We start from the raw sequence: 55439 nt of genomic DNA on the forward strand, positions 1-55439 counted from the left end.
CATGAGCAATCAAACTCCGATATTTGCATGTTTGACGCAATGATAGTGCAACTATCGCAGCCGGCACGCGAACAAAGCAACCTTCGTGCGGGGCATCGGCCGTAAGCTGTGAACTCGACCGGACCGCGCCTCGTCACCCCACACCGCCACGGAGTACGCCATGGAAACCACCACACCCCGCAAGGTCGAGCACCAGCAGACTGACCGCGGCTACGTGCCGGTGTATGCGACCGGCGTGGTCGAGCAGCCCTGGGCCGACTACAGCAAGACCGACCACGAGGTATGGGACACGCTGTTCAAGCGTCAGCGCGAGCTGCTGCCCGGACGCGCCTGCAGGGAGTTCATGGCCGGGGTGGAGCGTTTCGGCCTGGGCGACGGCGGCATTCCGAAATTCAGCGAACTCAACCAGGTACTGGGCGCCGCGACCGGCTGGGAAGTGGTCGCGGTGGAAGGCCTGCTGCCGGACGAGGTGTTCTTCGATCACCTGGCGAACCGTCGTTTTCCGGTCAGCTGGTGGATCCGCAAACCCGACCAGCTCGACTATCTCAGCGAGCCGGACCTGTTTCACGACCTGTTCGGCCATGTGCCGCTGCTGCTGAACCCGGTCTTCGCCGACTACATGCAGGCTTACGGCCGCGGCGGCATGAAGGCGTTCGCGATCGGCCCCGACGCGCTGATGAACCTGACCCGGCTGTACTGGTACACGGTGGAATTCGGCCTGATGAACACGCCCGAAGGCATGCGCATCTACGGTGCCGGCATCGTCAGCTCCAAGGGCGAGTCGATCTACTCGCTGGATTCGCCCGCGCCGAACCGCCTCGGTTTCGACATCGAGCGGGTGATGAGCACGCGCTACCGTATCGACACTTATCAGCAGACCTATTTCGTGATCGAGGATTTCGAGCAGCTGTTCGACGCCACCCGCCCCGACTTCACCCCGATCTACGCCCGCCTGGCGCAGGCGCCGGCGCACGCCGCCGGTGACGTGCTGGAGAGCGACCGCGTGTTCACCCGTGGCAGCCGCGAAGGCTGGGCCGCCAGCGCGGATACCTGACCGGCCGCCACCGGCACGCGGCTACGAACTGCTGCACGCCATCGCGAGCCCTAGCTGCGCGCCAGCTCCGACACTTCAAGCACCTGCGCGATGCGCATGCCATCCCAGCGATAGATCAGGTGCTGCGCCTGCACGCAGGGCGCCACCACGTCGGGGTAGAACGCGGCGACACATTCGCCGCCGGCATGACGGGCGCTGTCGAACACGAGGCCGTTCGAGCCGGCGCCGCGCAGTTCGCGGGCCAGCGCGATGCTGGCCGCATAGCTGCCCGGGTCATGTGCCGCGGGCCAACCGCCACGCAGGTCGTGCAGCCGACTGTCGAGGCTGGTCCGGTAGCAGCGCATCTGGATGTCGCAGGCCGGTTCGGCGGTGGCGGCGAGGAAGCGTTCGCGGTGATACACGGTTTCCTCGACCGCCGTGGCCACGCTGTGGGCAGCGTAGAAAACGCCCCAGCTGCCATCGGAGAAACGGCTGCCCTCGGGGTTGAGATGGGTGAACGCGGCCATGACCGGAGTCGAGCCCGGCCCGCTGATGCGGCGGTCCTGCGGCACCAGCTTCAGTGCGCCGGCCTCCTCGCGCAGGCGCGGATTGGTCATCGCCTCGATCGCGAACACCGCCTCGAGATCGGCCGGGTCGGCGATGCGGTCGTACACGCCGACCGTGGGAAAGCGACTGGGCACGATCCGATACGCGTGGGTCCAGCGGATGCGTTTGAGCGGTGGCGACTCGGTGGGCATGGCTGTCCGTCTCGACGGGGTCGGTGCACCGCGCTCGGCAGAACGGCTCGCCGGGCGATGGGGCATGGATGCTGCGCGCTGGCGGTATCGCTGACTGCGACGGCTGGCGGTGGCTGCCTCAGCCGCGCTGCGCGTCCAGGTACTGGCGCACCACGTACAGGTCGGCCACGTTGCCGGAAAGCATGCGTTCCAGCGCCGAATGGCCGCCGAACAGCGGCGCCGCATTCGGCTTGTGCAGCCAGGCATCGGCCTGCGCCGGGTCGGGGAACAGGATCTGCAGCGCCTGCCAGATCCCCAGCAGGTAACTGATCCGTTCCAGCGTATCGCGGCCGAGCGCGCCGTCCTGCTGCCGCTTCCACTTGTAGAACGTCGACTCCGGCGGGTCGCCCAGCAGCCTGCGCTGCTCGGCGACGCGCAGCTTCCATTGCTCGGCCATGCGGAAGAACGCACGCAATGCCGGGCCACCGAGATCACCGGAGGGCAACGGTTCGGGTAGCGCCTGGGCCAGCATGCAATACTCTCCACGTGAAGCTGATGTTCAATTTACTCCATGTGGAAACTATGATCAATCCTTGATCAGATGCTCCGCCAGACTCAGGATTTCGCCGCCGCCTTCTTCTCGGCGCAGTCACAACCGTAATCCGGCTCCGGGCCGCCTTCGGCGATGAAGCGGTCGATGCGCTTCTCCAGCACCGGCAACGGTACCGAGCCGGTGGCCAGCACGGTGTCGTGGAAGTGGCGGATGTCGAACTTCGCGCCCAGCGCCTTTTCCGCCCGGGCGCGCAGCTCGAGGATCTTCAGGTAACCGAGTTCATACGACAGCGCCTGTCCCGGCCAGCTGATGTAGCGATCGACCTCGTTGGCGATCTCGCGCGACGACAGCGCGGTGTTGACGGTGAGGTAGTCGATGCCCTGCTGGCGGGTCCAGCCCAGGTGATGGATGCCGGTGTCGACCACCAGCCGGCAGGCACGCCACATCTGGTAGGTGAGGTAACCGAAGCGCTGGTAGGGCGTCTTGTAGATGCCCATCTCGTTGCCCAGGTATTCCGAATACAGCCCCCAGCCTTCGCCATAGGCCGAGATGTAGCTGTCGCGGCGGAACGCGGGCTGGTCGTGATTCTCGGCGGCCAGTTCCAGTTGCAGCGCGTGGCCGGGATACGACTCGTGCAGGGTCAGCGCCGGCATGTTGTACAGCGGCCGCGACGGCAGGTCATACGTGTTGACCAGATAGACGTCCGGACCGCCGCGGCCGGAGGTGTAGTACGGCGCGATGTCGGCCGGTACCGGCTCGATCGTGAAGCGTGCCCGCGGCAGGTGGCCGAAATAGCGGGCCAGCTGGCCGTCCACCTGCTTGGCCACCCAGGCGCTGCGCATCAGCAACTCGTCCGGGCTCCTGGCGTAGAACTGCGGATCGCTGCGCAGGAACTTCAGGAACTCGGCGAAGCTGCCCTTGAAGCCGGTTTCCTGCATCACCGCCAGCATCTGCGCGTGGATTTTCGCTACCTGGTCCAGGCCGATCTGGTGGATCTGGTCGGGGTCCAGGTCGAGCGTGGTGTACTCGTGGATCTGCTGGCGATAGAACGCCTTGCCGTCCGGCAGCGCCTCGGCGGCCAGGGTGGTGCGCGCGTGCGGCACGTAGTCGTTGCGGAAGAAGGTCAGCAGCTTCGCGTAGGCCGGGATCACCTCGTCGCGAATGTGCTGCAGCGCCTGGCCCTGCAGCGCCTGGGCCTGGTCGGTCGGGATCGACGCCGGCAGCTTCTTGAACGGCGCGTAGAAGCTGCTCCGGGTCGGATCCTTCAGCTCGGCGACCGCCGCGATCGAGGCGTCGCGGCCGGTGAGCACCGCCCGCGGCACGCTGAAACCGCGCTTCAGACCCAGCCGCATGTTGGCGATCTGCTGGTCGAAATAGGCCGGGATCTGGCCCAGCCGGTCGAGGTATTTGCGGTAGTCCTCGACCGTGCGCAGGTTGTCGCCGCCGAGTTCGTAGCCGATGTCCGACCAGAATGCCGAATCGCTGTTGAACGGCATCTGCCAGTTCCTGAATTGCTGGTCGGCGACAAAGTTGCCGATCTGTTCGCGATAGATCGCGTAGTTGATCTGGTTGGCCGGCGACAACTGGGTGGCATCGACGCCGTCGAGTTGCCTGATCACGCCTTGCCAGTAGTCCAGCCGCCGCTGCTGGCTGGCCGCGTCGACGCCATCGAGCCGGGCCGGGCCCGACTGGGATTCGCCGGAAGCGCTGATGCCCGCCTGGCTCGTGCGCCAGGTCCATTCCTGCTGGTAGATCTGCCGGAATCGTGCATCGGCGTCCTGATCCGCCCGCAGCGGGCTCGCCACCAGCAGGGCGGCCAGGCCCAGCCAGATCCATCTTGTTGCAATCGTCACGACCCGGATCCTCTCGTCGTTGCAGCGTCGACCGACGCCGTGGCGGCGTCCTCGACACTCCAGAAGTCCAGTGCCGACGCCGGCAACTGGGGCAATGCCGCGCGCAACAGCAGCAGTCGCACGACATCTTTCAATCGTGCCACACGCAAGCTGATGGCACGAGCATCCAGCCAGGCGGAGAAATCCGCCAGCGCCTCCAGCACGGTGCTGTCCAGGTCGGGGGACTCCTCCAGACTGAGCACCACGGTGTGGCTGCCGGCATGCGCCTCGACCTGCTGCCGCGCCAGCGTCATCACCGCCTCGGCATTGGCGAAGAACAACGGTTGTTCCGGCCGCAGGATCAGCACGCCGGCAGGCTCGAGTGCTTGCGGGTGCGACTCGACGCTGACGTAGTCGTGGCTGTCGCCGAGCCGGCCCAGCACGCTGATGCGCGGCGTGGCGAGCTGGCGCAGCAGCATCACCAGGCTGAACGCGATCGCCGCCAGCAAGCCGTTGAGGATGCCCAGCGCCAGCACCGCCAGCACGGCGGCCAACGCCACCAGCCGGTCGCGCTTCCATTGCATGTAGGGCCGGAATGCCGAGAGTCGCCACGACTTGCTCACCGCATGGATCACGATCGCCGCCAGCACCGGCAGGGGGATGCGCTCGATCCAGCGCAGCAGCAGGGCCACCAGCAACAGCAGGACCGCCGCCGCGACCAGGCCGGCCGCGCGCGAACGTGCACCGGCGGCCTCGTTGGCCGAGGTGCCCGAGTAGCCGGCGCCGACCGGCATGCCGTGCAACAGGCCGGACAGCGCATTGGCCAGGCCCAGTACCAGCAGGTCGCGGTTGGCATCCACCCGCTCGCCATGCTTCAACGCAAACGCGCGGATGGAACCGTACGATTCGGCATACAGGATCAGCAGCAGACCCGCGGCCAGCTCGATGCTGGGCAACCACTGGTCGGTGCGCGGCCACACCGGCAACACCCACGTCGGCACCAGGTCGATGGTGCCGGTCAACGCCACCCCGTGCGGGCCGAACCAGCCGGAGGCAGCGATGCCGAGCACGATCACCAGCAGGCTGCCGGGCACCCGGCGCAACCGCTCGCACAGGAACTGCAGCAGCAACGCCGCCACCCCGACGCCGATCGCGTACGGCTGGATCCGTCCGAACGAGCGGAGCAAACCGGCCAGCAGCAAAGGCACGAAGTCGCCGCGCAGGGGCGGCAGGCCGGAGAGGTTCGGCAGTTGCTTGAGCGCGATCACCGCGGCCAGGCCGAAGGTGAAGCCGCGCAGCACCGGCCGCGCAATCATGTGCGACAGCCCGCCCAGGCGGGCGGCCCCGGCGATCAGGAAGCAACCGCCGGTCAGCAGCACCATCGTCGCCGCCACCGCGGCGCGCGTGGCGCCGTCCGGCCCGGCCAGCGCCAGCGTACCGGCCGCCAGTACCGCGGCCGAGGACGAGGTGGCCGAGACGATCGCGTAGCGACTGCGGCCGAGCAGGCCGTAACAGATCAGGCCGGCGAACAGGGCGATCACGCCCGCCTGCGGCGGCAACCCGGCGATGCCGGAGTAGGCTACCGCCTCGGGCAGCAACAGGCCCGCGACCGACAGGCCGGCGATGACATCGAGCAGCAGGCCGGGTCGCAGAATCGGCTTCGGTGTCGGCGCTGTCGCGCTCATCCGATCGCTCCACTCCAGCCGGGCAGGTAGCCGGCTTCGTGACCGTGCGCGAGCAGCACCGCCTTCTGCAAGGTGCCGTTACCGATCCTGCCCTTGCTCAGCTTGATCCGCGAACGATAGAAATCCGCCCACAGGAATTCGGCATACGGTGTGGCGTCCTTGGCGCAACCGCCGGCGTTGCGTACCCGCGCGGCGAGCGAGCGATAGGGGTCGTCGCTCAGCTCGGCGAGGCTGGCCGGGAACGCGTCGTAGCCGGTGCGGCCGCCGTGGCCGTCGTACGGGTGGGCCCAGCGGTAGAACTCCATGGTGCGCCAGAACACCCCCGGCTCCAGCCAGGAGAAATCGCGCTGGATCAGTACCGCGACCTTTTCCACCCGCTCTTCCAGCAGCGCCAGCCCGAGATGGTGATGATCGACGATGTAGACCTGCTGCCGCGGCCCCAGCACGCCGGGAAAGCAGTGCGCCTCGAGCAGCTGGCGGCGCTTCTTGCCGCCCAGCTTCTCCCACTCCGCACGCTTGGCCGCGACCTCGGCCTTGCCCACGGTGAGCTGGGTCGGTCGCAAGCTGGCCGGCGCGACCGACAACAACGGATGATGCACTCCCGACGACATGGCACGACTCCCTGCGGACTGACCCTGACGGCCAGCGTAACCGAGCCGGCCATCGATGGAGCAGGTATCGCGGCCACGGCATCGCCCGGCCGCGCGGCGATCACTTCATGCCGGTGTCGTACCCGCGCATCGCCTTCAGATAGGCATCCATGTCGCGGCCGGGGCGTTCATCGAAGCCTTCGCCGGTCTCGTCCAGCGCATCGATGCGGTCCGGCCGGAAATTGCGGAAATCCTGACGCAACCGACACCACGCGCCGAGCGTCCACTTGCCGCCCCAGAACGCCAGGCACAGCGGCTCCACTTCGCGCGTGCTGGGCTTGCCGCCCTCGTCCCGGTAGACCAGCTGCAGCACCCGGTGCGTCTCGATCGCCGCATGCAGGCGGTCGATCCGCGCGGCGAACGCCGCCTGCTGTTCGTCGCGCCAGACCGGTGCGTAGATGCGCGTGCGCTCGGAGCGTTCGCGCAGTTCCGGCGGCAGCACCGCCTCGATCTTGATCAGGGCCGCCTGGGCTTCCCGGGCCAGTTTTTCGCCGGCGAAGGCCCGCACGAATCGTGTGCCGACCACCAGGGCTTCGAGTTCGTCGGCGCTGAACATCAGCGGCGGGATGTCCGAACCCTTGCGCAGCACGTAGCCCACGCCGGCTTCGCCCTCGATCGGCACGCCGGACAGCTGCAGGTCGGCCACGTCGCGATACACCGTGCGCAGCGAGACGCCCAGGGTCTGTGCCAGCGAACGCGCCTGCAGAGCGGTACGCCGGCCGCGCAGGGCGTGGATGATGAGGAACAGACGGTCGGCGCGGCGCATCCGCACATCATCGCCGAGCGAGGCGATCGCGAACAGCGCCGAACGTCACGCCTGGCGCCGCTCATCGCATCACGCCGTCGGCAGGGCCGCCTGCGCCGCGGCCAGTTCGGCGTCCCTCGCGGCCGCGCGCTGCATCGCCGGGCGCGAGATCACCCGATCGACATAGGCACGGATCACCGGCAGTTCCGGCACCAGCTTGAACTGGGTGGTCCAGTTCAGCGCGGTACCCCACAGCACGTCGGCGGCACTGAAGCGGTCGCCGAGCAGGTACGGCCCGCGCTCGAGCTGGTCGGTCAGCGTCTTCAGCACGGTGTCGTAATCGCCGTAGCCGGCAGTCATCGGTGGCGCCGCCTCGCGCTTCAGCGAACGGTCGAGGATCGCCGGCTCGAAGCACGAACCGTAGAACACCAGCCAGCGCAGGTACGGACCGCGCAACGGATCGCCGATCGGCGGCGCCAGCTTCGCCTCGGCATACAGATCGGCGAGGTAGATGAACACCGCCGGCTGTTCGGTGATCAACGCCTCGCCGTGGCGGATCGCCGGCACCTTGCCCATCGGATTGACCGCCAGATAGGCCGGCTGGCGCTGCTCGCCGGCCCGCAGGTTCAGTGCGTGCAGCTCGTAGTCGGCGCCGAGCTCCTCGAGCAGCGCGCGGGTGCCGGCGGAGCGGCTATGCGGTGAGTGGTAGAAGGTAACGCGGGTGGACTGGGTCATCTCGAGGGCTCCGCGAAAGGTGAATCCGGCGTGCGGTTCCAGGCTGCCGCGCGACGGCCTAGTTCGACCGCCGGCGGTTGCTGCCGGTCGACCCCATCGAGGCCGGCCGGGGGATCGATGCTACGGGAATCGCCGTCGAGTCTCTCGGCTTGCCGGCTCCGAGCGGGCTCACGGTCGCCGCCGGATCGTCCGCCCGGCGCTTCGCCGGCGGGTGGTATCGCCCGTCCAGCAGCAGCCCGCGCAGATACAGCGGACGATAGGCCTTCAAGAGACGTTGCAGAAGCGTGTTCATGGGCATGACCTCACGCCGCCCGGGTTTCGCCGACGCACCACGCCGGCAGTTGCGCATGCTTGAACAGCCGGTACCAGTCCTCGCGGTCGCCGGGGCTGTACAGATCCAGCGTATGGATCACCTCGCGGGCAAACTCCACGCTGCCCAGGTGGCTGGCCGTGATCACGCCGCCATCGCTGACCGCCAGCACCGCGCTGTCGTACTGGTCGGTACCGGCATAGTCCGGCACCTGGCCGGCGATCTGGCCGGGCCAGTTGCCGGTATGCCTGCAGTCATCGAGCAGCCCCGCACGGGCCAGCGCCAGCACGCCGCTGTCGATGCCGGCTACCGGCGCACCGGCGGCATGCAGCTGGCGGATGGCCGCCACCGCAGGCTCGCCCTCACCGCGTTGCCACAGATGACCGCCCGGCACGATCAGCAGGGCCGCGCAGGCGGCATCGAGCTGGTCCAGCGACAGGTCGGGCTGCACGCACAGGCCACCCATCGACAGGACCCGCGCGCGCGAGAAACCCACCGTCTGCACCTGCCAGTCGCCGGGGCGGCGGATCTCGCACAACGCCAGCGCCGCCTGCCAGTCGGCAAAGCCTTCGAACACCAGGAAATAAACCGTATCGCGCATGTCATGTCCCTCCGTCATGGAGATGCAGCTTGCCGCCCCCCTGCTGCCAACGTAGTGTCAGCAGCCGAGCGACCCGACCGGCGGGATCGTCGTCGCGCCCAAGGCTGGCGCTGTCCTGTCCGAGCCGGGACAATGCCTGTCTCTCTATTGACCCGAAGGCCCGGACCCGACATGAAGTCCATCTCGCTGATCCAGTTCCTGATCGAGGAACGCCGTGCCGGCCACATCAACGCCGAACTCTCGCTGCTGATCGAAGTGGTCGCGCGGGCGTGCAAGCGCATCGCCGTGGCCACCAACAAGGGCGCGCTGGGCGACGTGCTGGGCATGGCCGGCAGCGCCGATGCGCTGAGCATGAACATCCAGGGCGAGGCCCAGAAGAAGCTCGACGTGATCTCCAACGAGATCCTGCTGGAGGCAAACGCATGGGGCGGCCACCTCGCCGCCTGCGCCTCGGAAGAGATGGAGGACCCGCAGCAGATTCCGGACGGCTACCCGAAGGGCAACCACCTGCTGCTGTTCGATCCGCTGGACGGCAGCTCCAACATCGACGTCAACATCTCGGTCGGCACCATCTTCTCGGTACTGCGCTGCCCGGACGACGTGACCGAACCGAAGGCCGAGCATTTCCTGCAACCGGGCACCGAACAGCTGGCCGCCGGTTACGTGGTGTACGGCCCGGCCACCGTGCTGGTGCTGACGTTCGGCCACGGTACCCACGAGTTCACCCTGGATCGCGAGGTGGGCAGCTTCACCCTGAGCCGGCGCGGCATCCGGATCCCCGAGCAGGCCACCGAGTTCGCCATCAACATGTCGAACCAGCGTCACTGGCAGGTGCCGATGCAGCGCTACATCGGCGAGTTGCTGGCCGGCAGCAGCGGTCCGCGCGGCAAGGATTTCAACATGCGCTGGGTCGCCTCGATGGTGGCCGACGTGCACCGCATCGTGACCCGGGGCGGCGTGTTCTATTACCCGCTGGACGCGAAGATCCAGCAGCAGGGCGGCAAGCTGCGGCTGATGTACGAGGCCAATCCGATGGCCTTCATCATCGAGCAGGCCGGCGGCGCGGCCACCACCGGGCGCGAACGCATCATGGCGCTGCAGCCGACCGGACTGCATCAGCGCGTGCCGGTGTTCCTGGGCTCGAAGCAGGAGGTCGAGCTGGCCACCCACTATCACCTGGAAGCGGACGGCGCGCTGGCCTGAGGCACGCAGCGGAGTCCTGCAAGAAGATCGTCCATGGCGCGCCCTGCCCACGCCATGATCCGGCCACGGACTCACCCCGTGCGGACAGTGGCCTGGTCAGCCCGGTCGCGGTGGCTGGCCACGATCCCGGCGATCCGTGCCCGACTCGCGGCGATAGCGGCCGTCGCCACGCGCTGAGCCCGCCGCCCTGCCGTCCCGCACTTGGCCCGCGCCGGCTCCGGCTGTAGCGTGACGGCTCCCCGCTGAGGAACATGCCCCATGTTGAAACGCTCACTGCTGCCTGCCTCGTTGTTGCTGTTCGCGCTGCTGCCCGGTGCGCGCGCCGCCGCTCCCGACGTCGATCCGCGCATCGAACGACTGCTGACCGAACTGGGCAAGGTGCAGCCGATCGAGGCGGTGGCGATCTCGCCGGACGGCAGCCAGCTGGCGTGGGTGATCGAGCGCGCCGGCCTGCCGTCGATCACCGTGGCCGCCGCCGACGGCAGTCACGCGCATCGCGTGAGTGCGGCGGACAAGGCCGGCAGCTGCGCCGAATCCGGCATCGCATGGGCGCCCGATTCGCGCCATCTCGCGTTCGTGTCGAATTGCAGCATCGACCCGACCAGCACCCGGGTGATGCAGAACGACATCTATCTGGCCGACACCGCCGGCCAGGGTGCCCCGGTGCGGCTGGCCCGGCTCAAGGGCTATGTCCGCGCATTGCAGTGGCGCGGCGACGGCAAGTCGCTGGGCTTCCTGTATGTACCAGGCGCCACCCGTCATGCCAGCGCCGTGGCCGCGGCCAAACCGGCCGCCGGCGAAATCGGGGTGACCGGCGTGGAGGTGCAGCGGGTAGCCAGCATCGACGTCGCCAACGGCGCATTGCACGAGCTCTCGCCGTCCAGCCTGTACGCCTACGAGTTCAACTGGTCGCCCGACGGCCGGCGGATCGCCTATACCGCGGCCGTGCCGCCGGGCGACAACAACTGGTGGATCGCCCGACTCTACGAGCAGCCGGCGCAGGCCGACGCGACCCCGGCGGTGCTGGTCGATCCCGCCCGCGCCGACAGCGGTTCGCTGCACGGGCTGCAGATCGCGTTGCCGCGCTGGTCGCCGGACGGCGCGCACATCGCCTTCATCGGCGGCCTGATGAGCGACCAGGGCGCCACCGGCGGCGACATCTACGCGGTGCCCGCCCGCGGCGGCGACGCGGTCGACCTCACCCCGGGCAACCACGTCACACCGGCATGGCTTGGTTGGACCGGGCCGCAGTCGATGCTGGTCAGCCAGATCAGCGACGGTCACAGCCAGGTGGCGGAATACGTGGTGACGGCCGGACGGGCACGCCAGCAGAAACTGCTCTTCGGCGTGCCGGCGAGCATCGGCGACGGCACCGCCTCGATGGCACTGTCACTGTCTGCCGATCACCGGCGCATCGCCTTCGTGCAGAGCTCCTATGCCGCGGCGCCCGAGGTGCATGCGGGGGCGCTGACGGATCACGCGCCGGCAGCCGTCACCGCCATCAACGCCGGGCGGAAACCCGCCTGGGGCAAGGCCGAATCGGTGCAGTGGAGCAACCAGGGCTTCCACGTGCAGGGCTGGCTGCTGTATCCGGCCGACTACGATGCGAAGAAGTCGTACCCGATGATCGTCAGCGTGCATGGCGGCCCGTCGAGTGCCGTGATCCCGCGCTGGCCCGGCGTGGGCTACGGCAGCGTGCCGTTCTCCGCGCTGGGCTATTTCGTGTTCATGCCGAACCCCCGCGGCAGCTTCGGCCAGGGTGAGAAGTACGTGCAGGCCAACCGCCGGGACTTCGGCTACGGCGACCTGCGCGACATCCTCGCCGGCATCGATGCGGTGGAGAAGCGCGTGCCGGTGGACGACCAGCGGCTGGGTCTGACCGGCTGGAGCTACGGCGGTTTCATGAGCATGTTCGCACCCACCCAGACCCGGCGTTTCCACGCCGTGGTGGCCGGCGCCGGCATTGCCAACTGGCAGAGTTACTACGGCGAGAACCTGATCGATCAGTGGATGCCGCCGTTCTTCGGCGCCACCGTATACGACGATCCGGCGGTATACGCGAAGAGCTCCGCGATCAATTTCGTCAAGCAGGTGAAGACGCCGACCCTGATCGTGGTCGGTGACCGCGATGCCGAGTGCCCCGCGCCGCAATCGTTCGAGTTCTGGCATGCGCTGCGAGCGCAGGGCGTGACCACCTCGCTGGTGGTGTATCCGAACGAGGGACACCACTTCGTCGACCAGGCGCATCAGCGCGACGTGCTGCAGCGGGCGCTGGGCTGGTTCGTGAAATACCTGCCGGCGGGCGGCTGAGCGCACCCGGCGGCGGCTCCATTCCGGCGCCACGCCGGAATGGAGCACCGATCATGACGCCGGCGGATCGCGCCGGCGCGTGTGGTTCACCGCGCCGATGATGCCGATCCCCAGCAGCACCACCACGCCGACGATGAGCCACGGCGTGGGCAGGTGCAGCATGAAGGCCCCGTAGGCGAGACCGCCGATCACGATGATCATGCCGATCAGGTAGAGCGAAAATGAGGACATCGTTGTCTCCGGGTATACCGGTCGGAGCCGCAGCGGATGCCGGGGTGGTCGGCGGGTAGTGTTCGATTGGACCCGGCCTGCCATCAGTGCCGCGTGAAGCCGCAGCGCGCGGCCCCGGTTCAGAACAGCTCGCCCTGTGGCGAGGGCCGACGCGGCGGCACGAAGCGCGAAGCATCCAGCTGCAGTTCCCGGGCACGACCGAAGCCGTGCTTGCGGCAGGCGAGCTCGAAGCGCCGGCGCAGCAGCTCGGCGAACACGCCTTGCCCGCGCATGCGGGTGGCGAAGTTGCTGTCGTAGTCGAGGCCACCGTTCATCTGTTGCACCAGGCTCATCACGTGGTCGGCACGTTGCGGCGCGTGCAGCACCAGCCATTCACGGAACAGTGCCTTCAATTCGTGCGGCAGCCGCAGCGTGGTGTAGCCCGCACAGCGGGCGCCGGCCGCGAAGGCCTGCGCCAGCACCGCTTCCATGTCGCGGTCGTTCAGCGCAGGAATGATCGGCGCCACCAGCACGCCGACCGGCACGCCGGCGTCGGCCAGGGCGCGGATCGCCTGGATCCGCCGATGCGGCGCGCTGGCGCGCGGCTCGAGCTTCGCGGCCAGCCGGTTGTCCAGCGAGTTGACCGAGACGAACACCTGCACCAGGCGTTCGCGGGCCATCGGCACCAGGATGTCCAGGTCGCGCTCGACCAGCGCGTTCTTGGTCACGAGGGTGCACGGGTGATGGCATTCGGCCAGCAGCTCCAGCGCGGCACGGGTCAGTCGCCAGCGCTTCTCCACCGGCTGGTACGGATCGGTGTTGCTGCCGATGTTGATCGGGCTGACCACGTAACCGGGCCGGGCCAGCTCCGCGCGCAGCACCTCGGCGAAGTTGCCCTTGGCGCGCAGCTTCGTCTCGAAATCCAGGCCGGGCGAGAGGTTGAGATAGCTGTGCGAGGGGCGTGCGTAGCAGTAGATGCAGCCATGCTCGCAGCCGCGATAGGGATTGATCGCCTGGCTGAAATCGATATCCGGCGAATCGTTGCGGCTGATCACGCTACGCGCACGTTCCTCGGTGACTTCGGTGCGCGGACGCGGGCGCTCTTCGTCGAGCAGCGCGTGCGACCAGCCATCGTCCTCGGCCTGGTGGCGGATGCTTTCGAAGCGCCCTTCGGGGTTGGAAGCGGCGCCGCGCCCCTTGATCCGGGCGCCCGGAGGAGCCGGCCCGCGGGTGCTCGATGGCGGTGGCGTATCGTCCATCGGTGCAGTTTGCCGCGGCTACGTCTCAGCCTGCGCGACATCCGTTGCATCGCGTGATCGGCTCCCTGCAACGCCGCCTTCCGCGGCGTTATGATGCGCCCGTCCGCCCACCGTCGGCGGTCCGTTCACCGTGCATTCGAGGCTTCCCATGCGCTGGCTGCTGCTTGTTCTCACCGTGTTCGCCTACGTGTTGTGTTTCAGCCGCCACAGCGCCGGCGCGATGGCCTGGTGGCTGCTGATTGCGGTGATCGCCACGTTCGCCACCACGCTGGCGTTCGCGCAGGCACGCATCGAGGGCAACTCGCGCGGCGACAGCCTGTCCGAATACGAGCTGCGGCGGTTGCGCGAGGGCAAGGACCCGCTGGCCCACGAGCGCGATCGTTCCGGTTCGTGAGTCGGCCGCTCAGCGCGCCGCCTCGCCCGGCGACGCCAACTCCTCGAGCATCGCCTGGCGCATCAGGTATTTCTGCACCTTGCCGGTCACCGTCATCGGGAACGCGTCGACGAAGCGCACGTGGTACGGCACCTTGAAGTAGGCCAGGTGGTGCCGGCAGTAATCCTGGATCTCCGCCACGCTGGCGCGGCTGCCTTCGCGCAGGCGGATCCACGCGCAGACCTGCTCGCCGAACTTCGCGTCGGGCACGCCGAACACCTGCACGTCCTGCACCTTCGGATGGGTGTAGAGGAATTCCTCGATCTCGCGTGGGTACACGTTTTCGCCGCCGCGGATGATCATGTCCTTGAGCCGGCCGACGATGCTGCAATAGCCGTCCTCGTCGATCACCGCCAGATCGCCGGTGTGCATCCAGCGCGCGGCGTCGATCACCTCGCGGGTGCGCGCCTCGTCGCCCCAGTATCCGAGCATCACCGAATAGCCGCGCGTGCACAGTTCGCCCGGCTTGCCGCGCGGCACGATCCGACCCTGTTCGTCGACCAGCTTGACCTCGAGCTGCGGGTGGATCCGCCCCACGCTGCCGACCCGGCGCTCGAGCGGGTCCTCGGGCACGGTCTGGAAACTCACCGGGCTGGTCTCGGTCATGCCGTAGGCGATGGTGACCTGCTCCATGTGCATCTCGCTGACCACCCGGCGCATCACCTCGATCGGACAGGGCGAGCCGGCCATGATGCCGGTGCGCAGGCTGCCCAGGTCGAAGCGGCCGAACTCGGGGTGCTCCAGCTCGGCGATGAACATCGTCGGCACGCCGTGCAGGCCGGTGCAACGTTCCGCCGCCACCGTTTCCAGGGTGGCCAGCGCGTCGAAGCCCTCGCCCGGGATCACCATGCAGGCGCCATGGGTGACGCAGGCGAGGTTGCCCAGCACCATGCCGAAGCAGTGATAGAACGGCACCGGGATGCACAGCCGATCGTGCTCGGTGAGGCGCATCGCCTGGCCGATGAAGTACGCGTTGTTGATGATGTTGTGGTGGGTCAGCGTGGCACCCTTCGGCGCTCCGGTGGTGCCGGACGTGAACTGGATATTCACCGGATCGTCGAAGCCCAGTTCCGGCTCCAGCGCATGCAGCCGCGCCAGCGCCGCGGCATCGCCGAGCGCGACCAGCTGCCGCCAGCTGCGGGTACCGGCCGCCGGGACCTCATCGAGCAGGATCACCTCGCGCAGATCCGGCAGGCGCGTCGCATTCAAGGTCCCCGGCGCGCTGTCAGCCAGTTCCGGCGCGAGCTCGCCCAGCATGTCCAGGTAATGCGAGGTCTTGAAACGGCGCGGCAGCACCAGCGCACGACAGGCGACCTTGTTGAGGGAATATTCCAGCTCGTGCGTGCGGTAGGCGGGATTGATGTTGACCAGGATCAGCCCGGCCTTCGGCGCGGCGAACTGCAGCACCACCCATTCGGCCCGGTTCGCCGACCAGATGCCGACGCGGTCTCCGCGCTGCAGCCCCAGCGCGAGCAACCCGGCGGCCACGCATTCCACCTCGGCATGGAACTGCCGATAGCTCATGCGCACGTTCTGCGCCCGCACCACCAGCGCCGGCCGGTCCGGATGGGCCGCCGCGATGCGATCGATCAATGAACCGAGCGTGTCGCCCAGCAGGGGCTGCGCGCTGGCGCCGTGGACATAGCTTGGTGCGGCAGTCATGGCAATCTCGCGCAGCCGGTACATGGACTCATGCGTCAGCATAGCGTTTGCGTGACGAGTCGCGGTCGCCGTGGCGAGGGACGGGATCCTTCCGGAAAGAACAACGCAGCGGCTTTTGCCGCTGCGTTTCCCTGGCCCGGAAAAGCTGCCCGGGCTGTCCCGCCACGATGAAACTCAGAAGTGGTACAGCGCGCTGAGGCTGACCTGGTTGCCGTTGGTGGTCTTGCGATCCACGCCATCGCTGGTGCTGTCGAGCTTGTCGTAGATCCACTCCACGCCGAGGTCATACGCGCCGCTGGTGTATTGCAGACCCAGCGCCGCCTGCCGATTCTTGAGACGACCGCTGGCGCCGTTGCCCATCCAGGCGATCACGTCCTGGGTCTTGGGCTTGCTGATTCCGTAGAACGCATTCGCGCTCCAGTTCGGCGTGAAGCTGTAACCGGCCTGCAGGAAGCCACCGGTTTCCTTGATGTCGCCGAATTGCACCAGCGCGCCGAAGATCTGACCCATGCCCTTACCCGAATACACCAGTCCCTTGAACACCCACGGCCCCGGCTTCCACTGGCCGCCGACTTCGTAGCCCACGCTCTTGACCGATGATTTCACCGGCGTCGGGGCCGTCCCGCCGACGCCCTTCAGGTCGACCTGGCTGTAATGCGCCGCCGCGTACGCCACCCAGGTCTTGTCCTGCACGCGCAGTTTGGCCTCGACTTGCGGGCGGAATCCCACATTGCCGGCGGTGAGATAGTTGACATCATTTCCGGGCCCGCTCCAGTGACCCTCGAACGCGCCGATGTCCAGCCGCCATTTGGCACCGCTGCTGCCGTGGTTGAGCTCCTGCATCAGCACCACGCCGGGAAAGCGCCAGCCCACGAGGCCCGTGCCGTACCCCAGCGGGAACGCGATATGCGAAAGCGACGACGGCGTGTTGTCCAGCGGGAACATCAGGTCCCATTGCTGGCCGATCCTCACCGTGCTGCCGCTGTCGGGATTGGTCAGATCCATATAGGCCTGCCGCAGGCGCGGCGTCGGCTGCTGCTGGCTGTAGGCACCGGTACCGTTGAAGCCGCCGAAGAAATCCATCTCGATGCGGCCGCCACCGGTCCAGTCGCCGGCGAACTTGGCGCCGCTGAAATCGAGCCAGAAGCGTGTGTTGCGCACATCGACGCCACTGAGCCTGCCACTGGAGCCTGGCTCCGGGAACTCGGCATTCTGGCCATTGCCGAAGGTGAAGCTGCGGTTCTGGCTGAATGCGGTGGCATTGACGAATCCGTGCAGCGCTACCGATACGCCCGGTGCGCTGGTGAAGACCGGCTTGGCCGGCTCGACCGCCGCTGGCGCCACGGGTGGGCTCGCCTGAGCCTGCTGCTCAACCGGCCGGCTCTCCAGCCTCTTCAGACTCTCGCGCAGCGCCTGCAGATCCGCCTGCTGCTGATCGAGCTGCTGCTGCTGCTTCTCGACCAGCTTGGTCAGCGCCTCGACCTTGTCCTGCCTGTTTGTTGACCGGGCAAGGGCTGGGGTCGCCACGGCGAGACCCATCGCAACGGCGAGCGCGCAGAACAACGTGTTTCGTTTCATGGCAGTCATCCCATTGTTGGTTGAATCGGCACTCGTCGTGCAATCGTCCCCGCCTCGACGAAGCCATTCAGCGGCGTGCCTGGCTCTGGACAGGCTACATCCGTGCCCACGGGTTCCGGAAGCGGTAATGACACGAATTTCATAAGACTTTGGTAGTACATCATCATGAAAACAAACGATAAACGCTCTTGATACCGGGCGTCGCAGTGACACTCACATGGACGTTCTCATGGACGTCCAGACGTCCATATGGCGGATCAGACTGGCGTCCGCCATGCATGCATGGCCCGTCATCGTCATGGTCGCGGGAAAGCGTGCTTCCGGGCGACCGGTCCAGTCGCTTGCGGCGGGCGGCCGCCGCTCCATCACGACCGCTCCACATCGCAAGGCCAACCCTGAGCGCCACCACGGCAACGTGGCGTCAGCTCGACGCCATCCGCCGGCTGGCCGAGGATTCCGAAATGACAGGTACCGAACTAATCATCATCTTGCTGGTGGGCGCCCTCGCTGGCTGGCTCGCTGGCCTCATCGTCCGCGGCTTCGGCTTCGGGCTGCTCGGCGACATCGTGGTCGGCATCCTGGGCGCATTCATCGCCGGCTGGCTGTTTCCGCGACTGGGCATCCATTTCATGCTGGTCAATCCGCTGGTCACCAGCATCACCTACGCCATGCTCGGTGCCGTCATCCTGCTGCTGATCATCGGTCTGGTTCGCCGCCGCTGACATCGCTGCATCAAGGATGTCGCGCCGGCAGCCTGCCGGCGCGACCTCACTGCTGCCCGGGTTCGGAGGAAACCCGGGCACCCGTGACTGACGGCCCGCTCATCGGGCAGGCGGAGCCCCGATCGGCAATACCGTGCGCTGATGCGTCTCGTTGATGACTTCCGCTGCGGACAGGTAGAACGCCAGCGCCGCAGTGATCAGGCCACCGTAGCCACCGGCCATGTGCAGCCCGCTCATGCCGGTCCAGTCGCCCGCGGCCAGCAGGAAGAAGGTGATCCACAAGGCCAGGAACACCAGCTGCAGCGCGCGAGGTGCCTTGAACGTGCCGACCCACATGTAGAAGGTGAAGACGCCCCACAGGAACAGGTACCAGCCGACGAAGCTGGCCGGTACCTTGTCGTGCAGGAACAGCACGAACAGCGCAAACGACCACCAGAAAGCGCCATAACTCAGGAATGCGGTAGCGCCGAAGGTATTGCCGCGTGGCAATTCCATCGCTCCGGCAATCATCTGCACGGTGCCGCCGTAGGCCAGCGCCACGGCGAGCACCATGTTCATCGCGTCGCCGGTGTACCAGCCGGCATTGATCATGCTCAGCAACCAGGTGGTCAGGGCGAAGCCGGCCAGGCCCAGCGGCGCCGGGTTGGCGAATTTTGTCTGTGGCTGTTCATTGCTCATTGCCCGAAACTCCCCTTTTGATGGTGATCTGGATCAGAACGAATACACCGCCTTCATCGCACCCCTGGTTCCCACCCCATCCCTTTCGATGACAGCGCACGCATGACACCACTCGGCTGAAACGACCGCACCGGCGCTTGTCGACTGGCCCGGGTGGATGCCTGATGGCAGGGAGTCCGGTCGCGCGGGTTTGGAGGTCAGGCCGAGCATGCTCATGCTGCGGCGCGACGCGCCATTCGCCATTGGTCTAATTTCGACCAAAGTCGCACGGTTCGATCGGCTCGCCTCTGCGGTGACGAGGCTACACTCGGGTGGTGTCGCGCCCCCCGGGTTCGATCATCCACCATGGCCACCCAGCCGCAGGAGACCTGTCATGTCGAAGCTCTATCCGGTCAAGCCCGAGTTCGCCGCCAAGGCCCGCATCGGCAAGGACGAATACACCCGCCTGTACGCCGAGTCGATCAGTGATCCCGAGGCATTCTGGAGCCGCATCGCGCAACGCATCGACTGGGCGAAGAGCCCGACCCGGATCAAGGACGTTTCGTTCGATCCGAAGGACCTGCACATCCGCTGGTACGAAGATGGCGAACTCAACGTCAGCGCGAACTGCCTCGACCGCCAGCTGGCCAAGCGCGGCGACAAGGTGGCGATCATCTTCGAGGGCGACGACCCGAGCGAGTCGCGCAAGATCACCTATCGCGAGCTGCATGCCGAAGTCTGCAAGTTCGCCAACACGCTGAAGCATCTGGGCGTGGTCAAGGGCGACCGGGTGGCGATCTACCTGCCGATGATTCCCGAGGCGGCGGTGGCGATGCTCGCCTGCGCGCGACTGGGCGCGATCCACTCGGTGGTGTTCGGCGGATTCTCGCCCGACTCGCTGGCCGGGCGCATCGCCGACTCCACCGCCAAGGTGGTGATCACTGCCGACGAGGGCCTGCGCGCGGGAAAGCGCATCCCGCTCAAGGTCAACGTGGATGCCGCACTGGAACGCGCCGGCACCAGCAGCGTGGAAACCGTCATCGTGGTGCGCCGCACCGGTGGCGTGGTCCCGATGCAGTCGCCGCGCGATCGCTGGTACCACGTGCTGATGGAAGGCCAGTCTGCCGACTGCCCGCCGACCATGGTCGAAGCCGAACACCCGCTGTTCATCCTGTACACCTCCGGCTCCACCGGCAAGCCGAAGGGCGTGCTGCATACCAGCGGCGGCTACCTGGTCTACGCCAGCTACACCCACGAGCTGGTGTTCGACCTGCGCGAGGACGACGTCTACTGGTGCACCGCCGATGTCGGCTGGGTCACCGGCCACAGTTACGTGGTGTACGGCCCGCTGGCGAACGGCGCGACGGTGGTGATGTTCGAGGGCGTACCGAACTATCCCGACGTGAGCCGCTTCTGGCAGGTGGTCGACAAGCACAAGGTCTCGGTGTTCTACACCGCGCCGACCGCGATCCGCGCGCTGATGCGCGACGGCGAGGCGCCGGTGAAGGCCTGCTCGCGCGCCTCGCTGCGCGTGCTCGGCACGGTCGGCGAGCCGATCAATCCCGAGGCCTGGGAGTGGTACTACCGCGTCGTCGGCGACGAGCGCTGCCCGATCGTCGACACCTGGTGGCAGACAGAGACCGGCGGCATCCTGATCACTCCGCTTCCCGGCGCGATCGCCACCAAGCCCGGCTCGGCCACGTTGCCGTTCTTCGGCATCAAGCCGGCGATCGTCGATGCCGATGGCGTCGCGAAAGACGGCGTGGCCGAGGGCAACCTGCTGATCACCGATTCCTGGCCCGGCCAGGTGCGCACCATCTACGGCGACCACCAGCGCTTCATCGAGACCTACTTCAGCGCCTATCCGGGCAACTATTTCACCGGCGACGGCGCGCGTCGTGACGAGGACGGCTACTACTGGATCACCGGCCGCGTCGATGACGTGATCAATGTCAGCGGCCATCGCCTGGGCACGGCCGAGGTGGAAAGCGCGCTGGTCGCTCACCCGAAGGTGGCCGAAGCGGCCGTGGTCGGCTGTCCGCACGACATCAAGGGGCAGGGCATCTACGCCTATGTCACGCTGATCGCCGGCGAGACCGGCAGCGACGAACTGCGCAAGGAGCTGATCGCCTGGGTACGCAAGGAGATCGGCCCGATCGCCACGCCGGATTACCTGCAGTGGGCGCCGGGGCTGCCGAAGACCCGCTCGGGCAAGATCATGCGCCGGATCCTGCGCAAGATCGGCGAGAACCTGCCCGACCAGCTTGGCGACATCACCACCCTGGCCGACCCCGGCGTGGTGAAGAGCCTGGTCGACGAACGGCTGATCAAGTGAGGAGGAATGGGTGAAGAGGAATGAGAAGTGAGTAACCGGCGGAAGCAGGCTTTACGCTGTCTCTCGTTTCTCACTGCTCATCACTCTCTGCTCGCCCCATGCCCGACATCCTGATTGCCGACGATCATCCGCTGTTCCGCGATGCCCTGCAGCGCGCCGTACTGGCTGCGGTGCCGCAGGCACGGGTACACGGCGCCGACAGCGTGCATGCCCTGCTCGGCCTGATCGAGCGGTTTCCCGATGCCGAACTGCTGCTGCTCGACCTGCACATGCCCGGTGCCCGCGGTTACTCCGCGCTGGCGCATATCCGTGGACAGTATCCCGGGCTGCCGACCATCGTGGTGTCCGGGCATGAGGAAGCCCAGGTGGCGCGACGCGCGCTGGCGCACGGCGCGTCGGCGTACATTCCCAAGTCCAGCTCCGGCGAAAACATCGTCACGGCAATCCGTACGGTTCTCGATGGCGATGTCTGGCTGCCGCCGGCCCTGCTTGACGGCCCCGGCGAACTCCAGCCCGACGAGGCCGCCGCCGCCGCGAAGATCGCCACGCTCACGCCGCAGCAGTTCCGCGTCATGAGCATGATCGCCGAGGGTCTGCTGAACAAGCAGATCGCCTACGAGCTCGGCGTCTCCGAGGCCACCATCAAGGCCCACATGACCGCGATCATGCGCAAGCTCGGGGTCAACAACCGGACCCAGGTCGCGCTGATCGCCAGCCAGCTGGCGGTGGATCAGGAGATCATGCCGGTACTGCCCGATGACGAGGATTGACGCGCTGCTTCAGCGGCGCAGCAAGGCCGTGAGCAAGGCGCGCAGCGCTGCCGGACGCACCGGCTTGTGCAGCACCGGGTAACCGAGGGCGCGCGCGCGCTGTTTCAATTCGCTGCTGCCGTCGGCCGTGATCAGCGCCACCGGTGGAAGTACACCGCGCAGTTGCCGTAGTTGCTGCGCCGCCTGCAGCCCGTCGACACCGTCGGCCAGGTGGTAGTCGGCCAGGATCAGGTCGATCGGGCCTCGGAGCAGTTCCTCGCGGGCCTGTTCCACATCCAGCGCAATGCGGCAATCGACGCCCCAGCGGCCGAGCAGCGCCTGCATCCCTTCCAGGATCGCCGCGTCGTTGTCCAGGCACAGCACGGTAAGCGGCAGCTGCTTGTCCGGGCCGCTGCGTTCCACCCGCTGCCGGCGCGCGGGCACCGAATCGCTTCGCGGCACGGTCACTGCAAAGCAGCTGCCGTGGTTGGGTTGCGAATGCAGGTCGAGCCGATGGCCCAGGATGCCGGCCAGGCGGTCGCAGATCGACAGGCCCAGGCCCAGGCCTTTCTCGCCCCAGGGCGACGGGTGCTCCAGGCGCTGGAATTCGTCGAAAATCCGCGCCCGCTGGTCCGCGGCGATGCCCGGACCGGTATCCCACACCTCGATGCGCACCTCGCCGGCCAGCCGGCGCGCGCCCAGCAGGACCCGGCCCTTGCTGGTGTAGCGCAGTGCATTGGAGAGGAAGTTCTGCAGTATCCGGCGCAGCAACTGCGGGTCGCTGTGCACCGCCAGCGTGGTCGGCACCACGCGCAGGCGCAGTCCGCGCTGCTCGGCGACCACCGCAAACTGCGCCTGCAGCGAATCGAACAACTCGCTCAACGCGAACCCGCCCACCTCCGGCCGGTAACTTCCGGCATCCAGTCGCGAGGTGTCCAGCAGTGCATCGAGCAGGTCCTCGGCGGCGCGGAACGAGGCGTCGATGCGCTCGGCCAGCCCGCTCGCTTCCGCGTCCAGCCCCGGATGCTGGCGCAAGGCCGAGGTGAACAGGCGTGCCGCGTTCAGCGGTTGCAGCAGGTCATGGCTGGCCGCGGCGAGGAAGCGCGTCTTGGACACGTTCGCGGTCTCCGCCGCGCGGCGCGCGTGGGCGGTGGCGACCAGCGCCTCGGACAGTTCGGCGGTACGCTGTTCGACGCGCTGCTCCAGTGTCTCGTTCACTTCGATCAGCGCCCGCTCTGCGTTCTTGTACGCGGTGACGTCGGTGTAGGTGGTTACATAGCCCCCGCCAGGCAGCGCCCTGCCGCGCATCTCGATCACCGTGCCGTCCGGCCGGATGCGCTGGAACAGATGGGATGAGCCGGCGCGCATGTAGTCGATGCGCTTGGCCACGTGCTCGTCCACCTCGCCCGGACCGCACTCGCCCAGTTCGGCATTCCAGCGGATCAGGTCGGCCACCGGCACGCCGACATGCACCATGCCCTCGGGGTAATCGAACAGCTCCAGGTAGCGCCGGTTCCACGCCACCAGGCGCATCCTCGCGTCGACCACGCTGATGCCCTGGGAGACGTTTTCCAGCGTGGTGGCCAGCAGCTCGCGATTGAAGCGCAGCTCCTGCGAGGCCTCGTCCATCAGCGCCATGGATTCGGCGATATCCAGCCCGCTGCCGGACAACGTTCCCATCAGGATCCGTCGCGCATTGGCCGCGCCTACCGCCGAGGCCAGCAGACGCTCGGTGTACTGGATCAGCGCGCGGTCAGCCACCTCGCCGGGCAGCAGCGGCCGGTCGCGCCGCAGGGCATAGTCGTCGAACGCCCGCGTGCTGCCGCGTTCTCCGACGATCCGTTCGGCGATCGTGCGCAGATCGGCCACTACCACACGACCGCGCCAGTCGCCGGCGCCGCTGCGGCTGGCCGGATCGGTATCCATGAACATCGCTGCGTGCAGGCGCTCCTCCAGGCTCGGGCGGAAGCGCAGGGAGACAAGGACGAGGCAGCCGATGTTGACCAGCAGCGACCAGAACGTGCAGTGCATCACCGGGTCCCAGCCACTGAGATGAAACAGTGCCTGCGGACGCAACCAGTTCCAGCCGAACGGACCATCCTGCAGCCAGTGGCCCGAGCGTAGCATCGCCGGCAACAGCAGGGTGTACAGCCAGACGATGAAGCCACCAACCAGGCCCGTCACCACTCCGCGTCGACTGGCACCACGCCAGTACAGTGCGGCAACCAGGGCCGGGGCGAATTGCGCCACCGCGGCAAACGCCAGCAAGCCGGTCGCGGCCAGGTTTTCCGCATCCGCCGCCACCCGGTAATAGGCGTAGGCCATCAGCGCCAGCCCCACGATCGCCACGCGACGCACGCCGAGCACGAGCTGGGAGAGGTCGCTGCGCTGCTCCAGATGCAGGCGCCGGATGCGCAGCAGCGCCGGCATCACCAGGTCGTTGCTGATCATGATAGACAGCGCCACCGAGGCCATGATCACCATGCCGATCGCGGCCGAGAATCCGCCGAGAAACGCCAGCAGGGCCACGCCCCGATCACCGTATGCCATCGGCAGGGTCAGCACCCAGGCGTCGGCGGTGCCATCGCGCACCAGCGGCATGTGCGCGCCGGCTGCCACGATCGGCAGCACCGCGAGACTGATGATCACCAGATACGCGGGCACCAGCCAGCGGGCGCGCCGCAGATCGCCGGCATCCTCGCACTCGACCATGCCGATCTGGAATTGCCGTGGCAGGCAGAACATCGCGCAGAACGCCAGCATGGTCTGCGCCAGGAATCCCGGCGAAAGGCCGTGGCTCAGTTGCGTCAGCGGCAGTTGCACGGTGCTGACCAATCCTGGCCCACGCCACAAGGCATAGCCAGCCAGGGCGACGAAGGCGAGCAGCTTGATCAGCGATTCGAGCGCGATCGCCAGCATCAGGCCGTGGTGATGCTCGGTCGCGTCGATGCTGCGCGTGCCGAACAGGATGGTGAACGCGGCCAGCAGCAACGCGCACCACAACGCGGTATCGGTGCCGCCGGCCGTCACCGCGCCATGGCCGAGGTCGCTCAGCACGCCGAAGGACGTCGCCACCGCCTTGAACTGCAGCGCGATATACGGCACCACGGCGATCACCGCGATCACCGCCACCAGCGCCGCCAGGCCATGCGATTTGCCGAAGCGGGCGGCGATGAAATCGGCGATCGACGTGATGTTGCGCTGCCTGACCATCTGCAGCAGCCGGCGCAGCAGACCGAAACCGAACACGAACAGCAGGATCGGACCGAGGTAGATCGGCAGGTAAGCCAGGCCATCGCGGGCTGCCGTGCCCACCGCGCCATAGAAAGTCCACGACGAGCAGTACACCGCCAGCGCGAGACTGTAGACGATCGGCCGCAGTCGTGGCTGACGCGGATACAGCGGACGGCGATCGCCCGCATAGGCGACCACGAACAGCAGCCCCACATACAGCAGCGACACCAGCAGCAGCAGCCAGCCCTGAATCAAACCGCATCTCCTCGTCAAACGACGCGTTCCCGCGAATCCCGTTCTCGGCCGGGTGCGCAGGCATCCGCATGGCGCGCTTGTGCATCGACATGGCCAGCGGCACCATGTCCGGATGACTGCCATGCACGCACAGACGCTTGCCAAGCTAGCAGAGCACCTGCGCGATGACGAGATTCATGTGTGGTGTCTCGACTATCGGCCGCAGCACGGTCGCACGCCGCTGCTATCGGTGCTGGCCGCTTATCTCGGCACCGGTGCGGAGCGGGTCGCGCTGACCATGGGCGAGCACGGTCGTCCGGCACTCGCATTCGCGCATGACCAGTCACTCGGATTCAACTGGTCGCATAGCGGCAGCCATGCGCTGATCGCCATCGGGCGGCATGTCACCCCCGGCATCGATGTCGAGCAGGTGCGCGAGCGGCCGCGGGCGGTAGCGATTGCCGAGCGGTTCTTCAGCACCGGCGAGGCGGCCGGGCTGGCAGGGTTGCCGCCGGCCGAGCGGACGCTCGCCTTTCTCGAGCTGTGGACGGCGAAGGAGGCCGTGCTCAAGGCGCTCGGGCGTGGCATCGCGTTCGGTCTGGATCGCCTGAGCGTGGCCGCTTCGGCTGGGCGGCTGACCCTGCAACTGCTGGAAGGCGATGACGTCGGCGCCTGGCAATTGCATCGGCTGGATGTCGGTCCTGCCCTGGTGGCGGCACTGGCATGGCGGGGCGGACCGCGCCGCATCCGGCTGGGCAGGCTTGCCAGCGCCGACTGATCGGCGCACTGTTTCGGGCCGGCCCGGGCATCGCGTCGTAACCGGTTGTCCCGCTGCCGGCCTTCACTGCCAGAGATTGCTCGACCGCCATGACCCTGCTCAGCGTCAACCTCAACAAGATTGCCGTACTGCGCAATTCGCGCGGCGGCCGCGAACCGGATATCTGCCGCGCGGCACAGACCTGCATCGAAGCCGGCTGCGGTGGCATCACGGTACATCCGCGCCCCGACCAGCGGCACGTGCGTCCGGACGACGTTCGCGCGCTGGCCGGGATATTGCGGGGGCGCGTGGAATACAACATCGAAGGGAACCCGTTTGCCGGCCCGCGCGGGGACTATCCCGGCCTGATCGCGCTGGCGCGCGAAGTCCGTCCGACCCAGGTCACCCTGGTACCCGATGACGACGGCCAGATCACGTCCGACCACGGCTTCGACCTGAAGCGCGATGTCGGACGACTGCGTCCGCTGGTGCGCGAGCTGTGCGAGCTGGGCTGCCGAGTCAGCCTGTTCATCGATGCCGGGATTCATGACTTCGACCTGGCGGCCGTGATCGGCGTGCAGCGGATCGAGATCTACACCGGCCCGTATGCAGAGGCTTTTGCCGACGGTCGACCCGCCGCCGCGCTGGCGAGCTGTGCCGACACGGCGCGGCGGGCACATCAGGCCGGCCTGGCGGTCAATGCTGGACACGATCTGAGCCAGGCGAACCTCGGCACCTTCAAGGCAGCGATACCGGGCCTGGCCGAGGTTTCGATCGGACACGCGCTGATTGGCGAAGCGCTGTACGAGGGGCTGGGGACGACTGTCCGCAACTACCTGCAGATCCTGCGCTGACTGCCACGCGGGCTTATCCGACGCATACAAAAACCCCCGCTCGTGGCGGGGGTTTCTGCGTGATTGCTTCGGTACAACTTGCGTCGTATCAGAAGTTCTCGGTAAAGCCGATCTTGACCAGGTTGTAGCTCTTGGCATCGGCCAGCACACGGGCCACGTACTCGTAGGCCACATTGTCGTTCGCCGCAATCTGGATTTCCGGCTGATTGACCAGGGTCTGCTGACCGATCACGGCCAGCTGTGCCTTCAGACCGAGTTCGTCCACCGGCGTGTCGTTCCAGTAGAACGCCCCGGCCTGATCGATCTTCAGATGGATCGGATCCAGGGGATTCGGTGGATTGACCACATTCGGATTCGGCTGCGGCAGGTCAACCTGGATCTTGTGTGCCAGCACCGGCGCCGTGATCATGAAGATGATCAGCAGCACCAGCATCACGTCGACCAACGGCGTGACGTTGATCTCCGACATCGGTCCACTGGTTTGGGTCGTGAATGACATGTCGATTTACCCCTTCGGCGCGTCAGTGGTCATGAAGCCGACGTGCACCATGCCCGAATCCTTCGCATCGCCGATGATCTTCTTGACGATCTTGAACTGGGCCGCCTTGTCTGCGCGAATCTGCAGTTCGGGCTGGGGCGTCTTCTGTGCATCGACCAGAAACTGCGCCCGCAACTCGGCCTCGGTGACCAGATGATCGTTGAGATACATGCTGCCGTCCTGCTTGACCGCCAGGTCAAGCGGCGGCACCAGCACCTCGGCATCCTTCGTATGCGGATTCGCCGTAGGCAGGTCGATCGTGATGGAGTGCGACATCAGTGGTGCCGTGATCATGAAGATGATCAGCAGCACCAGCATCACGTCGACCAGCGGCGTGACGTTGATCTCCGACATCGGTCCGCCGGAATTGCCACCCAAACTTACGGCCATGGGTCAATACCTCACTTCTGGCTTTCGACGCGCGAGCCGGTCGCAAAGAAGTCGTGCAGGTCGTGCGCGAACTCGTCGAACCGTGCGTAGGTCAGGCGGTTCGAGCGGCTGAAGAAGTTGTACGCGAACAGGGCCGGAATCGCGGCGAACAGGCCGAATGCGGTCATGATCAGCGCTTCACCCACCGGGCCCGCCACTGCATTCATCGAGGCGTTGCCGCTTGCCGCGATGCGGATCAGTGCGTGATAGATACCCCACACCGTACCCAGCAGACCGACGAACGGTGCTGCCGAACCCACGGTGGCGAGCAGGGTCATGCCACCCTCCAGACGCAGGCTCTCGCGAGCCACAGCCTGACGCAGCGCGCGGTCGATGAATTCCGACCGGCTCAGCGATTCGGCCAGACGACCGGTCGTGCCCGAAGTGCTCGCGGTCTGTTGGTGATGGGCCACAGCCGAGGCCGCATCCAGCGCGATCTTGGAGAACGGCTCACTCCTGGGCTGAGCTTCCAGTTCGCGAATCGCGTCCTGAGTGGAGCCATTGCCCCAGAAGCCATCGATGACCTTGTCGGCGCGTGCCTTCACCGTTGCGTTGCGGATGCCGTTGGCCACGATGAAGTACCAGGACAGGAACGACATCGCGACCAGGGTCACGAAGACGACCCAGCCGAGCCAGTCGAAGTTCTGGAGCAGGTTGCTGAAGCCCATCTGTTTCATGGCTTCGGCGTTGGTATTACCACCCAAGGCCTGTGCGGCATCGGTCGTTGCAGGAGTCTGTAGGAACATAACGCTACCCTAGGGAAGTCAAGCGTGAACTGTAACTGTAATCGACGGAAAGTTGATTACAGCTGACTGAGATTGAAGTTGACAGGAACGCGTGCGTACCCCTCAACTTTTCGTCCATTTCTGATGGTCGGATTGAAGCGCCAGTTGCGAGCGGCGTCCATTGCCGCACGATCGAGCTCCCGATAACCGCTGGAGTGCTCGACCTTGATGTCCTTCGGGGATCCATCCACCCCGACCAGGATCATCAATATCACCGTACCCTCATGCCGTTGGCGGATGGCCTGTGGCGGGTAACGGGGCTGCATCCGACTGTTATAGCTCAGATCCTGGCTGGCCGAGATGTCCGCTGGCGGCGCCGGTGGTGCTGGCGGTGCCGGTGGTGGTGCCTGAACCGCGTTCTGGGACACCTCCTGTACCGGTGGTGGTGGCGTCGGCGGCGGGGGGGTCGGCGGCGGCTTGAGCTGCTGAATGATCTTCGGCGGCGGCTGCTTGGGCGGCTCCGGCGGCGGCGGCGGTGGCGGCGGCGGCGGCGGTGGCGGCTCGATGAAGTTCACCTGGACGATGCGTTCTTTTTCTTTGTGGTTCTGATTCGGTGGTGCCATCGGCGCCACAATCAACAGAAACGCAAACGCATGCAGCCCGATCGCAACTGCCAATGCCCAGGTACGCTTCCAACTAAACGGCTCGCGCCCATTTTCTTCGTTACTTGAGGCCATCTGTCACTATCTGGAAGCTGATCAATCGGGAAACTACGTTGCCGCAGGGCGTAACCCGAAACCGTCTGAATGCATGGACGGACCTCGGGGAAAACTTGCCGCTGGGGAGACGCAGGGAAAGGTTTTCTACGTTACAACAGAGCATGACTTTTGTATAGCACTCACGGGACAGGCAAACGGACGTCCAACTGTTCCGTGAGTCCATGCGGGTCCGCCTTTACTTGCCGGCACCCAGTTTCTTCAGGCTCGCCTTCGCGCGCTCGGCTGTGTCCGGATCTTGCGCAGCCATCTTCAGGGCAGCGATCTGGCCCGACTTGCTCTTCAGGCCACGCTCGCATTCGGCAAGTATCAGGTAGGCAACGCCCTTGCGTTTCACGCCCCTGCTGATGGCCTGCTGGACCATCTTCTTGGCCTGACCGTACTCGCTTTCGGTGAGCAGCAGGTTCGCCTCCTGCAAGGCGACCTCTCCGTCCGTGGCCAGGGGGCGGGCCTTTTCATAGGCCTGCTTCGCCTGTTCGACATTTCCCGCCAGATACTCGGCTTCGCCAAGCAACAGGTAATTGCTCGCGCTAGACGTCACCACGCCCTTGCTCATCCCGTCCTTCAACACGGCCACGGCCTTGAGCGCGTCCGGTTTCGGATTGTCACTGGATTGCCCTTGATTGAAATAGAGCTTGGCCAGATTCAGATACATCGCTTCGGTCGTGAGGCCACCCTTGGCGCGGGCCTTTTCCATCAACTGGATGGCTTCCGGGTATTTTTTCGCCTGCATCAACACCACGATCGCGTTGTTCAGCACCTTCGGATCGTCGGGGTTCGCGGCCAGGCTCTGCTGCGCCAGCTTCTCGACCTGATCACCCTGGCCAGATTCGGAATAGCTGGCCATCAGAATCTCGTTCCATTGCGGATTGGGCTTGTCGGTCAATGACTGGGCCTTCTTGATCGAGGCGATCGCCTCGGGGTACTTGCCCAGGCGATACTCGTCATTGCCCTGGAGCGCGTACGACTCGGCCGTCTCCTTCTTGCCCTCGGCTCGCCATTTCGTGATGGTGTCCAGCGACGCCTGGTATTGCTTGTCGGCCTGCTGCGTTACCGCAAGCATGTATTCGAGCGCGAAATAGTCATCGTTCGGCAGCACTCCGTTGGCGAGTGCGCGCTGAATCAGCGCCTCGGCACCCGGATAGTCACCGGCGTTGTATTTCACGACTGCCAGGCCACGAAGCGCCATCGCCTGGGCGTACTTGCTCCGGCTGCTGTCGACGATTCCCTGGAGGTACTGTTCCGCCTTCGCCGAATCACCGGCGTTGAGCGCATTCAAACCTTCCTGAAGATTCTTCTGGTCCTTCGTGCTGGATAGATCGAGTTTCGGTGCAACACGGGTCGCATGCGGGTACTGCACTTCCTGCTTGCCCTTGGCCGCATCGCGCGCCAGCACCGGGCTGCTTGCCACACTCAGGAGCAGAAGTGCGCTCGCCAGCATCGTGAACCCTGGGGAATGCTTCATGGTGATCCTCGTCTTCAGGTCTCGCGCATCAAACGCCGCGGGGGGATTTCCAAGAGTAACCCGAGCCGCCCAACGATAACAAGTTGCAGTGCGGCATCAAAGATTGTTAAAAATCAATAAGTTGTCGGACCGTTTAAATCGAGGCGCACGCAACGACAGGACACAACCCGATTCCCGGTTGCTCCTGTCCACTCCCCAGAGCTGGTGCCCTCGAGGCCTTGAGCCAGCCTTCGGCCGGTGGCCACCATGTGTCTATCGTGGCGCTCACACGTCCAGGTTGGCGACCTTCAATGCGTTTGCCTCGATGAAGTCTCGACGTGGCTCGACGGCTTCACCCATCAGCATGGAGAACATCTGATCGGCCGCGATGGCATCCTCGACACCGACCTGCAACATGCGGCGGGTCTCCGGATTCACCGTTGTGTCCCACAGCTGCTCGGGGTTCATTTCGCCTAGACCCTTGAAGCGCTGGATGCTGCGCCCCTTCTTGGCCTCGTCCAGCAGCCAGTTGCGCGCCTCCACGAAGCTCAATACCCCGCGCGAGGCATTGCCCCGTCGCGCGACGGCGTCGGCCTGGATCATCCCGGCAATCTGCTGGCTGATCGCCAGGATCGGACGAAACTCGTTGCTGCTGAAGAACGGCTGCGGCAACAACCAGGTATGGCTGAGCCCATGCTGCTCACGTACCACTTCGATCGCTGCAGGCTGCTCATCACCGAGCGCCGGCCGCAATGCCAGTTTGTAGTGGGGCTTGCCCAGGCCGCTGGCGGCCAGGCGCAGAGCCGCGGCGTCCAGCCAAGCCTGCATGGCCGCCGGATCGGCCCACAGCGCCGGTTCCATCGGGGTATGTTCGAGCAAGGCATTCAACACCACGGCGTCGAAACGGTGCGCCAGTTTGGCAATCTGGTCCAACGCATGCTGATAACCGCGGAGCAGCTTCTCCAGCGCCTCGCCGGTGATCGGCGGCGCATCCGGGCTGTAAGTCAACGCCGCATTGTCGACCGCGCTGGAGATCAGGTAGTCGTTCAGCGCAGTGTCGTCCTTGATGTACAGCTCCTGCTTGCCCTGCTTCACTTTGTACAGCGGCGGCAGTCCGATATAAATGTGGCCGCGCTCGATCAGCTCCGGCATCTGTCGGTAGAAGAACGTCAGCAGCAGGGTGCGGATGTGCGAGCCATCGACGTCCGCATCGGTCATCAGGATGATCCGGTGGTAACGCAGCTTGTCCGGGTTGTACTCATCCTTGCCGATGCCGGTGCCCAGAGCGGTGATCAGCGTGCCGACTTCGGCCGACGCCAGCATGCGGTCGAAGCGCGCCTTCTCGACGTTGAGGATCTTGCCCTTCAGCGGCAACACGGCCTGGGTCTTGCGATTGCGGCCCTGCTTGGCCGAGCCACCGGCGGAGTCGCCCTCGACCAGGAACAGCTCGCACAGCGCCGGATCCTTTTCCTGACAGTCCGCCAGCTTGCCAGGCAACCCCGCGATATCGAGCGCGCCCTTGCGGCGGGTCATCTCGCGTGCCTTGCGCGCAGCCTCGCGGGCACGGGCGGCGTCGACGACCTTGGAAGCGATCGCCTTGGCTTCGTTCGGATGTTCCAGCAGGAATTCACCGAGCTTCTCGTTGACGACCTGCTCGACCACAGTCTTCACTTCGGACGAGACCAGCTTGTCCTTGGTCTGCGAGGAGAACTTGGGATCCGGCACTTTCACCGAAAGGACCGCAATCATGCCCTCGCGCATGTCGTCACCCGACAACGCAACCTTGGCGTTCTTCGCCAGGCCGGATTTTTCGATGTAGCTCTGCAGCGAACGGGTCAGCGCCGCACGGAAACCGGTCAGATGGGTACCACCGTCACGCTGCGGAATGTTGTTGGTGAAGCAGTACATGGACTCCTGGTAGGAGTCGGTCCATTGCATCGCCACCTCGACCACCACCCCGTCCTGCTCCGACGTCAGGCTGATCACATTCGGGTGCAAGGCCGTCTTCAACTGCGCCAGATGTTGCACGAACGAGCGGATACCGCCCTCGTAGGCGAACGTGTCCTGGCGCCCTTCACCACGCTCGTCCTTCAGCTCGATCGTGACGCCTGAATTGAGGAACGCCAGCTCGCGCAGGCGCTTGGCCAGGATGTCGTAGTGAAATTCAATGTTGCTGGTGAACGTTGCCGGGCTCGGCTGGAAACGCACCAGGGTGCCGCGCTTGGTCGACGGACCCACCACTTTCAGGGGATACAGCGGCTCTCCCCCCGCGTATTCCTGGAGGTGTTCCAGGCCTTCGCGGTAGATGGTCAACCACAGATGGTCGCTCAAGGCATTGACCACCGAGACGCCCACGCCGTGCAGGCCACCAGAAACCTTGTAGGAGTTCGCGTCGAACTTGCCGCCGGCATGCAGCACGGTCATCACCACTTCCGCGGTCGAGCGACCCTCGTCGGGGTGCATGTCGACCGGAATGCCACGACCGTTGTCGCTGACGCTCACCGAGCCATCGTCGCAAATGGTGACCACAACCCTGTCGCAGTAGCCCGCCAGCGCCTCATCGATCGCGTTGTCGACGACTTCAAACACCATGTGATGAAGGCCGGTGCCGTCATCGGTATCGCCGATGTACATGCCGGGGCGCTTGCGCACCGCTTCCAGACCTTTCAGTACCTTGATGTTGCTTGAATCGTAGTTGGATTCGTTGAGAGGTTCGTTCATGCGGTAACCATTTCCTGGCGCCAGCGACCCGCCCGACTCGGCGCCGTGAAGGGCCGGGCAAGGGTTATGCAATCTTGGGGATATGCAACCTTCCGATTATAGCAGGCGTGCAAAGAGACCTTGTTCCACGTGGAACACTCGGGTGGCGGTCGACTGCAGCGACTGGGGCAACTCGGTTCCGGTCAACAATACCTGGGCTTTCGCATGGACGAGTTGTTCAACCACGGCGGCCTGATGGCTCAGATCCAGCTCCGATGCGAGATCGTCGAGGCAGACGATGGGCCATTCTCCGCAGTGCTCGGCGTACAGTTCGGCCTGGGCCAGCATGCATGCCAGCGCAGCGAGCTTCTCCTGGCCTCGCGAGAGGTGTTCCCGCAGCGGCGCCCGCTCGAACACGATCGACCAATCGGCCCGATGCGCACCCAGCGTGGTATGACCCCGTGCCAGATCCCTGCCCCGCTGATCCTGCAGTTGCTGGGCGAGATCACTCTCCTCGGACCAACCCCGACGATAGCGCAGCTCCAGCGAGCCGAGTTCGGGCAGCAGGCCCTGGGTACTGGCAACCAATTTGGGTCGAAGCAGATCCAGGTAGTTTCGACGCTGTCGGTCGATCAATTGCGCCGTTTGCGCCAGCTCGCTCTCCCACGGCGCGAACAACGCTTCCACCGGCAAACCGGCCGCGCGCAGCAGGCTGTTGCGCTGTTTGAGTGCCCTTTGGTAGCGCCGCCACGCAGGAAGGAAATCGTGTTCCACGTGGAACACGCCCCAGTCGAGAAAGCGACGACGCTCTTCCGCCGCGCCGGCGATCAGCGCGTGCGAGCCCGGTTCAAAACAGACCACGGCACATTCACGCACCAATTGACCGATGGCCACACTCGATCCATCCAGTTTCGCTTCCCAGCGAACACCTGAGCGCCCAAGACCCAATCGGCAAACGCGATCATCGGCATGCCGCAGCTCTGCGAATATCGAAAGATTCGGCGCGCCGCGCTGCAGCAGCGCCTCTTTCGCCCCGCTGCGGAAAGAACGGGCATGGGAAAGCAGGAACACAGCCTCAAGCACGCTGGTCTTGCCGGCCCCGTTGGCCCCCACCAGGACGTTGATCCCGGGATCCAGCTCGATGCCCACATCCGTCAGACAGCGCAAACCGGTCAGATGCAATCGCTCCAACCTCATGCCGGAGGTACCCGCACAAAGCAACGCCGGAGTTCCTTGCGGCAACTCCGGCGCGTTCGACCCGCTCGATACACGGTCAACCCCATGCAATGAGCGTCAGAGCCGCAACGGCATGATCACGTGGCGGGAATGCTCATTGTCATCCTCCTGCACCAGGCAACTCGATTGCGCATCACGCAGGCTGAGCCGGGCCTTGTCACCGCGCAACGCCGCCAGTGCGTCCAGCAGATAACCCACATTGAAGCCCACCGCCAGATCGGAAACGTGCGTATCGGCCTCGACTTCCTCGACCGCCTCTTCCTGCTCCGGATTGTGCGCCACGATGCGCAATTTGCCTGGAGACAGCTCGAGCCGCACGCCCCGGTACTTCTCGTTGGACAGAATGGCCGCGCGCTGCAGCGCTCCGCGCAGCACCTCGCGATCCAGCGTGGCAGTCTTGTCCGCACCGAGCGGGATCACCGCTTCGTAGTCCGGGAACCGTCCATCGATCAACTTCGAGGTAAACACCACGTCGCCGCGCCGAACGCGCAAGTGGTTACGGCCAAATTCGAGTTCCACCTGGCCATCGCCGGATTCGAGCAGGCCGATCAACTCATTGACGCCCTTGCGGGGAATGATGATCTGTCGCCGGGTGGAGACCGAGCTCTGCAACTCGGTTTCCTTCATGGCCAGACGATGGCCATCGGTGGCGACGCAACGCAACGTGTGCTCCTGCAAGTCCAGCAGCATGCCATTCAGGTAATAACGCACGTCCTGGTTCGCCATTGCGAAGGCGGTACGTTCCATCAGATCGCGCAAGGCTTCTTCCGGCAGGCTGACCTTTTCCACCAGTTCGATTTCGTCGACCGTGGGGAATTCACTCGCTGGAAGCGTAGTCAGCGTAAAGCGGCTGCGGCCAGCGCTCAGCGCCACCCGATCGCCGTTGAGTTTCAGTTCGATCCGGGCGCCGTCGGGCAGGGCCCGCACGATGTCGAACAGTTTGCGTGCCGGAATGGTGATCTCGCCATCCGAAAGCTTTTCGGCCTCGGTCGTGGCCACCATCTCGACCTCGAGGTCCGTACCGGTCAGCGACAGTTTGCCGTCACCGACCTTCACCAGCAGGTTGGCAAGCACGGGCAGCGTCTGGCGGCGTTCAACCACACCAACCACCTGCTGCAGCGGTTTGAGCAGAGCTTCTCGTTGGATGCTGAATTGCATGACTTGGCTTCCCCTATACCTGCTGTTCTGTCTTTAAAAGAAGTTTAGTAGTTGTTGTAGGCTTTGTGGACAACTTTCTTTCTTTGATTTTACGTTTCAAATCATATACTTGTAAGTTTTTAGGGCTGTGGCTGGAGTGGCTGCCTGACTGTGGGCCATTTGTGGATAACTCGAGAGAGCAAACCATCCACCCATTATCCACAGCTTCAAACCCTGCTTATCCCCGATCTTCAATTTTCGCGCAGCTACCTCAACCGGTCAGCGTGCGGATCAGTTGCTCCCAGTCCTGACGCATGCGTGCGTCCGTCTCGACAAACTTGCGAATCGTCTTGCAGGCGTGCATCACGGTGGTGTGATCGCGCCCGCCGAACGCTTCGCCGATTTCCGGCAGGCTGTGTTCGGTCAGTTCCTTCGACAGGGTCATCGCGATCTGACGCGGTCTTGCCAGTGAGCGGACGCGGCGTTTGGACAGCAGATCCTGCAGTCGCACGTTGAAATATTCCGCGGTGATCTTCTGGATGTTCGGGATGGTGATCGCCTGCGCATGGGTTGCCAGCAGGTCGCGCAGGGTTTCCTCGGCGAAGTCGGTGGTGATCGGCTTGCCGTAGAAATTCGCGCGTGCCGCCAGCGTGTTCAACGCCCCCTCCAGGTCACGCACGTTGGAACGGATGCGCTTGGCCAGCAGCATCGCCACGTTCTCGTCCACCGCCACACCCTTTTCGTGGGCCTTGGCCAGCAGGATCGCGGCGCGAGTCTCGAAATCCGGCGGTTCGATCGCCACGCTCAAACCCCAGCCTAGGCGCGACTTCAGCCGTGGCTCGAGCTTGTCCACTTCCTTGGGATAGCGATCACAGGTCAGGATGATTTGCTGCTTGGACTCAAACAACGCATTGAAGGTATGGAAGAACTCCTCCTGCGTCGTGTCCTTGCCGGCAAAAAACTGGATGTCGTCGATCAGCAAAGCGTCGACCGAACGGAAGCGGCGCTTGAATTCATCCATGCTCTTGGCGCGCAACGCCTCGATCATCGAACCGACGAATTGCTCCGAGCGCAGATACATCACCTTGAAGGCCGGATTGTGTTCGAGCATCAGATTGCCGGCGGCATGCATCAGATGGGTCTTGCCCAGGCCGGTGCCGCCGTACAGAAGCAGCGGGTTGTAGGCCCGACCCGGATTCGTCGCTACCTGCATGGCGGCCGCCTTGCCGAGCTGGTTCGACTTGCCCTCGACGAACGTCTCGAAGGTGTAATGCGGGTCCAGATTGTGGTTGAAGGCAGGCATGGGCGCGGGGGCGACCTTGGCTCGCGGGGCGGCCACCGGCTTGGCGGGTGCTGCCGGGCGCGATGAATTGGAGCCGACATCCAGCCGTACCGGCCACGGCTTGCCGTTCAACTGCTGCAGCACCCATTCGATCTGCGCCAGATAGCGTTCGCGCACCGTGTCCAGGGTGTAGGAATTGGGCGCAAACAGTTGCAGGCCGTCGGCATCGTCACGCGCCTGCAATGGCATCAGCCAGGTGTGCAGGTCTTCGGCGCTCAAATCGCCTTCGAGGCGCTCAAGGCAGCGCCGCCACAGATCACTCATGAATAAAATCAGCCACAGCTTGGGCGCTTGCGCGCAGGGGATGGACTAGTCTAGCAGCAGCCTCCGCGTCACCACTGCCCACATATCCACATGAGTATCCACAGGCTGGCGTCAAGCGCGATTTGACAGTCGTGCCGGATACCCGACATACTTTCCAACCTTTTTATCCACATTCCCTTCGGAGTAAACCATGAAGCGGACCTTCCAGCCGAGCAAGCTCAAGCGCGCACGTACCCACGGTTTCCGTGCCCGCATGGCCACTGCCGACGGTCGCAAGATCATCAATGCCCGTCGCGCCAAGGGCCGCAAGCGCCTGATCCCGTAAACACCGATCCAAAACGCGGGGTGCAGGTCATGTCAACCGCCGGGCTGCCGCGCGATGCGCGGTTACGTCGGCCGGCTGATTTTGCCGCCTTGCGGACAAGCAGCGGACGCGCAGGCGGCCGCTGTTTTCATATGCGCTATCGCGACAACGGACTGGGCCATGCCCGGCTCGGCCTGGCGATTTCCAAGCGTGTTTCCAAGCGCGCGGTCGAACGCAACCGGATCAAGCGGCTGCTGCGTGAGTCGTTTCGCCGTGTTCGCCACCAGCTCCCGCCGGTCGATCTGATGGTGATGGCACGCGAACAGGCGGCGGGTATGCCGGGCCCGGAACTGCTGAGCGAGATCGAAGGGTTGTGGAAGAAGCTGCTGGCGACCAAGCCCGGGACTCCCGAACCATTGAAGCCGGCCGACGACACCAGCACAATCGTGCGTTGACCTTTTCCCTTTCTGTCCCCGCGGCGTGACACGTGTCGTGGCGTTACCCGGATTTGCTACGCGATGAATCAAACGCGCACCTTCCTCATGTTTGCCCTGCTGGCTGTGGCCTACTTTCTGTTCATGGCCTGGGAGAAGGATTACGCGCCGCCCGCGTTGCCGGCGACCACAGCCGCCACGACCAGCGCATCGGTGGATGGCAGCGTGCCGGGGCCCATGCCCGCCACGTCCAGCCCGACGGCGGTCCCCGGTGCCGTGCCGACCGCCCTCGCCGGAGCGGCGCCTGCCGAACCGGCCGCATCGCAGCTGATCAGCATCACGACCGATGTGCTGCATCTCACCGTGGACACCCGGGGTGGCAGCGTGGTGCACGCGGACCTGCTGGCCTATCCGAAGGCGGCACGGACGCACAAAACACCCAACCCGCCACCCACCGTGTTGCTGGACAACGACCCGGCGCATTACTTCGTGGCCCAGACCGGGTTGGTCAGCAGCAGCGATACCGCGCCGCAGGATCAGCCGAGTCACCTGGCGCTGTTCCACAGCGCGAAGACCACGTACGCGCTGGCCGATGGCCAGGACAGCATGAATGTCGAATTGACCTGGCAGGATGCCGCGGGCCTCAAGGTCACCAAGACCTACAGCTTCAAGCGCGGCAGCTACGTCATCGGCGTCAGTCAGCACATCGACAACGGTACCGCGCAGCCGTGGCAGGGCAATGCCTACCAGCAGTTCCTGCGGGTCGAGCCGCCGAAGTCCGGCAGCTGGCTGGAGAACTACACCAATCCGGAGATCCGCAGTTTCCAGGGTGCCGCGTGGTACACCGGCGAGAAGTTCGAGAAATTGCCGTTCAAGGAATTCAAGGACAAGAAGGATGCGCTCGACAGCCAGATCAAGGGTGGCTGGGCAGCGATGCTGCGCTTGTATTTCTTCGCAGCGTGGATTCCGCCAGCGGATCAGACCGACCATTACACGACCCAGACGATCAACCCCGACAGCGCCCAGCCCCGCTATCTGATCCGCGCGGTCGGCCCCGCGCTGAGCGTGGCGCCGGGACAGAGCATCACCAGCCAGGCGCGCCTGTACCTCGGACCGAACGTGCAGGGCACGCTCGATGCGATCGCGCCGGGGCTGGATCTGACCATCGACTACGGCATGTTCAAGGCGATTGCCGTGCCGATGCACTGGGTGCTGTCGCAGTTCCACGCGATCTCCAAGAACTGGGGCGTGGCGATCATCCTGCTGGTGCTGCTGATCAAGGGCCTGAGCTGGAAGCTGACCGCAGTGCAGTACCGCTCCAGCGCCAAGATGCGCAAGCTGGCGCCGCGCATCCAGGCACTGAAGGAGCGTTACGGCGACGACAAGGTGAAGATGCAGCAGGCCACCATGGAGCTGTACAAGAAGGAGAAGGTCAACCCGATGGGCGGCTGTTTGCCCGTGTTGATCACCATGCCGGTGTTCTACGGCCTGTTCTTCGTGCTCGAGTACAGCCTGGAGCTGCGGCATGCCGCGTTCCTGTGGATTCCTGACCTGAGCGCACCGGATCCGTTCTACATCCTGCCGATCATCTACGCAGCGGTGATGCTGGGCACGCAGTGGCTCAATCCGGTGGCGGCGGGCATGGATCCGACCCAGGCGAAAATGATGAAGGTGATGCCGTTGCTGTTCACGGTGATGTTCGCCTTCTTCCCCGCCGGGTTGTGTCTCTATTACGCGGTGAACGGCCTGGTCGGCCTGGGCCAGCAATGGTGGGTCACCCATCACATCGATCGCGAGGCGTTGCTCACCACCAGCTGAGCGAGCGCCGGCACCCACAGGAAAACCGTCAGCCGCGACCGGAGTCCCGTCGCGGCTGACTTCGTTTAGAGTCCATGCCCATGACCGATTCCGCCACCGAGACGATTGCCGCTATCGCCAGCGCGCCGGGCGCCGCCGGGGTGGGTGTGGTGCGGGTGTCCGGGCCGGCGGTGCCGGCGATCGTGCAGGCCTTGCTCGGCCATCCTGCCCAGCCGCGGCACGCGCACTTCGCCGCCTTTTGCGACGCCGCCGGTCAGTTGATCGACCGTGGCTTGCTGCTGCATTTCCCTGCTCCGGCGTCGTATACCGGGGAACACGTGCTGGAGCTGCAGGGCCATGGCAGCGCCGTACTGCTCGATCTGCTGTTGCGCCGGGTCTGCGAACTCGGTGCACGGCTGGCGCGTCCGGGCGAGTTCACCGAGCGCGCCTTCCTCAACGGCAAGCTCGACCTGGCCCAGGCCGAAGCCGTCGCCGACCTGATCGCGGCGCGCTCGCAAGCCGGTGCCCGTGCCGCGCTGCAGTCGATGGAGGGGGTGTTCTCGCGCAAGGTCGAGGCCTTGCTGCAGTCGCTGATCGCGCTGCGGGTGCATATCGAGGCGGCGATCGACTTTCCCGAGGAGGAAATCGACTTTCTCGCCGATCCCGCCATCGGCCAGCAGCTGCAAGCCGTGCGCGCCGAACTGGATGAACTGCTGCGCGAGGCGCAGCGGGGCCTGCGCCTCAACGACGGCCTGCGGGTGGCGATCATCGGTCGTCCCAACGCCGGCAAGTCCAGTCTGCTCAATGCCTTGGCCGGCAGCGACCGCGCCATCGTCAATGCCACGGCCGGCACCACCCGCGACGTGTTGCGTGAATCGCTCAGCCTCGACGGCATCGCGCTGGAACTGGCCGACACCGCCGGACTGCGCGAGACCGACGACGAGGTCGAGCGCGAAGGCGTGCGCCGCGCCCACGGCGAGTTGCTACGCGCCGACGTGGCCGTATTGGTGACCGATGCCGAGCATGCGCAGGCCGACCTCGCGCTGCTGGCCAACCTGCCGGCGCCAGTCGCCCGCCTGTTGCTGGTCAACAAGATCGATCTCGACGGCATCACCGCACACGCTGAAACGCGGGGGGATTGCCGTTGGCTGTGGGCCTCGGTGAAAAGCGGTGCCGGGCTCGATGCGTTACGCCACGAACTAAAGCAACTGGCGGGAGCGGGCAGTGGCGAAGGCGCGTTCAGTGCGCGCCGGCGGCACGTCATGGCGCTGCAACAGGTCGCCCGCCATCTCGACCAGACAGCGCACACCCTGGCCGGCAGTCGTGCCGGCGAACTCGCCGCCGAAGAGCTGCGCCAGGCACAGCGGGCGCTCGGCGAAATCACTGGCAGCTACAGCAGTGACGACCTGCTGGGTGCGATCTTCGGTTCGTTCTGCATCGGCAAGTAACGACTCGTCGTGCCCGGTATCAACGGGCGGCGGCGATTGCGCGGTGGTCCATCACCCGGCGCCACAGCGGCGGCAGCAGCGCCAGCACGAACATGGTCGCGTAGCCGGCTGGCAGCTGGGGGCTGTCCTCGTGGTGGAGCAGCGCCTGATAGCGCCGGCGTGCCTGGGCATGATGGTCGGAGTGGCGCTGCAGGTTGAACAGCAGCCAGTTGGTATAGCGCTGCGGCGCATTCCACGAATGATGATGAGTCACCCGCTCATACCGTCCGGGTGAGATCTCGCGTCGCGTCAGACCATAGTGTTCGACGTAGTTGATAACCTCCAGGGTGGCCGCGGCGATCACGCCCTGGGCGATGAAGAACAGCAGGCCACGCGGGCCGAATGCCAGCCCGAACGCGGCGAGCAAGGTCAGCCAGAGCAGGTACCAGGCGACCATTTCGTTGCGCCACGACCACGCCGAGCGGCCGCGACCGCGCAGGCGCTGCGCTTCCAGCCGCCAGGCGTTGCGCACATTGCGCCACAGCGCGCGCGGCACGAACGCATAGACCGACTCGCCCAGTCGCGCCGAGGAGGAGTCGTGCGGTGTGGCCACATGCACGTGATGGCCGCGGACATGTTCGACCTTGAAACCCTGGTAGCCCACACTGGTCAGCAGGATGCCGCCGAGCAGCGGCTCCAGCCGGCCCGGCTTGTGGATCAGTTCATGCGCCGGATTGATCGCCAGCGTCCCGCCGATGACGCCGGTCGACAGCAGCCATCCCAGCATGCCGGCCACGCCCAGCGGCAGATGGGTGAACTGCCATGTGCACCAGACCAGCGTGGCCAGCCACAGCGGCAGCACCAGCATGGTCAGCACACGGAAGAAATGCCGGCTTTCGAGCTGCGCGGCCTGCGCCGGCGTCTCCCAGTTGCGTCGCTCGTCGCCGCAGACCGCATCGATGAAGGGCACCACGCCGAAGATGAAGGCCAGTGGAAACCAGGCGGCCAGATCCAGCGGCACGCCCAGTTGTGCCAGCGAACGCGCACCCCACGGCAACAGGGCAGTGGAGAAGGCGAGCAGAAAGCCGGTATCGCGCAGGCGCATGTCGCCGATTCTAGCGCCAGGTTCCGGCCGAACGGGAGCCGGCTCAGGTGGTCTGCCAGCTCAGCCAGTTGTCGAGCTCGGTCAGGCCCGGCATACCGGCCTGCGCCCCCAGCTTGCCGACCGAGAGCGCGGCAGCGGCGCAGGCCTTGCGCACGGCTGTCGGCAGGCCTTCGTGCAGGAACACCGCCAACGCCGCGTTGAACGTATCGCCGGCGCCGGTGCTGTCGACCACCTCGACCTTGAAGCCGTCTTGATGCAGCGGCTCGCCCTCCCCTTCGTGATACCAGGCCCCTTCGGCGCCGCGGGTGAGCACGACCGGACACGGCGCGCGGAGCATCAGCTGGCGGAAGTCCTCGTCGGGATCGGCACCGAGCAGTATCGCCAACTCGTGCTGATTCGGGGTGACGTAGCGGGCCAGGCGCAGCCACTCGGTCGGCAGCTGTTGCGCCGGTGCCGGGTTCAGGATGACCGGCACGTCGAGATGCCGGCCCAGCCACAGGGTGGCTTCCACGGTTTCCAGCGGAATTTCCATTTGCACCAGCACCACATCGGCGCGCTCGATCAGCCCGTGGGCCTGCTCGACCTGCGCCGGGGTGACGCGCGCGTTGGCGGCGGGCACCACGATGATCTGGTTTTCGCCGCCGGCGATGGTGATCGAGGCGGTGCCGCTGGCGCAGTCGTCCAAGTGCGCCGTGTGGGTGAGATCGATGCCTTCAGCGGCCAGTCCCTGGCGCAGCTGGCGGCCGAACGTGTCGATGCCGAGCGCGCCGACCAGCGCCACTTCGGCGCCCAGCCGCGCCGCGGCGACCGCCTGATTGGCACCCTTGCCCCCGGGCACGGTGAAGAAGCCTTCGCCGAGCAGGGTTTCACCGGAGTGCGGGAAACGCGATGCCTGGGTAACCAGGTCCATGTTGATGCTGCCGACCACCACGATGCGCGCCATCGAGTTTCCGTTGGGCAAGGGAGCAGGAGAAGCAGCATACGCGATCACCTCCCGCACGGATCATCGGCGTGCCCTCGCGCTTGCTCTTCCCACCTCCGTCGGGCCGGCAGGACGCGAGGAGAACCCTTCCAGCCGGCGCTCCTGAAAACATCGCCGAGCCACCGGAGGCCCGAGAAGATCGACACCGGGAAGGGGCCGGCGGACGTCGAGGCGAATGGCGAAGTTGCCGCGCCGCAGGACCCGGTTTCAGTGCAACGGAAGGTTCAACGAAAAGGCCCGCCTGTTGGCGGGCAGGGATCAGGCAGAGACTGTCGGGTTCAGGCGCGGCTGATGCCGGTATCGCCCTGCTCCAGCGCCGGCGCGGGGCCGCCCACCGCCAGCAGGGACTGGGCGTAGCTGTCCTCGATACTGACCGTGGACACCTCGTCCCAGCTGAAGAACGACACCTCGCGCATCCACTCCGCGTCGGGGCTGAGTTCCTGCATGTTGAAGCCGTCTTCCTCGACGCTGACCAGCCGGCCGATGTAGCAGACTTCGGACTCGTCCTCGCTGTCCACGTGCACGCCGATCACCGGCGCCTGCGCGCCGGCGGCCTGGATCACTTCACGGATATTGTCCAGCGGGAAGCCGCGTGGCGGCCGCGGCAGGATGTGCTTCAGCGCCAGCGCCTTCTCGAAGAACGCATGGTGCTTGTCCGGCGCTTCCAGTTCGGAGATGTCGCGATGGCGCATCACGTACATGCCATCGTAAGTGACCCCGTCGCCGACCACCCACAGCAGGAAGAACTCGCGCCCGACCCCACCCACGTATCCGCAGAAGCTGCCGTGTTCGAGATCTTCGCGCCACAACCGCACCAGGCTCTGCTTCTGCTGCGCTTCGCGCAGCTGGGCGCGCTGGCCGGTATTCTTCAATTCGATAATGTTGCTCACGGCGCGGATTTTAGCAGATCCGGAAGGGACGCTTGTTTAGAGGATGTAGCGGCTGAGGTCTTCGTTCAGAACCAGACTGCTGAGTGAGTTGTCCACCTGTTCGGCGTCGATACGGTAGTTTTCGCCGGATTTGTCTGCCGCCTCGTAGGAAATTTTCTCGAGCAGGCGTTCCATCACGGTATGCAGCCGGCGCGCGCCGATGTTTTCGGTACGCTCGTTCACCTGGAACGCCACCTCGGCCAGCCGGTCGATGCCGCTGTCGGTGAACTCCAGCCCGACACCCTCGGTGGCGAGCAGCGCGGTGTACTGCTTGGTCAGCGCATTGTGCGGCTCGCGCAGGATCCGCTTGAAGTCGTCCACGCTCAGTGCGGACAGCTCGACCCGGATCGGCAGGCGGCCCTGCAATTCGGGAATCAGGTCGGAGGGCTTGGCGAGCGAGAACGCGCCGGAGGCGATGAACAGCATGTGGTCGGTCTTGATCGGCCCGTACTTGGTCGATACGGTGGAACCTTCCACCAGCGGCAGCAGGTCGCGCTGCACGCCTTCGCGGCTGACGCCGGCGTGGCCGTGGTCGCCGCGCTGGGCAACCTTGTCGATCTCGTCGAGAAACACGATGCCGTTCTGCTCGGCCGATTCCATCGCCTGCGCGCGCAGCTCGTCGTCGTTGAGCAGCTTGCCGGCCTCCTCGTCGATCAGCAGTGGCCGGGCCAGCTTGATCGCCAGCTTTCGCTGCTGCGTCTTGGCGCCACCCAGGTTCTGGAACATCTGGCGCAGCTGCGCACCCATTTCCTCCATGCCCGGCGGCGACATGATCTCCACGCCCATGTTCATCGCGAGATCGAGCTCGATCTCGCGCTCGTCCAGCGCACCCTCGCGCAACTGCTTGCGCAGTTTCTGGCGGGTGTCGCTGTCGATCGGTGTCGCTGCCGGCGCGTCGTGACTCCAGTCGGTGGCCGTCTGCCGGCGTGGCAGCAAGGCGTCGAGGATGCGGTCCTCGGCGCGATCCTCGGCCTGCGTGCGCACGCGCTTGATCGCTTGTTCGCGGGTCAGCTTGTAGGCCACGTCGGCAAGGTCGCGGATGATCGATTCGACATCCTTGCCGACGTAGCCGACCTCGGTGAACTTGGTTGCCTCCACCTTCACGAACGGCGCGTTGGCCAGGGTCGCCAGACGCCGCGCGATCTCGGTCTTGCCGACACCGGTGGGTCCGATCATCAGGATGTTCTTCGGTGTCACTTCCTCGCGCATGCCCGGTTCCAGCTGCATGCGACGCCAGCGGCTGCGCAGCGCCACCGCGACGGCACGCTTGGCGTCGTGCTGGCCGATGATGTAGCGATCGAGTTCGTTGACGATTTCGCGGGGAGTGAGTTCGGACATGGGCTTCGCCGGGAGCGGTATGGGGTTCTGGCTTGTCATCGCGGCGCGGACCGGAATGACCAGCGTCATCGAAGCGGACTTTCGCGGCTGGCGCTCAGAGTTCTTCGATCGACACGTTGTGATTGGTGTAGATGCAGATGTCGGCGGCAATCTTCAGTGCCTTCTCGACGATCGTGCGCGCGTCCAGTTCGGTGTTCTCGAGCAGTGCCAGTGCAGCCGACTGGGCAAACGGACCGCCGGAGCCGATCGCGAGCAGACCGTGCTCCGGTTCCAGCACGTCGCCGTTGCCGGAGATCAGCAGCGAGGAATCCTTGTCGGCCACGGCCAGCATCGCCTCCAGCTTGCCGAGGCGGCGATCGGTGCGCCATTCCTTGGCCATCTCGACCGCGGCGCGGGTGAGATTGGCGCTGTATTTCGTCAGCTTGTCCTCGAACAGCTCGAACAGCGTGAATGCATCGGCGGTGGCACCGGCGAATCCGGCAATCACGTCGCCCTTGCCGAGCCGGCGCACCTTGCAGGCGTTGGACTTCATCACCGTGTTGCCCAAGGTGACCTGGCCGTCGCTGCCGATCACGACGCGACCTTCGCGGCGCACGCAGACGATGGTGGTGGCGTGAAACGATTCCATACAAAGCTCCGAGGTTGAGCGAACTAGATGGGGATGGGGTGCGGAGGCTTCAATGCGGAACGGACCCGCCTGGCACGTTAGCCTCCTCTCCCCGAGGGGAGAGGGGGTTACGGTGCTTTTCGGCGTTGAGGCGCCTTGCTCAGGATTTGCGTTTCGCCCGCGGATGGGCCGCGTCATACACCTTGGCCAGGTGCTGGAAGTCGAGGTGGGTGTAGATCTGCGTGGTGGCGATGTCGGCGTGACCGAGCAGTTCCTGTACCGCGCGCAGGTCGCCGGAGGATTCCAGCATGTGACTGGCGAAGGTATGCCGCAGCAGATGCGGATGGATGTGCTTGGGGATGCCCTGCTGCAGCGCCAGGGTCTTCATGCGCAGCTGCACCGTGCGCGGGTTGATCGGCGCACCGCCGCGACCGCGGAAGACCGGGCTCTCCGGTGCCATGCCCTGCTCCGCGCCGAGCGCACGCAAGGCGCGGATGGCGTGGCGGCCGACCGGCACGATGCGGGTCTTGCTGCCCTTGCCGAGCACGCGCACCTCACCCTCTTCCAGGTTCAGGTCGAGCCAGTGCAGGCCGACCAGCTCGGAAAGGCGCAGTCCGCTGGAATAGAACAGCTCCAGCATGGCCCGGTCGCGTACGGCCAGCTTGCCGCCGCTGTCGGTCTCGACCAACGCGGCGGCTTCGTCGACATCCAGCACCTGCGGCAGCTTGCGGCGGACTTTCGGGCCGCGGACGCCCAGCATCGGGTCGCCGCTCAACAGACCTTCGCGATTGAGCTGGCGAAACAGGCTGCGACACGATGACAGCAGGCGCTGCAGGCTCTTCGGCGCCAGTCCGGCGCGGTGTTCGCCCGCAACGAAGGTACGCACCAGATTGGCATCCAGCGCTTCGAACGCGGGTAATTGCTGCGCCTGCATGAAACGCAGCAACTTGGCCAGATCGCGGCGGTAGCCGGCGACGGTGTGCGGCGAGGCGTGGCGTTCGCCGGCAAGCTGGCCGAGCCAGTCCTCGACCTGGCGGGCAGGCGTCATGGCCGGCTCAGGAGACATCCCGCGAGCGTGCCAGCGCGGCCGTGATGGTGGCGGAGATCATCTTCAGGAACAGCGTGCCCATGCCTGGCTGGAAGCGGTCCGGGTCGGCACTGCCGATCGCCAGGATGCCGGAGTCGCCCAGCCGCATCATCGCCACCGAGTGGATCTGCGCGGCATCGGGGCCGAACAGGCGGGCCAGCTTTTCGGCAGACAGGCGGCCGGAAATCGGCTCGCCCTTGTGCAGGAATTCGGCAAATTCCGGCAGCGCCTCGGCGCCGCCGGGAATCTGCTGCAGCCAGTCGGCCCGCGGCAGTTGCGGTTCATCGCCGAACAGCAGCAGGCGGACCTGTTCGGTGTGGAAATCCGCACTGAGCTTGGCCACCACGCTGCGCGCGGTCACTTCCATCGTGTTCGCACGCAACAGCGCCACGGTCAGGCTGTGCACGCGCTCCATCAGCCGCTCGTTCTCGGCGGCGATCTCGATCAGCTCGGCCAGCTGCCGCTCCAGTTCCGCGTTCTTGTCGCGCAGGCTTTGCAGCTGATAGATCGCCAGCGAGGACACCGGGCCCTGCTCGCGCGGCATCGTCAGCCTGGCTGCCAGTTCGGGATATTCGCTGAGGAACTCCGGGTGGCGCTTCAGGTAGGCGGCGACCACGCGGGCCTGGGTGGCATCGTCGAGCAGGGTTGCGGTCATGCGCGGAAATCCTTGAACCGTTGCGGGGCGTACGGATGAACTTGCGTTACGGCTGGAGTGTGCGATGGACGCGGGCGCGCTTCAACCGTTGCGTCATGCATCGCCGGCGGGAACCGGCCATTCGCCCTCGAAGGCGAACGCGGCCGGACCGGTCATCCACAGCGCGTGGCCGGGGCCGGCCCAGTCGATCTGCAGCGCGCCGCCGGGCAGTTCCACCCTTACGCGGTCATCGACCTCGCCGCGCTGATGCAGCACCGCCATCGCGGCGCAGGCACCGGTGCCGCAGGCCAGGGTCCAGCCCGCACCGCGCTCGTGCACGCGCAGGCGCAGGTGGCTGCGATCGACCGGCAGCACGAAACCCGCGTTGGCCTGCCGGGCAAAGCGCGGGTGCGCGGACAGCAGCGGGCCGAGTCGTTGCAGCGCGGGACTGGCCAGGTCCCGCACCACGGTCACCGCATGCGGATTGCCCATCGACACCGCGCCGATCTCGAGTATGTCGTCGCCCACAGCGAGCGCGTAGCGATCCGCCGCCCATGCGGCCTCGAACGGAATCCGTGCCGGCTCGAAGATCGGCTCGCCCATGTCCACCGTGACCTCGTGGGCGTCCAGCAGGCGCACCGTCACCGGGCCGGACGGGCTCTCGATCCTCACGTTGTCGCCGATCGCCAGCTCGCCGGCGCGATGCAGCCATGCCGCCACGCAGCGCACGCCGTTGCCGCACTGGCCGGAAGGCGACCCATCGGCATTCCAGATACCGTAATAGAACGCACACGACGGATCCCGGGCGGGTTCCACGCTGAGCAACTGGTCGAAGCCCACTCCCGTATGGCGATCGGCCAGCGCGCGGATCTGCGCAACGTCGAGTCGCAAAGCGCCATGCCGACCATCCAGCACGACGAAGTCGTTGCCGAGGCCATGCATCTTGGAAAACCGCAGTTGCATGGTGGCGCTGCTCAGGGTTGCTGGAGCGCCGGCATCGCGCTGCTGCTGGCAGAAGACGGCAGCACCGGTGCCGGTGCGCTGCTGGCGGGGACCGGCCGGGTCGGCGGCAGCACCAGCGGCCCCTTGTTGCCGCAGCCGGCAAGCATCGCAACGATGAGGGAAAACGGCAGTAGCAGGAGGAATCGATGCATGAGGGTTTCCTGAAGACGGTCGCAGTATAACGATGCCGCCACGGCGTCGTGCCGGCGACCGCTATGATGGGTGCACGGAGCGCGCTTCGCCGCGACGAGGAACCCCATGATGGACTGGAGCGCGCTGTTGCGCATGCCGATGACCGTGCTGCTGGTACTGGCGGCCGTCTTCGCGCTGATCACTCTGGCCCAGCTGGTCGTGTTGCGCCGGCACCTGCATGGGCGCCGCCGGCTCGCCGCCAGCTGGCGCGCCCTGTTGTGCCTGCTCTGCTTCGCTCTGACCCTGCTGCTGGGCGGCACCGGCGCCGCGTTGCGCGGCTACCGGCTGCTGGGCGAAGAGGCGCCGATCGTCGACATCGATGCGCGCATCCTGTCGCCGCAGCGCTGGGCGCTCACGCTCAGCTGGCCGGATGGCAGCACCCGCCAGGTCCAGCTGGCCGGTGACGACTGGCGTATCGAGGCGATCGTGCTGAAATGGAAACTGCCCGCCCTGCTGGCCGGCGTGCCACCGCTCTACCGTCTCGACCGGCTGTCCGGCCGCTACGACGATCCGGTCCAGGAAACCAGCGCGCCACGCACGGTGATCAGCTTCGGCGAAGCCGGATCGTTCGATCTGCTCAGGCTCGGCAAGAAGTATCCGCAATGGTTCCCCGAGATCGACACCGTGTACGGCAGCGGTGCGTTCCTGCCCCTGGTCGACCAGGGCCACTACTCGGTGAGCCTGATGCGCACCGGGGCACTGGTGGCACGGCCGGACGAGGCCACCGAACAGAGAATCAGCCACCCGCTCGGCGGTTAGTGAGTTCGCGTCGGGCGGCTGCCGTGCTCGCCTCGACCGGGCCGATCGTGAAGGCCCTTCCCGCCGTTCAGAGCAGCAGCTTTTCGTAGCGCCAGCCGTCCGCACCGTCCTCGTAGTAGCCCACGAGGCATCCGATCCGCTGGTAGCCCATGCGCTGGTAGAGCGCGATCGCAGCCTGGTTGTCGGCGCGCACTTCAAGTCGCAGCGCGCGGCAGCGGCGCCGGCGGGCCGCGGCTTCGGCGGCCTCGACCAGGGCGGTGCCGACACCCTTGCCGCGTGCCTCGGGCCGGCTGGCCAGCGAGTACAGCCGGGCCACGCCGCTGCGCTTGCGGAAGAACACCACGGCGCTACCGAGGAAGGGGCGGCGGCCGGCACTGGCTACCAGTACCCGGGCCGAGTCGCTGGCCAGATGGCGGCGGTATTGCGCGCGGCTCATGCGATCGCCGTCAAAGCTGCGTTGCTCCAGCATCACCAGATCGTCCAGATCGGAGATGTCGGCGCGTCTGACACGCATCTGGGCGGCGGCTGGAGGGGGTGGCATGCGGTGGCTGGATTTCCGTGGCGGCACGGCGCGCGGCCGGGGATCGACAGCGGCGGACTTTAGCAGGCGGCGGCAGGGGGCGCCCGTGCCGGCCGCCGCCGACCGTCACGTTTATTTGCCCTTCAGTGCGGGCGCTTGTGCGAGCGCAGCCCTGTGCCAAACTGCGCGCTTTGCAGGTCCTGCCGTGTTGCGGCAAGGTCCGGCATCCCGCGTTCCCGCGCACTCCGAGAGGTGTCATGACCCGCCTGGTCATCGTTGTCGAGAAAGCCTCCGACTGGGGCTCGTACTATCCCTCCGTCGACGTGATGAGCGCGATGGACTACCTGCGCAAGCCGGTCGATGGCGATGACGAACGCATCCACGTACTGAACCTCTGCCGCAGCTACAAATACCTGGGCACGGGCTACTACGTGTCGCTGCTGGCCGAGGCGCGCGGACATCGCGTGATGCCGTCGGTGCGCACGGTGAACGACCTGCGTCGGCGTTCGCTGTACGGCCTGGACATCGAAGACCTCAATACCAAGCTGACCCGCTTCCTGCCGGCCGGCGGCCGCGACACCACCGACTTCGGCATCCTGGTGTATTTCGGTGAGACCGCCTATCCCGCGCTGCAGGATCTGGCGCGGCAGGTGTTCGAAATGTTTCCCTGCCCGCTGTTGCGGATCGAGTTCGAGCGCGACCGCGTGTGGCAGGTCAGCGCGATCAAGCCGGTGGGCCTGCAGACGCTGGACGATGCGCAGGAGGACGCGTTTGCCGAGGAGCTCGACCGCTTCTCCAAGAAGCTGTGGCGCAAGCCGCGGGCGCGCAAGCTGTATCGCTACGACATCGCGATGCTGGTCGATCCGAAGGAGGCCATGCCGCCGTCGAACAGGAAGGCGCTGAAGGCCTTCATCGCCGCGGGCAAGACGCTGGGCATCGAGGTCGACCCGATCGGCAAGAACGACTATCAGCGGCTGGCCGAATACGACGGCCTGTTCATCCGCGAGACCACCGCCAGCGACAACCATACTTACCGTTTCGCCCACCGCGCGGAAAAGGAAGGCATGGTGGTGATGGACGACCCGACCTCGATCCTGCGCTGCACCAACAAGATCTTCCTCAACGACGTGATGGTGTCACGCAAGCTGGCCGTGCCGCGGACCGAGATTCTCTATCGGGACGATGCCAGGGGCATGAAGGACGTGGTCGCCAAGCTCGGCTTTCCGCTGGTGCTGAAGATTCCGGACGGCTCGTTCTCGCGCGGCGTGGTCAAGGTGGAAGACGAGGCGGCGCTGGCGCAGGCGGCCAGCGGCCTGTTCCAGCACAGCGCGCTGCTGCTGGCGCAGGAATACGTCTACACCGAATTCGACTGGCGCATCGGCGTGCTCAATCGCGAGCCGCTATATGCCTGCAAGTACTACATGTCGCGCGGTCACTGGCAGATCTACAACCACGGCGCCAAGGGCAGTGCCAAGACCGGCGGCTTCGAGACCATCGCGATTGCCGACGCCCCACCGGAAGTGGTCAAGCTGGCGTTGAAGGCGACCCAGCCGATCGGTGACGGCCTGTACGGCGTCGACCTGAAGCAGGTCGGCGACAGGCCGGTGGTGATCGAGGTCAACGACAACCCGTCGATCGACGCGGGTGTCGAGGATGCGCATCTGGGCGACGAACTCTATCTGCGGATCATGCGGGAATTCCTGCGCCGGATGGAGCGCAAGCGGCAGGGCGTCGCCGGCTGACGTTCAGCGCGGGAAGTGGCAGCCATGCCAGACCACTTCCTGCATCGCGCGACGATGCGGCCGGCGCCGCGCCAGCAGCTGACGCGGCAGGCCCGGTTCCAGTCCCAGCACCACCACCAGCGGCGCACCGAGCAGCCAGAATGCCGGTGTCCAGCCGAGCAGCTCGGTGTGCATCGGTACCAGCGTGGTCAGCAGCAGGACACCACCGCCGAGCAGCCACAGCACGGCGGCGCCAAGCAGGCGGGGCTGACGCGAGACGGGCAATCGTTTGGAGCGCATGAGCGGGAACCCTCTGGATGGAAGATGTCCGCAGCGTGCGATGCCGTCATCTCACGGACTGCGACCGCTGACGCGGTGCAGGGAGCGCGGCGGCGGCGGCTTGTAGAATGGGGCCGGTGCGCCGTGGTGGCGTCACCAAGCCTCCAGGGAATTCCCATGCCAGCAGCCCAGTTCGCCGTGTTCGGCCATCCGATCGGCCATAGCCTGTCGCCACAGATCCACCAGGCGTTCGCGCGGCAGTTCGGCATCGAGCTCGACTATCGCGCGATCGATGCCGCACAGGACGCATTCGCCGCGGCCGTGCGGGATTTCTTCGCCGCGGGTGGCCGCGGCGCGAATGTCACCCTGCCGCACAAGACGGCCGCCTTCGCGCTGGCCGACCAGCGCAGCGAGGCGGCCACGCGGGCCGGCAGTGCGAACGTGCTGACCCGCCTGGCCGACGGCCGGCTGGCGGCCCACAACACCGACGGCGCGGGCATGCTGCGCGATCTCACCGAGCGCCACAGCGTCGATCTGCGCGGCCACACGGCACTGCTGCTCGGTGCCGGCGGCGCGGCGCAGGGGGTGGCGTGGAACCTGCTCGACGCGGGCGTGGAGACGCTGACCATCGTCAACCGTTCGCCGGCCTCGGCCGATGCGCTGGCCGATGCGATTGGCGACCCGGTGCGTGCGCACACCCGTTACTGGGAGGATCTGGCCAGCATCGGCAGCTACGACCTGATCGTCAATGCCACCTCGGCCGGCGTGCTGGGGAAGGCCCTGCAGTTGCCGTACTCGCTGGTCGGTGCCCGCGCGCTCTGTTACGACCTGTCCTACGGAGCGGCCGCAGCCAGCTTTCTGGCCTGGGCGAAGAGCGCCGACGCACGCTACGCCTTCGACGGCCTCGGCATGCTGGTGGAAACCGCGGCCGATGCGTTCGAGTTGTGGCACGGCAAACGGCCGCAGACCGACCCGGTCTACCAGGCCTTGCGCCAGCAGATGGCTTGAACACGCTGGCCTGCCGGGTCGGCTGCGGTGCCTGCTGCATCGCGCCGTCGCCACACGACTGAAACACGAGCTGGCTAAGGTGCCGGCATCCGTCGGGAGCGCGTCAATGGCGCCGGCTTCAGCGCACGGTGATTGCTCATGCAGCAGGTGTCATGCCTCGTTCCCTTGCCGGCGTATCGCGTCGATACGCGCTCGTTGTCGTCTCGTTGCTGGTCGTTGCCGCCGCCGGCGGAGTTTTCTGGTACAGCCAGGCCGCCGCGAAGGCGTCGCTCAGAGATGGCAGCTCGTTGTCCGTGCAGCCCACCACGGCAGCGACGGATGATGCGCAAAGCGGCACCGCCATCCTGCTCGGACTGGCCCGCGACGCGATGCACGACGGGCGCCTGGTGGCCCCGGCGGGCAGCAATGCCTATGAGTTCTATCTCAGCGTGCTGCAACTGGAGCCGGACAACCGGACCGCACAGGACGCCCTGCGCGAATCCTTTCCGCGTGCCGCGGAGGAGATCGAACGCACGATCAACCACAAGGATCTGGAAGAAGCCCGCCGGGAAATCGATCTGCTGCGCGAGTTCGACAACAACAATTTCACCCTGGCCCTGCTCGGCGGCAAGCTCTCGGCGGCGCGCAACATCGTGATGAAGCAGCACGAGGCCGAAGCCGAACGCATCCGCTTGGCGGCGGCGATGCAGGCATCGACGCGGTAACCCGCGGCAATGCATCAACCGAGCAGCGGCCCGGCTCTCTTCAGCAACAGCTGGATCAGTTCGGGCTGCATGAAATCGTAACTGTCGGGAATATCCAGGCAGATCACCCGCTTTCCCTTCAGTCGGTCACGGTAGCGCGCCTGCAGGAGTCGCCGATGGCGGGTTTCCATCACCAGCACGAGTTCGGCCCAGTCCAGCTGATCAGCCGTCAACGTCACGGTGGCATCCGCGGCCAGCCCGGCGGAATCGACCTCCAGTCCGGGCCAGGACCCGAACACCCGCTCGGCAGTGGGGCTGCGCAGGCGATTGCGGCTGCACAGGAACAACACGCGCCTGGTCATCATCCGCTGCCGGTCAGGTACTCGTCCTTCAGCCGCACATAATGGTCGGCCGAGTAGTGCAGCTGTTCGATCTGCGCATCGCTGAGCACGCGCACGAACCTGGCCGGGTTGCCCAGCCACAGCTCGCGTTCGCCGACCACCTTGCCCGGCGCAATCAGGCTGCCGGCGCCGACGAAACCGTGCTTCATCACCACCGCGCCGTCCATCACGGTCGCATGCATGCCGATCAGGCAGTAGTCGCCGATGGTGCACGCGTGCACCACTGCTGCGTGGCCGATCGTGACGCCCTCGCCGATCAGGCAGGGGAAGCCGGGGCCATACGGTCCCTGATGGGCGACGTGCACGATGCTGCCGTCCTGGATGCTGGTGCGCGCGCCGACGCGGATGTGGTGCACGTCGCCGCGCAACACCACGCCTGGCCAGATCGACACGTCGTCGCCAAGCACCACGTCACCGATCACGCTGGAAGCGGGGTCGACATAGACGCGTTCGCCGAGTCGCGGCGCGATGCCCTTGTAGCTGCGCAGAGGATTCATCCGCGCATGGTAACCGCCGCCGCGGGATCGCGCGCGCGTTCCTCCAGCACCCCGAGTGCATGCC

55 protein-coding genes and 1 pseudogene (2 of these 56 only partly in view) are annotated in these 55439 nt (G+C 65.9%); 17 read left to right on the forward strand and 39 right to left on the reverse strand.

The window, feature by feature from the left end:
- On the reverse strand, positions 1–3 hold the 5' portion of the coding sequence (locus ACFPPA_RS17755) for an Lrp/AsnC family transcriptional regulator (protein WP_377322348.1). 474 nt of this gene lie to the left of the window's left edge; 3 of the gene's 477 nt are visible here — the first part of the coding sequence; the start codon lies at positions 1–3; the stop codon falls past the left edge of the window.
- Positions 4–160: 157 nt separating this feature from the next.
- On the opposite strand from ACFPPA_RS17755, the gene phhA reads away from it, so the two are divergent.
- Positions 161–1054, forward strand: coding sequence for a phenylalanine 4-monooxygenase (gene phhA / locus ACFPPA_RS17760; RefSeq protein WP_377322350.1), 894 nt, complete (start codon positions 161–163; stop codon positions 1052–1054).
- A 50-nt stretch (positions 1055–1104) separates the two neighbouring features.
- On the opposite strand, the gene ACFPPA_RS17765 is transcribed toward phhA, so the two are convergent.
- The 9 genes from ACFPPA_RS17765 to ACFPPA_RS17805 all read right to left on the reverse strand — a co-directional run bounded on the left by ACFPPA_RS17765 (position 1105) and on the right by ACFPPA_RS17805 (position 8881).
- On the reverse strand, positions 1105–1791 hold the full coding sequence (locus tag ACFPPA_RS17765; RefSeq protein ID WP_377322352.1) for an RES family NAD+ phosphorylase: 687 nt from the start codon (positions 1789–1791) through the stop codon (positions 1105–1107).
- 118 nt (positions 1792–1909) lie between these two features.
- Positions 1910–2302 (reverse strand): MbcA/ParS/Xre antitoxin family protein, encoded by a 393-nt coding sequence (locus ACFPPA_RS17770; protein WP_377322354.1) that lies wholly within the window; start codon positions 2300–2302, stop codon positions 1910–1912.
- A gap of 83 nt (positions 2303–2385) precedes the next feature.
- On the reverse strand, positions 2386–4176 hold the full coding sequence (locus ACFPPA_RS17775) for a DUF885 domain-containing protein (RefSeq protein ID WP_377322356.1): 1791 nt from the start codon (positions 4174–4176) through the stop codon (positions 2386–2388).
- A complete protein-coding gene (locus tag ACFPPA_RS17780; RefSeq protein WP_377322358.1) occupies positions 4173–5840 on the reverse strand; it encodes a SulP family inorganic anion transporter in 1668 nt (555 codons plus the stop codon). Before ACFPPA_RS17780 ends, ACFPPA_RS17775 begins: the two co-directional genes overlap by 4 nt.
- Positions 5837–6451: a ParB-like protein gene (locus ACFPPA_RS17785; protein WP_377322360.1), complete on the reverse strand. Its 615-nt coding sequence runs from the start codon at positions 6449–6451 to the stop codon at positions 5837–5839. Before ACFPPA_RS17785 ends, ACFPPA_RS17780 begins: the two co-directional genes overlap by 4 nt.
- 100 nt (positions 6452–6551) lie before the next feature.
- Entirely contained in the window at positions 6552–7256 is a 705-nt protein-coding gene (locus tag ACFPPA_RS17790; RefSeq protein WP_377322362.1) for a helix-turn-helix transcriptional regulator, read from the reverse strand.
- Between the two features lie 69 nt (positions 7257–7325).
- Complete coding sequence (locus tag ACFPPA_RS17795) at positions 7326–7970, reverse strand: glutathione S-transferase family protein (protein ID WP_377322364.1); 645 nt, start codon at positions 7968–7970, stop codon at positions 7326–7328.
- Positions 7971–8028: 58 nt separating this feature from the next.
- A complete protein-coding gene (locus ACFPPA_RS17800) occupies positions 8029–8262 on the reverse strand; it encodes a hypothetical protein (protein ID WP_377322366.1) in 234 nt (77 codons plus the stop codon).
- Positions 8263–8272: 10 nt separating this feature from the next.
- Positions 8273–8881 carry a DJ-1/PfpI family protein gene (locus ACFPPA_RS17805; protein ID WP_377322368.1) on the reverse strand — a complete coding sequence of 203 codons (609 nt, stop codon included), beginning with the start codon at positions 8879–8881 and terminating at the stop codon, positions 8273–8275.
- A 171-nt stretch (positions 8882–9052) separates the two neighbouring features.
- On the opposite strand from ACFPPA_RS17805, the gene ACFPPA_RS17810 reads away from it, so the two are divergent.
- Positions 9053–10084: a class 1 fructose-bisphosphatase gene (locus ACFPPA_RS17810; protein ID WP_377322370.1), complete on the forward strand. Its 1032-nt coding sequence runs from the start codon at positions 9053–9055 to the stop codon at positions 10082–10084.
- A 258-nt stretch (positions 10085–10342) separates the two neighbouring features.
- Positions 10343–12394, forward strand: a complete 2052-nt coding sequence (locus tag ACFPPA_RS17815; RefSeq protein WP_377322372.1) for an alpha/beta hydrolase family protein — start codon at positions 10343–10345, stop codon at positions 12392–12394.
- Positions 12395–12445: 51 nt separating this feature from the next.
- On the opposite strand, the gene ACFPPA_RS17820 is transcribed toward ACFPPA_RS17815, so the two are convergent.
- Positions 12446–12625, reverse strand: coding sequence for a hypothetical protein (locus ACFPPA_RS17820; protein WP_377322374.1), 180 nt, complete (start codon positions 12623–12625; stop codon positions 12446–12448).
- Positions 12626–12744: 119 nt separating this feature from the next.
- A complete protein-coding gene (locus ACFPPA_RS17825) occupies positions 12745–13863 on the reverse strand; it encodes a PA0069 family radical SAM protein (protein WP_377322376.1) in 1119 nt (372 codons plus the stop codon).
- Positions 13864–14011: 148 nt separating this feature from the next.
- Here ACFPPA_RS17825 and ACFPPA_RS17830 point away from each other — a divergent pair, with 148 nt between their 5' ends.
- On the forward strand, positions 14012–14257 hold the full coding sequence (locus ACFPPA_RS17830; RefSeq protein ID WP_377322378.1) for a hypothetical protein: 246 nt from the start codon (positions 14012–14014) through the stop codon (positions 14255–14257).
- A 9-nt stretch (positions 14258–14266) separates the two neighbouring features.
- Here the strand turns inward: ACFPPA_RS17830 and ACFPPA_RS17835 are convergent, their stop codons facing one another.
- Positions 14267–15958, reverse strand: coding sequence for an AMP-binding protein (locus ACFPPA_RS17835; protein WP_377322380.1), 1692 nt, complete (start codon positions 15956–15958; stop codon positions 14267–14269).
- Positions 15959–16132: 174 nt separating this feature from the next.
- A complete protein-coding gene (locus tag ACFPPA_RS17840) occupies positions 16133–17536 on the reverse strand; it encodes a hypothetical protein (protein ID WP_377322382.1) in 1404 nt (467 codons plus the stop codon).
- 461 nt (positions 17537–17997) lie between these two features.
- On the opposite strand from ACFPPA_RS17840, the gene ACFPPA_RS17845 reads away from it, so the two are divergent.
- The gene (locus tag ACFPPA_RS17845; RefSeq protein ID WP_377322384.1) at positions 17998–18258 is read left to right on the forward strand and encodes a GlsB/YeaQ/YmgE family stress response membrane protein; all 261 of its coding nucleotides are present in this window, start codon (positions 17998–18000) and stop codon (positions 18256–18258) included.
- Between the two features lie 99 nt (positions 18259–18357).
- On the opposite strand, the pseudogene ACFPPA_RS17850 reads toward ACFPPA_RS17845, so the two are convergent.
- Positions 18358–18939, reverse strand: a pseudogene (locus ACFPPA_RS17850) (acetate uptake transporter); the annotation flags it as partial.
- A gap of 370 nt (positions 18940–19309) precedes the next feature.
- On the opposite strand from ACFPPA_RS17850, the gene acs reads away from it, so the two are divergent.
- A complete protein-coding gene (acs, locus tag ACFPPA_RS17855) occupies positions 19310–21250 on the forward strand; it encodes an acetate--CoA ligase (RefSeq protein ID WP_377322386.1) in 1941 nt (646 codons plus the stop codon).
- A gap of 98 nt (positions 21251–21348) precedes the next feature.
- On the forward strand, positions 21349–22020 hold the full coding sequence (locus tag ACFPPA_RS17860; RefSeq protein ID WP_377322388.1) for a response regulator transcription factor: 672 nt from the start codon (positions 21349–21351) through the stop codon (positions 22018–22020).
- A gap of 9 nt (positions 22021–22029) precedes the next feature.
- Here the strand turns inward: ACFPPA_RS17860 and ACFPPA_RS17865 are convergent, their stop codons facing one another.
- A complete protein-coding gene (locus ACFPPA_RS17865; RefSeq protein ID WP_377322390.1) occupies positions 22030–25488 on the reverse strand; it encodes a hybrid sensor histidine kinase/response regulator in 3459 nt (1152 codons plus the stop codon).
- A gap of 121 nt (positions 25489–25609) precedes the next feature.
- Between ACFPPA_RS17865 and ACFPPA_RS17870 the strand changes: the two genes are divergently transcribed.
- The gene (locus ACFPPA_RS17870) at positions 25610–26245 is read left to right on the forward strand and encodes a 4'-phosphopantetheinyl transferase family protein (protein ID WP_377322392.1); all 636 of its coding nucleotides are present in this window, start codon (positions 25610–25612) and stop codon (positions 26243–26245) included.
- A gap of 89 nt (positions 26246–26334) precedes the next feature.
- Complete coding sequence (locus tag ACFPPA_RS17875) at positions 26335–27078, forward strand: pyridoxine 5'-phosphate synthase (protein ID WP_377322394.1); 744 nt, start codon at positions 26335–26337, stop codon at positions 27076–27078.
- Positions 27079–27166: 88 nt separating this feature from the next.
- On the opposite strand, the gene ACFPPA_RS17880 is transcribed toward ACFPPA_RS17875, so the two are convergent.
- The 9 genes from ACFPPA_RS17880 to dnaA form a co-directional block, all read right to left on the reverse strand.
- Complete coding sequence (locus ACFPPA_RS17880; RefSeq protein WP_377322396.1) at positions 27167–27577, reverse strand: ExbD/TolR family protein; 411 nt, start codon at positions 27575–27577, stop codon at positions 27167–27169.
- Between the two features lie 6 nt (positions 27578–27583).
- Positions 27584–28006: an ExbD/TolR family protein gene (locus tag ACFPPA_RS17885; protein WP_377322398.1), complete on the reverse strand. Its 423-nt coding sequence runs from the start codon at positions 28004–28006 to the stop codon at positions 27584–27586.
- Positions 28007–28017: 11 nt separating this feature from the next.
- Positions 28018–28791 (reverse strand): MotA/TolQ/ExbB proton channel family protein, encoded by a 774-nt coding sequence (locus ACFPPA_RS17890; protein ID WP_377322400.1) that lies wholly within the window; start codon positions 28789–28791, stop codon positions 28018–28020.
- A 56-nt stretch (positions 28792–28847) separates the two neighbouring features.
- The gene (locus tag ACFPPA_RS17895; protein WP_377322402.1) at positions 28848–29507 is read right to left on the reverse strand and encodes an energy transducer TonB; all 660 of its coding nucleotides are present in this window, start codon (positions 29505–29507) and stop codon (positions 28848–28850) included.
- Between the two features lie 217 nt (positions 29508–29724).
- Complete coding sequence (locus ACFPPA_RS17900; RefSeq protein WP_377322404.1) at positions 29725–31011, reverse strand: tetratricopeptide repeat protein; 1287 nt, start codon at positions 31009–31011, stop codon at positions 29725–29727.
- Positions 31012–31275: 264 nt separating this feature from the next.
- Positions 31276–33711 (reverse strand): DNA topoisomerase (ATP-hydrolyzing) subunit B, encoded by a 2436-nt coding sequence (gyrB, locus tag ACFPPA_RS17905; RefSeq protein WP_377322406.1) that lies wholly within the window; start codon positions 33709–33711, stop codon positions 31276–31278.
- Between the two features lie 96 nt (positions 33712–33807).
- Positions 33808–34887: a DNA replication/repair protein RecF gene (recF, locus tag ACFPPA_RS17910; RefSeq protein ID WP_377322408.1), complete on the reverse strand. Its 1080-nt coding sequence runs from the start codon at positions 34885–34887 to the stop codon at positions 33808–33810.
- Between the two features lie 96 nt (positions 34888–34983).
- A complete protein-coding gene (dnaN, locus tag ACFPPA_RS17915; RefSeq protein ID WP_377322410.1) occupies positions 34984–36084 on the reverse strand; it encodes a DNA polymerase III subunit beta in 1101 nt (366 codons plus the stop codon).
- A 250-nt stretch (positions 36085–36334) separates the two neighbouring features.
- A complete protein-coding gene (gene dnaA, locus ACFPPA_RS17920) occupies positions 36335–37669 on the reverse strand; it encodes a chromosomal replication initiator protein DnaA (protein ID WP_377322412.1) in 1335 nt (444 codons plus the stop codon).
- A 190-nt stretch (positions 37670–37859) separates the two neighbouring features.
- On the opposite strand from dnaA, the gene rpmH reads away from it, so the two are divergent.
- The 4 genes from rpmH to mnmE all read left to right on the forward strand — a co-directional run bounded on the left by rpmH (position 37860) and on the right by mnmE (position 41652).
- On the forward strand, positions 37860–37994 hold the full coding sequence (gene rpmH, locus ACFPPA_RS17925; RefSeq protein ID WP_007082494.1) for a 50S ribosomal protein L34: 135 nt from the start codon (positions 37860–37862) through the stop codon (positions 37992–37994).
- 29 nt (positions 37995–38023) lie between these two features.
- A complete protein-coding gene (gene rnpA, locus ACFPPA_RS17930; RefSeq protein ID WP_377322414.1) occupies positions 38024–38428 on the forward strand; it encodes a ribonuclease P protein component in 405 nt (134 codons plus the stop codon).
- Positions 38429–38491: 63 nt separating this feature from the next.
- Positions 38492–40225 carry a membrane protein insertase YidC gene (gene yidC, locus ACFPPA_RS17935; RefSeq protein ID WP_377322416.1) on the forward strand — a complete coding sequence of 578 codons (1734 nt, stop codon included), beginning with the start codon at positions 38492–38494 and terminating at the stop codon, positions 40223–40225.
- Positions 40226–40305: 80 nt separating this feature from the next.
- Positions 40306–41652, forward strand: a complete 1347-nt coding sequence (gene mnmE / locus ACFPPA_RS17940; protein ID WP_377322418.1) for a tRNA uridine-5-carboxymethylaminomethyl(34) synthesis GTPase MnmE — start codon at positions 40306–40308, stop codon at positions 41650–41652.
- Positions 41653–41671: 19 nt separating this feature from the next.
- Here mnmE and ACFPPA_RS17945 read toward each other — a convergent pair whose 3' ends face one another.
- From ACFPPA_RS17945 to lptM, 9 genes are all read right to left on the reverse strand, one after another.
- Positions 41672–42736 carry an alkane 1-monooxygenase gene (locus tag ACFPPA_RS17945; protein ID WP_377322420.1) on the reverse strand — a complete coding sequence of 355 codons (1065 nt, stop codon included), beginning with the start codon at positions 42734–42736 and terminating at the stop codon, positions 41672–41674.
- Positions 42737–42779: 43 nt separating this feature from the next.
- A complete protein-coding gene (rbsK, locus tag ACFPPA_RS17950) occupies positions 42780–43679 on the reverse strand; it encodes a ribokinase (RefSeq protein WP_377322422.1) in 900 nt (299 codons plus the stop codon).
- A gap of 317 nt (positions 43680–43996) precedes the next feature.
- Positions 43997–44608, reverse strand: a complete 612-nt coding sequence (locus ACFPPA_RS17955; protein WP_377322424.1) for a hypothetical protein — start codon at positions 44606–44608, stop codon at positions 43997–43999.
- Between the two features lie 36 nt (positions 44609–44644).
- A complete protein-coding gene (gene hslU / locus ACFPPA_RS17960; RefSeq protein WP_377322426.1) occupies positions 44645–45985 on the reverse strand; it encodes an ATP-dependent protease ATPase subunit HslU in 1341 nt (446 codons plus the stop codon).
- Between the two features lie 94 nt (positions 45986–46079).
- Positions 46080–46613 carry an ATP-dependent protease subunit HslV gene (gene hslV, locus ACFPPA_RS17965; RefSeq protein ID WP_377322428.1) on the reverse strand — a complete coding sequence of 178 codons (534 nt, stop codon included), beginning with the start codon at positions 46611–46613 and terminating at the stop codon, positions 46080–46082.
- A gap of 139 nt (positions 46614–46752) precedes the next feature.
- On the reverse strand, positions 46753–47640 hold the full coding sequence (gene xerC, locus ACFPPA_RS17970; protein ID WP_377322430.1) for a tyrosine recombinase XerC: 888 nt from the start codon (positions 47638–47640) through the stop codon (positions 46753–46755).
- A gap of 7 nt (positions 47641–47647) precedes the next feature.
- Positions 47648–48334, reverse strand: coding sequence for a DUF484 family protein (locus ACFPPA_RS17975; protein WP_377322432.1), 687 nt, complete (start codon positions 48332–48334; stop codon positions 47648–47650).
- Between the two features lie 93 nt (positions 48335–48427).
- Positions 48428–49276 (reverse strand): diaminopimelate epimerase, encoded by an 849-nt coding sequence (dapF, locus tag ACFPPA_RS17980; RefSeq protein WP_377322434.1) that lies wholly within the window; start codon positions 49274–49276, stop codon positions 48428–48430.
- A gap of 11 nt (positions 49277–49287) precedes the next feature.
- Positions 49288–49467 carry an LPS translocon maturation chaperone LptM gene (lptM, locus tag ACFPPA_RS17985; protein WP_377322436.1) on the reverse strand — a complete coding sequence of 60 codons (180 nt, stop codon included), beginning with the start codon at positions 49465–49467 and terminating at the stop codon, positions 49288–49290.
- Between the two features lie 109 nt (positions 49468–49576).
- Here lptM and ACFPPA_RS17990 point away from each other — a divergent pair, with 109 nt between their 5' ends.
- Positions 49577–50266, forward strand: coding sequence for a hypothetical protein (locus ACFPPA_RS17990; RefSeq protein ID WP_377322629.1), 690 nt, complete (start codon positions 49577–49579; stop codon positions 50264–50266).
- Positions 50267–50333: 67 nt separating this feature from the next.
- Here the strand turns inward: ACFPPA_RS17990 and ACFPPA_RS17995 are convergent, their stop codons facing one another.
- Entirely contained in the window at positions 50334–50807 is a 474-nt protein-coding gene (locus tag ACFPPA_RS17995; protein WP_377322438.1) for a GNAT family N-acetyltransferase, read from the reverse strand.
- A gap of 236 nt (positions 50808–51043) precedes the next feature.
- Here ACFPPA_RS17995 and ACFPPA_RS18000 point away from each other — a divergent pair, with 236 nt between their 5' ends.
- Positions 51044–52528 (forward strand): RimK family protein, encoded by a 1485-nt coding sequence (locus tag ACFPPA_RS18000; RefSeq protein ID WP_377322440.1) that lies wholly within the window; start codon positions 51044–51046, stop codon positions 52526–52528.
- A 3-nt stretch (positions 52529–52531) separates the two neighbouring features.
- Here the strand turns inward: ACFPPA_RS18000 and ACFPPA_RS18005 are convergent, their stop codons facing one another.
- Positions 52532–52807 (reverse strand): hypothetical protein, encoded by a 276-nt coding sequence (locus ACFPPA_RS18005; protein WP_377322442.1) that lies wholly within the window; start codon positions 52805–52807, stop codon positions 52532–52534.
- Positions 52808–52963: 156 nt separating this feature from the next.
- Here ACFPPA_RS18005 and aroE point away from each other — a divergent pair, with 156 nt between their 5' ends.
- Positions 52964–53794 carry a shikimate dehydrogenase gene (aroE, locus tag ACFPPA_RS18010; RefSeq protein ID WP_377322444.1) on the forward strand — a complete coding sequence of 277 codons (831 nt, stop codon included), beginning with the start codon at positions 52964–52966 and terminating at the stop codon, positions 53792–53794.
- A gap of 152 nt (positions 53795–53946) precedes the next feature.
- Complete coding sequence (locus ACFPPA_RS18015; protein ID WP_377322446.1) at positions 53947–54498, forward strand: energy transducer TonB; 552 nt, start codon at positions 53947–53949, stop codon at positions 54496–54498.
- Between the two features lie 14 nt (positions 54499–54512).
- On the opposite strand, the gene ACFPPA_RS18020 is transcribed toward ACFPPA_RS18015, so the two are convergent.
- The 3 genes in view from ACFPPA_RS18020 to ACFPPA_RS18030 are tightly spaced (each overlapping or abutting the next) and all read right to left on the reverse strand, a layout consistent with a single transcriptional unit that may run on beyond the window.
- Positions 54513–54839, reverse strand: a complete 327-nt coding sequence (locus ACFPPA_RS18020) for a low molecular weight protein tyrosine phosphatase family protein (RefSeq protein WP_377322448.1) — start codon at positions 54837–54839, stop codon at positions 54513–54515.
- Positions 54839–55375, reverse strand: a complete 537-nt coding sequence (locus ACFPPA_RS18025) for a gamma carbonic anhydrase family protein (RefSeq protein WP_377322450.1) — start codon at positions 55373–55375, stop codon at positions 54839–54841. The genes ACFPPA_RS18020 and ACFPPA_RS18025 overlap by 1 nt, the downstream gene beginning before the upstream one ends.
- On the reverse strand, positions 55372–55439 hold the end of the coding sequence (locus tag ACFPPA_RS18030; RefSeq protein WP_377322452.1) for a patatin-like phospholipase family protein. 1699 nt of this gene lie beyond the right edge of the window; only the last 68 of its 1767 coding nucleotides appear in the window; the start codon falls outside the window, past its right edge — the gene reads right to left on this strand; the stop codon is at positions 55372–55374. The genes ACFPPA_RS18025 and ACFPPA_RS18030 overlap by 4 nt, the downstream gene beginning before the upstream one ends.

Source organism: Rhodanobacter ginsengisoli, from assembly GCF_042657065.1.
Classification (GTDB): domain Bacteria; phylum Pseudomonadota; class Gammaproteobacteria; order Xanthomonadales; family Rhodanobacteraceae; genus Rhodanobacter; species Rhodanobacter ginsengisoli.

Excerpts from the sequence above, each read along its gene's own strand:
- phhA (WP_377322350.1), top strand. The coding sequence starts at position 161 with ATGGAAACCACCACACCCCGCAAGGTCGAGCACCAGCAGACTGACCGC.
- ACFPPA_RS17765 (WP_377322352.1), bottom strand. The coding sequence starts at position 1,791 with ATGCCCACCGAGTCGCCACCGCTCAAACGCATCCGCTGGACCCACGCG.
- ACFPPA_RS17770 (WP_377322354.1), bottom strand. The coding sequence starts at position 2,302 with ATGCTGGCCCAGGCGCTACCCGAACCGTTGCCCTCCGGTGATCTCGGT.
- ACFPPA_RS17780 (WP_377322358.1), bottom strand. The coding sequence starts at position 5,840 with ATGAGCGCGACAGCGCCGACACCGAAGCCGATTCTGCGACCCGGCCTG.
- ACFPPA_RS17785 (WP_377322360.1), bottom strand. The coding sequence starts at position 6,451 with ATGTCGTCGGGAGTGCATCATCCGTTGTTGTCGGTCGCGCCGGCCAGC.
- ACFPPA_RS17790 (WP_377322362.1), bottom strand. The coding sequence starts at position 7,256 with ATGCGCCGCGCCGACCGTCTGTTCCTCATCATCCACGCCCTGCGCGGC.
- ACFPPA_RS17795 (WP_377322364.1), bottom strand. The coding sequence starts at position 7,970 with ATGACCCAGTCCACCCGCGTTACCTTCTACCACTCACCGCATAGCCGC.
- ACFPPA_RS17800 (WP_377322366.1), bottom strand. The coding sequence starts at position 8,262 with ATGAACACGCTTCTGCAACGTCTCTTGAAGGCCTATCGTCCGCTGTAT.
- ACFPPA_RS17805 (WP_377322368.1), bottom strand. The coding sequence starts at position 8,881 with ATGCGCGATACGGTTTATTTCCTGGTGTTCGAAGGCTTTGCCGACTGG.
- ACFPPA_RS17810 (WP_377322370.1), top strand. The coding sequence starts at position 9,053 with ATGAAGTCCATCTCGCTGATCCAGTTCCTGATCGAGGAACGCCGTGCC.
- ACFPPA_RS17815 (WP_377322372.1), top strand. The coding sequence starts at position 10,343 with ATGTTGAAACGCTCACTGCTGCCTGCCTCGTTGTTGCTGTTCGCGCTG.
- ACFPPA_RS17820 (WP_377322374.1), bottom strand. The coding sequence starts at position 12,625 with ATGTCCTCATTTTCGCTCTACCTGATCGGCATGATCATCGTGATCGGC.
- ACFPPA_RS17825 (WP_377322376.1), bottom strand. The coding sequence starts at position 13,863 with ATGGACGATACGCCACCGCCATCGAGCACCCGCGGGCCGGCTCCTCCG.
- ACFPPA_RS17830 (WP_377322378.1), top strand. The coding sequence starts at position 14,012 with ATGCGCTGGCTGCTGCTTGTTCTCACCGTGTTCGCCTACGTGTTGTGT.
- ACFPPA_RS17835 (WP_377322380.1), bottom strand. The coding sequence starts at position 15,958 with ATGACTGCCGCACCAAGCTATGTCCACGGCGCCAGCGCGCAGCCCCTG.
- ACFPPA_RS17840 (WP_377322382.1), bottom strand. The coding sequence starts at position 17,536 with ATGAAACGAAACACGTTGTTCTGCGCGCTCGCCGTTGCGATGGGTCTC.
- ACFPPA_RS17845 (WP_377322384.1), top strand. The coding sequence starts at position 17,998 with ATGACAGGTACCGAACTAATCATCATCTTGCTGGTGGGCGCCCTCGCT.
- acs (WP_377322386.1), top strand. The coding sequence starts at position 19,310 with ATGTCGAAGCTCTATCCGGTCAAGCCCGAGTTCGCCGCCAAGGCCCGC.
- ACFPPA_RS17860 (WP_377322388.1), top strand. The coding sequence starts at position 21,349 with ATGCCCGACATCCTGATTGCCGACGATCATCCGCTGTTCCGCGATGCC.
- ACFPPA_RS17870 (WP_377322392.1), top strand. The coding sequence starts at position 25,610 with ATGCACGCACAGACGCTTGCCAAGCTAGCAGAGCACCTGCGCGATGAC.
- ACFPPA_RS17875 (WP_377322394.1), top strand. The coding sequence starts at position 26,335 with ATGACCCTGCTCAGCGTCAACCTCAACAAGATTGCCGTACTGCGCAAT.
- ACFPPA_RS17880 (WP_377322396.1), bottom strand. The coding sequence starts at position 27,577 with ATGTCATTCACGACCCAAACCAGTGGACCGATGTCGGAGATCAACGTC.
- ACFPPA_RS17885 (WP_377322398.1), bottom strand. The coding sequence starts at position 28,006 with ATGGCCGTAAGTTTGGGTGGCAATTCCGGCGGACCGATGTCGGAGATC.
- ACFPPA_RS17890 (WP_377322400.1), bottom strand. The coding sequence starts at position 28,791 with ATGTTCCTACAGACTCCTGCAACGACCGATGCCGCACAGGCCTTGGGT.
- ACFPPA_RS17895 (WP_377322402.1), bottom strand. The coding sequence starts at position 29,507 with ATGGCCTCAAGTAACGAAGAAAATGGGCGCGAGCCGTTTAGTTGGAAG.
- ACFPPA_RS17900 (WP_377322404.1), bottom strand. The coding sequence starts at position 31,011 with ATGAAGCATTCCCCAGGGTTCACGATGCTGGCGAGCGCACTTCTGCTC.
- gyrB (WP_377322406.1), bottom strand. The coding sequence starts at position 33,711 with ATGAACGAACCTCTCAACGAATCCAACTACGATTCAAGCAACATCAAG.
- recF (WP_377322408.1), bottom strand. The coding sequence starts at position 34,887 with ATGAGGTTGGAGCGATTGCATCTGACCGGTTTGCGCTGTCTGACGGAT.
- dnaN (WP_377322410.1), bottom strand. The coding sequence starts at position 36,084 with ATGCAATTCAGCATCCAACGAGAAGCTCTGCTCAAACCGCTGCAGCAG.
- dnaA (WP_377322412.1), bottom strand. The coding sequence starts at position 37,669 with ATGAGTGATCTGTGGCGGCGCTGCCTTGAGCGCCTCGAAGGCGATTTG.
- rpmH (WP_007082494.1), top strand. The coding sequence starts at position 37,860 with ATGAAGCGGACCTTCCAGCCGAGCAAGCTCAAGCGCGCACGTACCCAC.
- rnpA (WP_377322414.1), top strand. The coding sequence starts at position 38,024 with ATGTCAACCGCCGGGCTGCCGCGCGATGCGCGGTTACGTCGGCCGGCT.
- yidC (WP_377322416.1), top strand. The coding sequence starts at position 38,492 with ATGAATCAAACGCGCACCTTCCTCATGTTTGCCCTGCTGGCTGTGGCC.
- mnmE (WP_377322418.1), top strand. The coding sequence starts at position 40,306 with ATGACCGATTCCGCCACCGAGACGATTGCCGCTATCGCCAGCGCGCCG.
- ACFPPA_RS17945 (WP_377322420.1), bottom strand. The coding sequence starts at position 42,736 with ATGCGCCTGCGCGATACCGGCTTTCTGCTCGCCTTCTCCACTGCCCTG.
- rbsK (WP_377322422.1), bottom strand. The coding sequence starts at position 43,679 with ATGGCGCGCATCGTGGTGGTCGGCAGCATCAACATGGACCTGGTTACC.
- hslU (WP_377322426.1), bottom strand. The coding sequence starts at position 45,985 with ATGTCCGAACTCACTCCCCGCGAAATCGTCAACGAACTCGATCGCTAC.
- hslV (WP_377322428.1), bottom strand. The coding sequence starts at position 46,613 with ATGGAATCGTTTCACGCCACCACCATCGTCTGCGTGCGCCGCGAAGGT.
- xerC (WP_377322430.1), bottom strand. The coding sequence starts at position 47,640 with ATGACGCCTGCCCGCCAGGTCGAGGACTGGCTCGGCCAGCTTGCCGGC.
- ACFPPA_RS17975 (WP_377322432.1), bottom strand. The coding sequence starts at position 48,334 with ATGACCGCAACCCTGCTCGACGATGCCACCCAGGCCCGCGTGGTCGCC.
- dapF (WP_377322434.1), bottom strand. The coding sequence starts at position 49,276 with ATGCAACTGCGGTTTTCCAAGATGCATGGCCTCGGCAACGACTTCGTC.
- lptM (WP_377322436.1), bottom strand. The coding sequence starts at position 49,467 with ATGCATCGATTCCTCCTGCTACTGCCGTTTTCCCTCATCGTTGCGATG.
- ACFPPA_RS17990 (WP_377322629.1), top strand. The coding sequence starts at position 49,577 with ATGGACTGGAGCGCGCTGTTGCGCATGCCGATGACCGTGCTGCTGGTA.
- ACFPPA_RS17995 (WP_377322438.1), bottom strand. The coding sequence starts at position 50,807 with ATGCCACCCCCTCCAGCCGCCGCCCAGATGCGTGTCAGACGCGCCGAC.
- ACFPPA_RS18000 (WP_377322440.1), top strand. The coding sequence starts at position 51,044 with ATGACCCGCCTGGTCATCGTTGTCGAGAAAGCCTCCGACTGGGGCTCG.
- ACFPPA_RS18005 (WP_377322442.1), bottom strand. The coding sequence starts at position 52,807 with ATGCGCTCCAAACGATTGCCCGTCTCGCGTCAGCCCCGCCTGCTTGGC.
- aroE (WP_377322444.1), top strand. The coding sequence starts at position 52,964 with ATGCCAGCAGCCCAGTTCGCCGTGTTCGGCCATCCGATCGGCCATAGC.
- ACFPPA_RS18015 (WP_377322446.1), top strand. The coding sequence starts at position 53,947 with ATGCCTCGTTCCCTTGCCGGCGTATCGCGTCGATACGCGCTCGTTGTC.
- ACFPPA_RS18020 (WP_377322448.1), bottom strand. The coding sequence starts at position 54,839 with ATGACCAGGCGCGTGTTGTTCCTGTGCAGCCGCAATCGCCTGCGCAGC.
- ACFPPA_RS18025 (WP_377322450.1), bottom strand. The coding sequence starts at position 55,375 with ATGAATCCTCTGCGCAGCTACAAGGGCATCGCGCCGCGACTCGGCGAA.